Raw genomic sequence first — 57,671 nt, 5'->3', positions numbered from 1 at the left:
GCGGTGCGGAAGGGCTCGCGCAGCTCCGGCCCGTACCACTCGGACAGGGTGTCGCGGGCCTCGGTCAGCACCGGGTGGGGCAGGGGCGCGCCCTCGTCGTAGAAGCACAGCAGGCGGGGCACGTCGACCACGCGCTCGTACATCTGCCGGCGCTCCGCGCGCCACGCGACCTCGGACACCAGGTGCCCGAACACCTCGTCCGCGCCGGTCAGCCAGCCGGGCAGCACGTCAACCCAGGCGCCGGCGCTCAACGTCGTCCGGCGGATCCCGGTCAGCGGGCGCAGCCCGACGGGCTCCGCGCCGGTGTCGAACAGCGAGACCTGCATGCGCGGAGCTTAACCCGGATCGAACGGGTGTTCGACTTTTATTCGCTCAATAACTTCAGTGTGGAATAAAAGCTCAGGCGTCCGGCTCGGGTTTGCGTCGCCGGCCGCCGGCGCGGGCCGGCTTCGCGTCCTCGGCCCGGTCGGTTTCGGGCGCGGCGGTTTGACCGGCGTCCTTGGTGGTAACCGGCTGGTCGACGAGCAGGATTGCGGCCAGTTCGTCGTAGATCGGTGTGCTGCTCATGGGCGTTCCTGTACCCCTTTCACGCGCAAGCTACACGCGCCTGCCCAAGGAGTTACGGCCAGGGTCGCGAAAAGGATCAATGCCGACCGGAGCAATGCCGCGGCCCGCGATCTGCGAACCAGGACGCCGCCGGGGTGCGCCTTCGCCCCGTACCGCCTGGTTGTTCCCCGTTCTGCCCGCAGCGGAATGGCCGCACGCCGGGTGGTGCGCCGGTGTCAGGATGACGGCATGGCGGACATCCTCCCCTTCAACCGCGAGCGCGGGCTCGACCGCACGAGCGAGCGCGGCGCCGCGTCCGACCGCACGGGCGGGCGCGGCGCCCGCCCGTCCGATCGCGGACCGGCGCCGTTGTGGCGGGACCTGTTGGGGCGCAGCCTGCGGGCGGCGCGGGAGGAGCGGGGTGGCCGGCTGGTCGACGTCGCCGAGCGGGCCGGCATCTCGCCGCAGTACCTGTCGGAGATCGAGCGCGGGCGCAAGGAGCCGTCCAGCGAGATGATCGCCGCGGTGACCGGTGCGCTCGGGGTCGAGCTGTCCGACCTGCTCATCGGCATCGCCGGGGACATGCGCCGCCGTCGTCCCGCCGGGCCCGTGCTCATGGCCGCCTAGGACCGGTGGTCCAGGACGTGGTCGGCGAGCCCGTAGGCGACCGCGCCGGCCGCGTCGAACACGCGGTCGCGGTCGGTGTCGTGGCGTAGCTGCTCGACGTCGCGCCCGGTGTGCCGGGACAGGATCTCCTCCAACTGGGTGCGCACCCGGATCACCTCGTCGGCCTGGAGGATCAGGTCGGGGATGGTGCCCCGGCCCTGCGCGGCGGGCTGGTGCAGCACGACGCGGGTGTGCGGCAGCACGAACCGCTTCCCGGCCGTGCCCGCCGCCAGCAGCACCGCGCCGGTCGCGACGGCCTGGCCGATGCACGTCGTGGCGACCGGGGCCTTGATGTAGCGCATGGTGTCGTAGAGGGCGAGCATCGCGGCCGGGTCGCCGCCCTCGTTGTTGATGTAGAGGTTGATCTCGCGGTCCGGGTTGTCCGCTTCGAGGTAGAGCAGTTGGGCGATCAGGGCGTTGGCGACGCCGGAGTCGATCGCGGTGCCGAGGTAGATGATGCGCTCGGACAGCAGGTGCGAGTAGACGTCCATGATCCGCTCGCCGTTGGTGCTGCGCGTGATCACGTTGGGGATGGTGTAGGTGCTCATGCGCGGACCCCCAGGCCGAGTTCGTGGGTGCGGACGGGAACGACCTGGTCGAGGCTCTGCACGACGTGGTCGATGAAGCCGTACTCGCGGGCCTGCTCGGTGGTGAACCAGCGGTCGTGCAGCGAGTCGGCGAAGATCTGTTCGACGGGCCGGCCGGTGTCCTGGGCGATGAGCCCGAGCACGGTGTCCCGCGTGTGCCGCAGGTCGTCGGCCTGCACCTGCACTTCCACCGCCGACCCGCTGATGCCCGCGGAACCCTGGTGCATGAGGATCCGGGCGTGCGGGAGCGCGAACCGCTTGCCCGGCGTGCCCGCGGAGAGCAGGAACTGCCCGGCGCTGCACGCGAGCCCGAGCGCGAGCGTGGCGACGTCGCAGGGGACCAGTCGCATGACGTCCCGGATGGCGAGCATCGAGGGCACCGACCCGCCGGGGGAGTGGATCCAGAGGGCGATGTCCTTGGTCGGGTCCTCAGCGGCGAGGGACAGCAGCTGGGTGGCGAGCACGGTGCCGTTGTCGTCGTCCAGGGGGCCGTCGAGCACGAGGACGCGTTGGGCGAGGAAGCGTTCGCGGAGCCGGTGGTCGAACAGCGGCTGCTTCTCGGTGGTGGTCATGCCACGACGATGCCGCTCGCTTGCCCGTCGGCGTCGCTCTCGCTGCCGTGAGCAGATTCGCTCACGGCGCACACGGTCTACAGTGGACCCGATGCCGGCTCCCGGCCGGTTCTAGAAGTTCCAGAGCATCCAGTTCGCGATGTAGTCGATCAGGTCGCCACCGGCGAACGACTTGCCGCCCAGCAGGAACCCAGCGATGGCGGCAACCAGCGTGACCAGGGTCCAGATCGTTTCGGGACGTCCCCAGATCGCTTTCTTGGAGGCGGAGAAGACGAGTCTCAGGGCTGTCGCGGTGATGATGACCTGGAGCCAGTCCCAGCCCTGCATGTCGATGAAGTGGAAGATCCTCGCGAAAGCCGCGAAGACGACCGCGATCGCGACGAAGTGGACGAGAGCGGCGATTCCGGAGCGCGGTTCCAGCTGTGCCGGCTCTTGCGGCTTCGTCGTGGACGGGCTCGGCGGGCTCGCGGGCGCTGCGGCCGAACGCTCGGTGACGTTGGTCGTCGTGCCGACGTTGACCGGCCCCCAGACACCTCCGGCTTGGAAGGACCAGGACCCGCTCGTCGAGTTGTGGACTCGCTCGAACCCGTGGGGCGCGGCGGGCCGGGTCCTGGCCTCGACGATCTTGGGCTCGGCGGCTCCGCGTGGTGGCTGTGGTCGGCGCGCGACCTGTGGGCGCCGGGCCGGCTGGATGCGTCCGCCGACGGGCGTGACACGACGTCTCGCCACTTGTCGATCTTCTCGCACGTGTTCTGGTTTCGGCTGTGCCGGAGGTGGATCTTGCAGTGGCATGGTGCCGCTGGTCCTTGTCGATCTCGGGGATGTTCGGCGAAGGTCCACGGATTGCTGGAGGCGACACAGTACCGGCGGCGGGAAGTGTTAGTCCCCCTCGCGTGCAATGAATACTCCGATCGGTATCGAAGTGCTGACGAAAGGGTGATCTTTATAAGATCGAGATAGTGGTGGGTGGAGTACTACTGGCATTCATCCCATGTCCGCCCCCGCCGCTCGACGCGAAGTGCTGTGGCACTTGGTGCGCAGATGATCACGGCGGGCAGCTCGGGGCGCTGCCCGCCGTGAGCGCGGGCTACATCGTCGTGGTCATGCCGCCGTCGATGGAGAAGTCCGCGCAGTGCACGTTGGCCGCCCGGTCGCTGGACGGGAACACGAGGGTCCGCGTGGCCGCCGAACCACACCGGGATGCGGCCGGGCGCGGGGCCGCGGGTTGATGCCGGCGTCGTCGATCCGGTGCACCGCTTCCGGAACGTCACCGTGTCCGACGCCCACAACCGTTGCAGCACCTCGACTTGCTCGGTGCTGCGCGCCCCGCGCCCGGCGAACTCCTCGTTCAACGCCTCGTACTCCACCGATGCCCACGCCAAGCCGCAACCGCCCGCCGCTGAGCACGTCGACCTCGGCCACCTGCTTGGCCACCAGCGCCGTCTGGCGTTGCGGCAGCACGAGCACCCCGGTCATCAGCTCCATCGACGTCGTCACCGCCGCGAGGTGCCCGAACAGTACGAACACCTCGTGGAACGGGGTGTCGCTGGTGTGCCCGCGCCAGCCCGGCCGGGTGTCCACCCCCGCGCCTAGGACGTGGACGAACGCCATCGCGTGGGTGTAGCCCAGTTCCCCGACCGAGACCAGCCGCGGACGTCGGCCGGGTCGTTGCCGATCTCCGACTGCGGGAAGATCGCTCCGATGCGCGCTTTCCGTCTCCCAACGTGCGGATGGGCGGGAGCGACAGCGGCCGGGGGGATCGCCCGCTGTCGCGCCCTTGTGGGTAGGCCCCGGCTCAGCCGGTCGTGGTGGCCGTCTCCTCCGCCGCTGCGGGCTCCGGGGAGCCGGTCTCTGGGCTGGGCTTGAGGAAGCTGGTCGCCCACGCGGCCACGACGCCCACCGCGCAGATCACCAGCGAGGTCAGCACCGCGCCCTTGGCGCCGGACGCGGCCACCGCGCCGCCGCCGATGAGCGCGCCCGCCGCGATGCCCGCGGTGATGGCGGATGCGGGCAGGGTGGCGGCGAAGTCGCGGCCCGGTCCGGCCAGCGCCACCACGCGGTACTGGATCGACGGGACGATGCCGAAGCCGACGACGCCCCACACGCCCAGCGCGATCGCCGCGACGACGGGGTTCGAGCCGCCGAGGTACAGCGCGAGCAGCGCGGCCACCAGCACCACGCCGCCGGCGACGATGGTGCCGCCGGCGTTGCGGTCCGCCGCCGCGCCGCCGGCGAACGTGCCCACGGCGTTGGCGATGCCGTACACCAGCAGGAACACGCTGATCGTGCCGCCGGAGACGCCGGTGACGTCGGCCAGGAACGGCTGCAGGTAGGTCAGGCCGGCGAACTGGCCGCCCATGATCAGGAAGCCCAGTCCCAGCAACGCCAGCACTTTCGGGGCGAGGGCGTGCCCGGCCTGCGCGCCGAGGCCGCCGACGCCGGAGTTCGGCACGCTCGGGATCACCGCGAGCGCCAGTGCGAGGGTCAGCACGCCGGTGACGATGATCGCGACGAACGAGGCCTTCCAGCCCCAGCTCTGCCCGATGAGCGTGCCCAGCGGGACGCCCAGCGCCGTGGACACCGCCACCCCGCCGAACACGAACGAGATCGCGCGGCCCATCCTGTCCGGCGGCATCATGCCCGCGCCGACCGCGAAGGCCGCGCCGATGAACAGGCCGTGCAACGACCCGGTCAGCACGCGCGCGAACAGCAGCAGCCCGAAGCCGGTGGCCACGACGGCGATGACGTTGCCCAGGACGTAGGCGGCCAGCGATAGCTGGAGCAACTGCTTGCGCGCGAACTTGATGGTGACCGCGGTCAGCACCGGGCCGCCGATGGAGATGCCCAGCGCGTAGGCGGTGACCAGGCTGCCCGCCGTGCTGATCGAGACGCCCGTGTCGGCGGCGATCAGGTTCAGGATGCCGACCACGATCAGCTCGGCGCTGCCCAGGGTGAAGGCGGCGAGGAACAGGACGCCCAGCGCCAGGTTGGTTCGCGACCGGCTGAGCCCGGGACGCGCGTCTGCACCCATGTGCACCTTCCTCCACGTCGTTCTCGCCGGCGGGATCCGCTTCAGCCGCCAGCGCTGTTAGGGAACGATCCCTATCAACCGAACCGTACAACGGGTCCGGCTGCACGGCAAGGGTGGGGAAGCGGGTCGGCGTCGTTCCCCGTCCGCGGTGCTAGCTTTGGACGTTAGGGAAGGGTCCCCATCAAGCCGTCGACCGGAGGCAGTCGTGCGCCGACCCGCCGCGCAGACCCGTGAGCACGTGCTCAGCGTGACCCACGACCTGTTCTACTGGCACGGCATCCGCGCCATCGGCGTGGACCGGGTCGCGGCCGAGGCGGGCGTCGCGCCGACCACCCTGTACCGGCTGTTCCGCTCCAAGGACGACCTGGTCGCCGCGTACGTGGAACGCGCCGACCACCAGTACCGCGAGTGGTTCACCGAGGCCACCAAGCCCGACGGCCGCGACGCGCGCTCGCGGGTCCTGGCCGCGTTCGACGAGCTGGTGGTCCAGGTGCAGCCGGACAGGTGCCGGGGCTGCCCGTTCCTGATGGCGCTGGCGGAGTTCCCGGACCCGGAGCTGCCCGCGCACCGCAACGCCGTGGCCACCAAGGCGTGGATGCGCGCGCGGTTCGCCGAACTGGCCGAGGAGTTGGGCGCGGGCGACCCGGAGGCGGTCGCCGACCAGTTGGCGCTGGTGATGGAGGGCGTGTACGCGTCGGTGCAGGCGTTGGGGGCCGACGGTCCGGCTCGGCAGGCGCGGAAGCTGGTCGAGCGGATCCTGGCGTGAGATGTGGATGACCGCGCCGGCAGGGGTGTCCGAGTGAGGCAGGGCACAGGACGCTCGTACTTCCGATAGATGGATGTCCTAGTAATCTGGACGGTACTTCCGCGATGCCGAAGGAGCCGTCGTGACCGCCGACCGCACGCTGCACAAGCCCGAGCACCCGGTGCGCTTCGTGACCGCCGCCAGCCTCTTCGACGGCCACGACGCGGCGATCAACATCATGCGGCGCATCCTGCAGTCCCAGGGCGCCGAGGTCATCCACCTCGGGCACAACCGCTCGGTGCGCGAGGTCGTCGCGGCGGCGGTGCAGGAGGACGTCCAAGGCATCGCCATCAGCGCCTACCAGGGCGGGCACGTCGAGTACTTCACCTACCTGGTCGAGCTGCTGCGCGAGCGCGGCGCGGAGCACATCAAGGTCTACGGCGGCGGTGGCGGGGTCATCGTGCCCGAGGAGATCGCCCTGCTGCACGAGCGCGGCGTGGCGCGGATCTTCTCGCCCGAGGACGGGCAGCGGCTCGGGCTCGCGCGCATGATCAACACCATGGTCGAGGCCTGCGACTCCGACCTCGCCGAGCGCGCCCCGTCCTCCTGGGACGGCCTGTTCACCGGCTCGGACGACGTCCTGGCCCGCGCCATCACGCTCATCGAGGCCGGCAAGCTGCCCGAGGACGTGCACGCGCGCATCAAGCAGGCCGCGCGCGACGTCCCGGTCCTGGGCATCACCGGCACCGGCGGCTCGGGCAAGTCGTCGCTGACCGACGAGCTGGTCCGCCGCTTCCGGCTGGACCAGGAGGACAAGCTCCGCATCGCCGTGCTGGCCGTCGACCCGACCCGCCGCCGTGGCGGCGGCGCGCTGCTGGGCGACCGGATCCGGATGAACTGCCTGGAGGGTGACCGGGTCTTCTTCCGCTCGCTGGCCACCCGCCGCGCGGGCTCGGAGGTGCCCGACGGGCTCTCCGACGCGATCCTGGCGTGCAAGGCCGCCGGGTTCGACCTGGTCGTGGTGGAGACGCCGGGCATCGGCCAGGGCGACGCGGCGATCGTGCCGTTCGTGGACCTCTCGCTGTACGTGATGACGCCGGAGTTCGGCGCCGCGTCGCAGCTGGAGAAGATCGACATGCTGGACTTCGCCGACGCCGTCGCGATCAACAAGTTCGAGCGGCGGGGCGCGGAGGACGCGCGCCGCGACGTCGCGCGGCAGCTGGTGCGCAACCGCGAGGCGTTCGGCAAGTCGTGGGAGGACATGCCGGTCTTCGGCACCAGCGCGGCGACGTTCAACGACGACGGCGTGACCGCGCTGTACCAGCACCTGCGCGGCGAGCTGGCCGAGCGCGGCCTGGAGGTCTCGCCGGGTGCGCTGCTGCCGGTGTCGGGCAAGGTCTCGACCTCCGCGGCCACCGTCGTGCCCGCGAACCGGGCGCGGTACCTGGCCGAGATCGCCGAGACCGTGCGCGGCTACCACCGCGCCACCGAGACCCACGTGGACGCCGTGCGCCGGGTCGCGCACCTCAAGGCCGCCCGCGAGGAGCTGGCGAAGGTAGACGCCGACACCACCGCGATCGACCGGCTCGTCGAATCCGCGCGGCAGCACGTGGACGGCCTGTCCGCCGAGCTGCTCGCCGCCTGGCCGAAGGTGGTCGAGGACTACACCGGTGACGAGCTGGTCGTGCGGGTGCGGGACAAGGAGATCCACACCCGCCTCACCCGGGAGACGCTGTCGGGCAACAAGGTCCCGCGCGTCGCGCTGCCCCGGTTCGACGACGACGGCACGCTGCTGCGGTTCCTGCGCAAGGAGAACCTGCCCGGCTACTTCCCGTACACGGCGGGCGTGTTCCCGTTCAAGCGCGACGGCGAGGACCCGGCCCGCATGTTCGCCGGCGAGGGCGACGCGTTCCGCACCAACCGCCGGTTCAAGTACCTGTCGCAGGGCTCGGCGGCCACCCGCCTGTCCACCGCGTTCGACTCGGTGACCCTCTACGGCCGCGACCCGGACACCCCGCCGGACGTCTACGGCAAGATCGGCACGTCCGGCGTGTCCATCGCGACCCTGGACGACATGAAGGCGCTCTACGACGGCTTCGACCTCACCGCGCCCACCACGTCGGTGTCGATGACCATCAACGGCCCCGCGCCGACGATCCTGGCGTTCTTCCTCAACACGGTGATCGACCAGACCCTGGACAAGTTCCGCGCCGAGCACGGCCGCGAACCCGACGAGCGGGAGGAGCGCGACCTCAGGGCGTGGGCGCTGGCCAACGTCCGGGGCACGGTGCAGGCCGACATCCTCAAGGAGGACCAGGGCCAGAACACCTGCATCTTCTCCACCGAGTTCTCCCTGCGGATGATGGCCGACATCCAGGAGTGGTTCATCCGCAACAAGGTCCGCAACTTCTACTCGGTGTCGATCTCGGGCTACCACATCGCCGAGGCCGGGGCGAACCCCATCAGCCAGCTCGCGTTCACGCTGGCCAACGGCTTCACCTACGTCGAGTCCTACCTGGCGCGCGGCATGGACGTGGACGACTTCGCGCCCAACCTCAGCTTCTTCTTCTCCAACGGCATGGACGCCGAGTACAGCGTGATCGGCCGCGTCGCCCGCCGGATCTGGGCGGTGGCGATGCGCGAGCGGTACGGGGCGAACGAGCGCTCGCAGAAGTTCAAGTACCACGTGCAGACCTCGGGCCGTTCCCTGCACGCGCAGGAAATGGACTTCAACGACATCCGCACCACGCTCCAGGCGCTGTGCGCGCTGTACGACAACTGCAACTCGCTGCACACCAACGCCTACGACGAGGCGATCACCACGCCCACGGAGTCGTCGGTGCGGCGCGCGATGGCCATCCAGCTCATCATCAACAAGGAGTGGGGCCTGTCGATGAACGAGAACCCGTTGCAGGGTTCGTTCGTCATCGACGAGCTGACCGACCTGGTCGAAGAGGCCGTGCTGATGGAGTTCGACCGGCTCTCGGAGCGCGGCGGCGTGCTGGGCGCGATGGAGACCGGCTACCAGCGCGGCCGGATCCAGGACGAGTCGATGCTCTACGAGCAGCGCAAGCACGACGGTTCGCTGCCGCTGATCGGCGTGAACACGTTCCTGCCCGAGGACGGGTCGCGCGAGCAGGTGACCATCGAACTGGCCCGCGCCACCGAGGACGAGAAGCGCTCGCAGGTGGAGCGCACCCGGTCCTTCGCGGCGGACCACGCGGCCGAGGCCGAGCCCGCCCTGCGCCGGCTCAAGCAGGCCGCGCAGGCGGGGGAGAACGTGTTCGAGGTCCTGATGGACGCGGCGCGGGTGTGCACGCTGGGCCAGGTGACGGAGGCGTTCTTCGAGGTGGGCGGCCAGTACCGGCGCAACGTCTAGGCGGTCGGCGCGGCGTGGCCGGTGAGGGGGAAGTCGCCGGTCACGACGTTGCCGGGGCGCGGCGGGGCCGTGCGGCAGCAGGCGGCGACGGTCACCGCCGGGTCGGCGTGGGCACGGGCGCGCTGGGCGGTGCCGGTCGGCACGACCTCGCGGCCGGCCGGGGTCCCGCTCGGCACGGTCACCGGTCGGGTCACGGCGTGCCCGGCCGCGGGCGGCTGGACGCCCGGACCACCAGCCGGGTCGGCAGCACGGCCGGCGGCGGGGTGTGTCCGTTGTGGACCATCGTCAGCACGGCGTGGGCGGCGGCGGCCCCGATGCCCGCCTTGTCCTGGGCCAGGGTGGTCAGCGGCGGGTCGACCAGGGCGGCCAGTTCGATGTCGTCGAACCCCACCAGCGCCACGTCCTCGGGCACCCGCAGGCCGGCGTGGCGGGCCGCCAGCAGCGCGCCCACCGCCATCTCGTCGCTCGCGCAGAACACCGCGGTCGGCGGGGCGGGCAGGGCGATCAGGCGGCGCATGGCCTCCTGACCGCTGCCCCGGTGGAAGTCGCCGGTCACCACGTGGTCGTCGGGGACGGCCAAGCCCGCCTCGGCCATCGCCTCGTGGAACCCGGCGAGCCGCTCCGCCGCCGGGGCGTTGGCCACCGGGCCGGTGATGGTGGCGATGCGGCGGTGCCCGGCGGCCACCAGGTGGCGCACCGCCTCCCGCGCGCCGCCGACGTTGTCCGAGGTGACGTAGGTGGCCCGGTCGCCCGCGACCGCCACGTCCACGGCCACGCACGGCAGCCCGGACTGGGCGAAGGCCGTGAACGCCGGCCCGTCCTTGCCGCTGTCGATCAGGACCAGGCCGCCCAGGTGGTGCCGCCGGGTCATGTTCACGTACGCCACCGGGTCGGCCAGCGACGCCCCGACCGCGCGCAGCGCCGCCGAACCGCTGGTCGCGAGCATCAGCAGGTGGTAGCCGTGCGCGCTGAGCGCGGTCTTGAGGCCGATCAGCAGCTCCTGCAGGTACGGGTGCCGCCAGCCCGGCCGGCGGTGGTCGGTGTCCCACACCAGGCCGATCAGCCCCGACTTGCGGCTGGCCAGCGCCCGCGCGGACTCGTTGGGCCGGTAGTCCAGCTCCCGCGCGACCCGTTCGACGACCTCGCGCTTCTCCCGGCTGACCGTGAGCGGCCGGTTGAACACGCGCGACACCGTCGCCACCGAGACGCCGCACAGCTCCGCGATCTCCCGGATCGTGGTCATGGTCGGTCCCGGCAGCCGCTACGCGTGGGCGCGGGCGGTGTTGCGCAGGGCCACCGCCGCCCGGTCCAGGCTGCCCAGCACACCCGGCGGCAGCTCGTGGTGGCGGCCCGCGACCTCCTGGAGCATCACCTGCATGGGCGCGGACTCCTCCGCCTCGGCCACCGCCAGCACCTTGAACGTCGTCCCGGGCGGGAACACGACCCGCTCCTGCACGACGCTGCCGAACGAGTCCACCACCTGCACCCGCCGACCGGTCACCGACCAGATGACGAACTCCGTGCGCCCGTCGAACGGCACCGACGGCCCCGCCACCGTGCTCAGCAGGCCGTGCTCGACCAGCAGGTCACCGGTGCGGTAGCGGCGCGAGTCGCCCCAGCACACCGTGACGCCCTGGTGGACCGGCAGCCGCCGCAGGCCCGACACCACGCCCGCCGCGTACGGCCACAGCCTGCCCAGCCGGCCCGTGCGCAGGGCCTCGACCAGGATCTCCTCGTCCTGTTGCAGGCACGCCGAGACCGCCGCCAGGTCCGTCACGACGGCCTCGAAGGCCTCCGGGTCCTCCGGGCGCACCTCGATGTGGCGGCAGGCCACGGCCGCGTGCTCCGCGTAGCGCTCGCCCAGCATCCGGCGCAGGGCGTCGCGCTCGGCCTCGGTGCTGCGGTGGTCGGCCGGCACGAACTCCGCGCCCTCGCGCTCGCCCCACACCGGGGCGGGGGAGTGCGGCAGCGGCCCGTCGAGGCTTATCGGCACGGGGTCGTCGGCCGGCTGCTCCTCGACGGGGGCCGGCTCGACGTGGACCGGGGCCAAGCGCTCCCGAGCCGGTGGGACGTGCGGGGCTGGTGGGACGTGGGCGGCGGGCTGCGGCACCACCGGCTCCGGCACAACCGGCACCACCGGCGCGCCCTGCCCGGCCGGCTCGACCCGCGCGACCGGTTCGAGCAGCTCCTCGGCCGGCTCCGCCTCGAACGGCTCGTCGTAGGCGTCCTCCACCGGCTCGTGCGCCGGCTCGGCCATCGGCGGCTGGGGCGGGGGAGTCGGGTCGCAGAAGACCACCTTGAGCAGCCGCCGCACCTCCGGCTCCAGCCGCTCCACCAGCGACGCGCCGGCCACCGCCACCGCGCCCGCCGTCGTCTTGCCCGGCGACCCCACGGTCAGCCGCGCCCACTCCGGGTCCACCGGCAGCGCCCGCACCTCGGGCCCGTTGTCCTCCGCGTCGCGCACCCACAGGCCCGACGGCACGACCTCCAGCACCACGCCGCCGCCCAGGTCGAACACCCCGGGACCGCGCTCCACCAGGCCCGGCACCGGCACCCGGTACCCGGACACCGACGGCCCGCCGCCGGGCGTGTAGGACACCTCGGTCACGTACGGCCGCCACGTCTGCTGCCCGCGCGGGTTCACCGCCACCACCGCCGCGCCGTTGCGCAGCGCCGCCACCGGCAACCCCGAGTACAGGGCGATCGGCTCGCCCAGCTGGTCGGCCACCGCCTGCCCCTGGTGCTCGCCGCCGTACCAGACCAGCCGCACCCGCGACCGCGCCGCCGACGACAGCCCGCCGAGCAGGCGGCACACCTCCTCCACCGGGATCGGCGGCTGACCGGGACCGCCCACGACGACGGTCAGCACGTTGTCCCGGCACGGCAGGGTCACCACCGCCCGCGCGTCCGGCGCGCCCGGGTCGAACGGCGTGCGCTGCGCCCGCAGCCACAGCCCCGCCGGGATCGGCTCGGAGACGCCCACCTCGCCGGTCGGCCACGGGGAGTTCGGGTCCACCGCCTCCCACTGCGGCACGGGGAACCGCCGGCCCATCGGCATCGGGGACCCGCCGGGCAGGAACCGCAGCCAGCTCCCGTAGCCGCCGTTGCCCACGACGAACGCCGCGCCCGGCACGGTGGTCACCGCGCCGTCCGCCGCCACCACCTCGGCCTGCAACTGCTCGCACAGCCACTGGGCGGGCGCGGTCGGGCGCATCGTGCCCGCGTGCGAGGTCATCAGGCGCACCGGGCCGCGGCCCTTGAGCGCCGCCGCCACCGCGGGCCAGAACGCGGACTCGTCGCCGGGCGGGAAGTCGACCACCACCACGGTCCGCCCGCGGTCCACCGGCAGGCTCCTGGCCAGCGCGGTCGCCGCCTGGCCCGGCCCCTGGGGCGGCCCGACGACCAGGGTGGCCCCCGCGAACGAGGCCGAGAACTGGGGCCCGACGGCGGCCGGCGCGGGCGCCGGTTCGCGCTCGACCACCACCGCGGGCTCGGCCGGTGTCGCCACCACAGGCTCCTTCGGCACGGAACGTCGGAACATCAAGGCGCCCGATCACCTCCAGGCACGACTGCGCGGGTCGCCCGCACTCTACGCGGGTGACCCCCGGTGAGGACCAGGGTTCGTGCTCCTCCCGGTCCAGTCCGCGCAGGTCCGTCCGGCGGGGCGGCGTCCGTTCACGGTTGCCGGCCCCGGTCCACAGTGGACCCGCGTCGCCGCGACACCCCCGGGGACCAGCCCACCAGCGCCCCGAACGCCACGTGGTCCAGCCACTGCGGCACCGCCGGCAGCGCCCGGACCGCCGGCACCCTCACCACGCCCGGGTCCAGGGCCGCGATCGCCAGACCCGCGACCGCCCCGCCGGTCACTCCCAGTGGTCGGCGGGCGTCCACGCCGGCGAGCACGACCGTCCAGAAGGCGGACACCCCGACGTGGGCTGCGACACCCCGGGGCACGCTCGGGCGGCCCAGCAGCGCGCCCGCCGCACGCGTTGCGGCCAACGCGTCACCGCCGGTCACCAGCGCGTGTACCGTGGAGGGCACACCGCTGAGCGTCGAGGCCGCCAACCAGGCCCGGACCAAGCCCCGCATCGCGACTCCGTCGTGTGCGCGCGGAATTGTCGGAGGCGGAAGTTACCCTCCTCTACCGTGTACCGCTCGACGCACGCCACGACCTGGGGAGCCCGGTGACCGCTGAGATCTTGTACGGGGCCGACGACCTGACCCACCTGGAAGGTCTGGAAGCGGTTCGCAAGCGGCCCGGCATGTACATCGGCTCCACCGACAGCAGGGGCATCAACCACCTGTTCACCGAGGTGGTCGACAACTCGACCGACGAGGGCGTGGCCGGGCACGCCACGCGGATCGTGGTCACCCTGCACGCCGACGGCAGCGTCCAGGTCGACGACGACGGGCGCGGCATCCCCACCGGCACCCACGCCAAGTCCGGCCTGTCCGGTGTGGAGCTGGTGCTGACCCGCCTGCACGCGGGCGGCAAGTTCGGCGGCTCGGGCTACAAGACCTCGGGCGGTCTGCACGGCGTGGGCGCGTCCGCGGTCAACGCCCTGTCCCACCGCTACGACGTGGTGGTGCGGCGCGAGGGCAAGACGCACGAGATGTCCTTCGCGCACGGCGTGCCCGGCGTGTTCGACGGCCCGGGGCCGAAGGCGGCGTTCACCCGCCAGTCGGGCCTGCGCGTCACCGGCCGCACCAAGAAGACCGGCACGTCCACCCGGTACTGGCACGACGCCCGCTACTTCGAGAACGGCGCGAAGCTCGACGTCGAGGCCGTGCGGGCGAAGTTGCGCAACACCGCCTTCCTGGTGCCGGGCGTGACCTACGTGCTGCGCGACGCCACCGAGGGCGCGATCCACGAGGAGACGTTCCACTACCCGGGCGGCCTGGCCGACATGGTCGACTTCCTCGCGCCGTCGGGCGACAAGCCGGTGTCGGGCACGCTGCTGATCACCGGCGAGGGCGTCTACCACGAGAACGCGGCCGACGAGAACGGCGTCATGCGGTCCAAGGTGGAGCGCCACGCCGAGGTCGAGATCGCGCTGCGCTGGGGCACCGGCTACGAGCGCACGGTGGAGTGCTTCACCAACACCATCCGCAACGTCCACGGCGGCACCCACCGCCGCGGCTTCGAACGGGCGGTGCTCAAGGCGGTCCAGGAGGCCATCGGCCGCAGCCGGGGCCTGCTCAAGCCCAAGGAGGACCCGCCCACCCTGGACGACGTGCTGGAGGGTATGACCGCCGTCGTCCACGTGCGCATCCCCGAACCGCAGTTCACCTCCCAGACCAAGGACGAGCTGTCCACCGCCGGCATCACCAAGGTGGTGCTGGGCATCGTGGAGAAGCAGGTCCGGTCGTGGACCGAGGACCGCCGCACGAAGGCGGAAGCGAAGATCGTCCTGCAGAAGGTCGTGGACGCCTCCCGCGTCCGCCTGACCCAGAAGCAGCAGAAGGACGCGGCCCGCCGCAAGACCGCGCTGGAAGGCGCGGCGATGCCCGCGAAACTCGTGGACTGCCGCACCACCGGCGTCGCGCGCTCAGAGCTGTTTCTCGTGGAAGGCGACAGCGCATTGGGCTCAGCGCGCATGGCGCGGGTGTCGGAGTACCAGGCGTTGTTGCCGTTGCGGGGCAAGATCCTCAACGTGCAGAAGGCGTCGCTGGCCGACACCCTGCGCAACGCCGAGATCGCCTCCATCGTGCAGGTGCTCGGCGCGGGCACCGGCCGGACGTTCGACCTCGGGGCCATGCGCTACGGCCGGGTGATCCTGATGGCCGACGCCGACGTGGACGGCTCGCACATCCGGACCCTGCTGATCACGTTGTTCGCCAAGTACATGCGACCGGTGATCGAGGACGGCCGGCTCTACGCCGCGATGCCGCCGCTGCACAAGGTCGTGACCAAGGGGCGCAACGCTGAGACCCACTTCACCTTCACCCAGCGCGAGATGGAGCAGAAGGTCGCGCGGCTGGAGAAGGCGGGCAAGACGGTGGTCAAGCCGGTGCCCCGGTTCAAGGGTCTGGGCGAGATGGACGCGGACGAGTTGTGGGAGACCACGATGAACCCCGCCACCCGGTCCGTCCGCCGGATCACGCTGCACGACGCGGAGGCCGCCGAGGCCGCGTTGGAGCTGCTGATGGGCGAGAAGGTGGAGCCGCGCCGGGCGTGGCTCGTCGAGTCGGCCGCCCGGGTCGACCAGTCCGCGATCGACGTCTGAGCCAGGAGAAGTCACCAGTGGCACGCCGCAAGACCCCCACGACCCGGGTCGACCCGTCCGCGTTCGACCGCGCGGGCGCGCAGGTGTTCGACAACTCGCTGACCACCGAGATCGAGGACTCCTACCTGGAGTACGCGTACTCGGTGATCCACTCGCGGGCGCTGCCGGACGCGCGGGACGGCCTCAAGCCGGTGCACCGCCGCATCCTGTTCTCGATGAACGAGCAGGGCCACCGCCCGACCAGCCCGTACGTGAAGTCCTCGCGGGTGGTCGGCGACTGCTTCGTGCGCGGCGCGCTGGTCTCGACGCCCGCGGGCCTGCGGGCCATCGAGGAGATCGAGGTCGGCGACCTGGTCCTCGACCCGGCCGGGCGGCCGGTGCGGGTCGGCGAGGTCTACCGGAACCCGGTGTCCGAGCTGGTCCGGGTCGTGTGGGCGAACGGCGACACCATGCTGGTCACCCCCGGCCAGCGGTTCCGCACCGACGACGGCGAGTGGACCGCCGCCCGCGACCTCGCCGGCCGCAGGACCACCGCGTTCGGCGCGTCCCGGCACGCCACGCTGGTCGCCGACGGCGGTGACGTCGAGGCCTACGTGCTGGGCCTGGTCGCGGCGCGCGGTGTCGTGGAGGACGGCCGCGTGCAGTTGACGATGGCCGAGTGCGCGCCGCTGGACACCGCGCACGGCTGGGCCATCGCGCACGAGATGACGGTGGAGCGGGACAAGTACGAGGGCGCGGACGGCGTGGACCTGCACGTCCTCACCTTCGACCCGGACGTGGAACTGCTCGCGGCCACCCGGGTGGTCCCGGCGGGCGTGGTCGCCGAACGCGCGCACTGGGCGCCGTTCCTGGCGGGCCTGTTCGACGGCGCGGGCCACGTCCACGAGGGCCGGGAGATCGGGTTCGCCGACACCCGCGACGAGGTCTACGCGCTGCTGGCCGACGCGGGCGTGCGCGCCGAGCGGGACCGGGGCCTGTGGGTGTCCGGCCGGCCCGCCGCCGCGCTGGCCGCCGCCCTGCTGCGCTGGACGAAGACCCGCCACGACGACCTGGTGGAGGTCATCCGCGCGGCCCGCGGCGAGGACCCGGTCGAGCTGACCGCGACCTGCGAGGTCGTGGCGGTCGAGCAGGCCGCCCCGGACACCACCTACGACATCCAGGTCGAGGCCGACGAGCACGCGTTCGTCGTGGCCGGCCAGGTCGTGCACAACTGCATGGGCAAGTACCACCCGCACGGCGACACCGCGATCTACGACGCGATGGTCCGCCTGGCCCAGGACTTCTCCCTCAACACCCCGCTGATCGACGGGCACGGGAATTTCGGCAGCCCGGACGATGGACCGGCTGCCTCGCGTTACACGGAAGCCCGGATGTCGCCGGCCGCCATGCTGCTGGTCGGTGAGCTGGACGAGGAGACCGTCGACTTCCGGCCCAACTACGACGGTTCGCTCCAGGAGCCGTCCGTGCTGCCCGCCGCGTTCCCGAACCTGCTGGTCAACGGCACCTCGGGCATCGCGGTCGGCATGGCGACGAACATGATCCCGCACAACCTGGGCGAGGTCGTGGCGGCGGCGCGGTGGCTGGTCGACCACCCCGACGCCGACCTGGACAAGCTCATGGAGTTCGTCCCCGGCCCGGACCTGCCCACCGGCGGCGTGCTGCTCGGCCTGGACGAGGTGCGCAAGGCCTACGAGACCGGGCGCGGCGTGGTGCGGATGCGGGCCAAGGTCGAGACCGGGCCGCTGGAGGGCAGTCGCGGCCGGCAGGCGATCACGGTCACCGAGCTGCCCTACGGCGTCGGGCCGGAGAAGATCATCGAGAAGATCACCGACGAGGTGACCAAGTCCAAGCGGCTGACCGGCATCGCCGACGTCAAGGACCTCACCGACCGCGAGAACGGCATCCGCGTCGTCATCGAGTGCAAGGTCGGCGTGAACCCGCAGGCGCTGCTGGCCGACCTGTACCGGCTGACGCCGATGGAGCAGTCCTTCGGCATCAACAACCTGGTGCTGGTCGACGGCCAGCCGCGGACGCTGGGGCTCAAGGCGCTGCTGGAGGTGTTCCTCAAGCACCGCTACGAGGTCGTCACCCGGCGGACGCGCTACCGCCGCCGCAAGCGCGAGGACCGGCTGCACCTGGTCGAGGGCCTGCTCAAGGCGCTGCTCGACATCGACAAGGTCATCAAGCTGATCCGGGGCAGCGAGAACGCGCAGGCCGCCAAGGAAGGCCTGATGAAGACGTTCAAGCTCTCGGAGGTGCAGGCAGGCTACATCCTGGACACGCCGCTGCGCCGCCTCACCCGCTACGACTCGATCGAGCTGGAGGCCGAGCAGGACCGGCTGCGCGGCGAGATCGCCGAGCTGACCAAGATCCTCGACGACGAGCGCGAGCTGAAGAAGGTCGTGTCGGCCGAGCTGGCGAAGGTGGCCAAGGACCTGTCGGCCGAGCGCCGCACGACGCTGCTGGACGGCGACCTGAAGGAGGTGCTGGCGGCGTCCAAGCCGGCCGGGCCGCTGGAGGTCGCCGACGACCCGTGCCAGGTGATCCTGTCGGCGACCGGGCTGGTGGCGCGGACGGCGGCGGAGTCGGAGGAGGCGTCCGAGGCGCGCCGCCGCAACGGCCGGACCAAGCACGACGCGGTCGCGGCGGTCGTCCACACCACCGCGCGCGGCCAGGTGCTGCTGGTGACCAACCTGGGTCGCGCGGTGAAGACCGACGTGCTGCCGCTGCCGGTGCTGCCGGAGGCCAGCGGGACGGTGTCGCTGTCGGGCGGCATGGCGGCCAGTGAGCTGCTCGACCTGGCCAAGGGCGAGAAGGTCGTGGGCATCGCGCCGTTGAACGACACCGACTCGCCGGGGTTGGCGCTGGGCACGCGGCAGGGCGTGGTGAAGGTGTGCGCGCCGGAGTGGCCGGTGCGGTCGGAGGAGTTCGAGGTGATCACCCTCAAGGAGGGTGACGAGGTGGTCGGCGCGACGTGGCTGGGCGGCGCGGAGGAGACGCTGGTGTTCGTCTCGTCCGACTCGTCGCTGCTGCGCTACAGCGCGTCCTTGGTGCGTCCGCAGGGTCTCAAGGGCGGTGGCATGGCCGGGATCAACCTCGCGGCGGGCCAGCGGGTGCTGTTCTTCGGGGCGGTGCGGACCGACGACGACGAGCACGGCGCGCCGATGGTCGTCACGTCGACCGGGCAGAGCGTGAAGGTGACGCCGTTCGGGGAGTACCCGGCGAAGGGCCGGGCGACCGGCGGCGTGCGGTCGCAGCGGTTCCTGAAGGGCGAGAACGGGCTGGTCCTGGCGTGGGTCGGGCCGCGTCCGGCGGGCGCGGCGGACAACGGGTCGCCGGTGGAGCTGCCCGAGGTGGACCCGCGCCGCGACGGTTCGGGCCACGCCCACCCGGGTCCGGACGTGGTGGGGCACCTGATCGAACGCGGCTAAAGCTGGGAAAATGAAAATCGGAGTCGTTACGCTGGCGGCATGACGACTCTGGACCCGGTGACCGCCGCCGCGCTGCGGCGCGGCTGGGACGCGCAGCAGCAGCCCTTCCTGCCGTGGCGGGAGGAGGCGTTCGACGTCCTGGCCGCGCGGGCGCACGGGCGAGTGCTGGACCTGGCGGGCGGTACGGGCTCGATCGCCGCCCGCCTGACCGGGGTGGAGCCGGCTGACGTGACGCCGGCTGGTGTGGTGTCGGCCGGGGTGACCCTGCTGGACTTCGACCCGGTGCTGCTGGAGATCGCGCGGGTGGCGCTCGGGGTGGCGGTGGTGCGGGCGGACCTGAGCGGGCCGGGCTGGGCGGACGGGTTGCCGCGCTTCGACTCGGTGGTGGCGGGCACGGCGCTGCACCACTTCGGGCCCGAGCGGCTGCGGGCGCTCTACGCCGAGATCCGCGAAGTGCTGGCCCCCGGCGGTGTGTTCGCCAACGCCGACCGAATGCCCGAACCCGCCGCGCCCGCCGCCACCGCCGCGCCCGCCGCTGCCGCGCCCGCCGCTGCCGCGCCCGCCGCTGCCGCGCCCGCCGCTGCCGCGCCCGCCGCTGCCGCGCCCGCCGCTGCCGCGCCCGCGTCCGGTGGGTCGGCGGCGATGGAGGCCTGGCGCTCGTGGTGGCGGGAAGCGCTCGCGCAGCCCGCGTTGGCCGACGCCGCCGCCGACCGGGCCGACGGCGAGTCCGCCGACTTCTACCCGCCCGCCGCCTGGCACGTGGACGCCCTCAACAGCGCCGGGTTCGCGCACGTCGAGGTCGTCTGGCGGCGGGGTGACAGCGCCGTCGTCGTGGCACATCGCGATCCGCTTATTTGATAACGACTCCCATCTCCAGTAAGCATGGGAACCCTCACCTGTTCGAGTGAAGGGCACCCATGATCACCGCAGGATTGGCCTCGGTCACCTTCCGGGGCAGACCGGTCGACGAGGTCGTCGGCCTCGCCGCCGACGCCGGGCTGGGGGCCGTCGAGTGGGCCGGGGACGTGCACGTCCCGCCGGGCGACCGCGCGAGCGCGGAGCGCGCCGCCCGGCTGTGCCGCTCCCACGACCTGGCGATCGGCACCTACGGCTCCTACTACAAGGCCGGCGCGAGCGACCCGGCCGACTTCGCCGCCGTCCTGGACACCGCCGAAGCCCTGGGCGCGCCGCGCGTCCGCGTGTGGGCGGGGGTCAAGGGTTCGCGGGAGACCGCGGAACAAGAGCGCGAGGAGATCACCGAGGACCTGCGCCGGTGCGCGGACCTGGCCGCCGCCCGGGGCATCGCGGTCACGGCCGAGCACCACGTGTCCTCGCTGACCGACGACCTCGCCTCGGCGTTGCGCCTGCTGGAGGACGTGGACCTGGTCGCCCACTGGCAACCCGGGGAGCAACCGGACGTCGACGCGTGCCTCACCGAGGTCACCGTCCTGCTCCCGCGCCTGGTCGCCGTCCACGCCTTCTCCTGGGGCCCGGACGGCTTCACCGAGCGCCTCCCGCTGGCCGCCCGCGCCGACCTGTGGCGCCCGCTGCTCGACGTCCTGCACGAGGACGGCCGCGACCGGCACGTGCTGCTGGAGTTCGTGCCCGACGACTCGCCCGAGGCGTTCCGCCGGGACGCCGCCACCCTGCTCTCCTGGCTGGAAGAACGATGAGGACCCTCGCACTCGCCCTCGCGGGCCTGGCGCTCGCCGCCTGCACCACCGCCCCCGCCGCCGACCAGGTGCGGCCCACCCCGGTCGTCCGCACGGCCGCGCCGCTCGAACCCTCCCTGAGCGTCACCGACCCGCACGGCGCGAAGGTCACGCTGACCAGGCCCGCCGAGCGGATCGTGTGCCTCAACGGCCTGTGCGACGACATCGTGCTCGACCTCGGGCTCACCCCGGTCGGCACGACCAACCCGACCCTGCTGCCGGCCATCGGCCACGCGGGCGAGGTGCCCAAGGTGCCCGGCACGTTCGGCAGCGAGGACGTCGAGTTCATCGCCGGCCTCAAGCCGGACCTGGTGATCGGCCTGCCCGGCGTGCACGACCCGCTGCGGCCCGCCATCGAGAAGTTCGCTCCACTGTGGACGGCCGAACCGGCGACCTGGGAGCAGTCCGTCGGCTACCTGCGCGCGCTGGGCGCGTTGACCGGGCGCACCGACCAGGCCGTCAAGGCGGAGGAGTCCTTCCGCGGCAAGCTCGCCGACGCCGTCGCCAAGACGCAGGCCGACGGGCGGTCGGGCAAGAAGGTGCTGCTGATGTACGGCAGCGTGGACTCGATCGGCGTGGACACCACGTCCTCGCTCAAGGGCCACCTGCTCGGGCAGCTGTTCACCTACCCGTTCCCCGCCAAGGGCGCCGACGTGGACACGGCGAGCAACTACAGCGTCGAGGAACTGCTGGCCAAGCAGCCGGACGTGGTGTTCGTGTACTCGCTGCTGTTCTCGCCCGACGACAAGACGTTGAGCGGTCAGCTCGCCGACAACCCCGTGTGGAAGCAGATCCCGGCCGTGCGGCAAGGCCGCGTGCACGAGACGCACGCCAAGCTGTGGGGTTCCGGGCGCGGGTTGCGCAGCCTGGCGGCGGTGGTGGACGAGGCGCTGGCCAAGGTCCCCGCTTGAGGCTGCTCGCGCTCGCCGCGGTGGCGGCGGTCGTCGGGGCGCTGGCGTTGGGGCAGCCCGTCGTGGCGTGGCCGGTGACCGAGCTGGAGCAGGTCGTGGTGTGGCAGTTGCGCGCGCCCCGGCTGGTGCTCGGCGCGGTCGCCGGCGCGTGCCTGGGGGTGGCGGGGTTGTTGTTGCAGGAGTCCCTGCGCAACCCGCTGGCCGTGCCCGAGCTGCTCGGGGTGTCCGGCGGGGCGGCGGCTGCCGTCGGCACGACGGTGGCGTTCGGCCTGGACGTCCCGGGCGCGCCGCTCACGCCCGCGCTGGTCGGCGCCGCGCTGGGCGGGGCGTTGACGTTGGTGGCGGTGCGGGGCGCGGAGGGTCCGGCGGCGGTGCTGCTGATCGGCGCGGCGGTCGGGTCGGCGGCGCAGGCCGTGATGCTCGCCGCGACCGCCATGACCGACACGCGGGAACAGGGCGTGCTGGTGCGCTACCTGCTCGGGTCGCTGACCGGGACGACGTGGCCGACGCTCGTCCCGGTCGCGGTGGGGCTCGCGGTGGCGGTGCCGGCGGTGCTGGTCGCGCTGCCGCGCGTCCGGCTGCTGCGGCTGGGCGACGACGAGGCGATGTCGGCCGGGCTGCGGCCGGGACGGGCGCGGGTCGCCGTGCTCGCGGTGGCGTCGCTGCTGGTGGCGGTCGTGGTGGGACCGGCGGGTCCGGTGGCGTGGGTCGGGTTCTTCGCGCCCCGGCTGGCGGCCCGGCTCGGGCGGCCCTCGGTGGGGGTGACGGCGTCGCTGGGGGCGTTGGTGGTCGTCGTCGCGGACCTGGTGGCGCGGACCGTGCTGTACCCGGTGGAGCTGCCGGTCGGCGGGTTGACCGCGTTGGCCGCCGTGGGCGTCGGGCTGCTGGTGCGGAGGCGGGCGTGAGGTTCGCCGGTCTGGTCGTGCTGGTGGTGGCGTGCGCGGTGGCGCAGCTCGCGGTCGGGAGCACGGACGTGTCGCTGTTCTTCGGCGACGACGCCCACGCGCGGGCGGTCGTGCTGGAACTGCGCGCGCCGCGCGTGCTGGTCGGGGTGTGCGCGGGGGCGTGCCTGGGGATCGCCGGGGCGCTGTTGCAGGCGGCCGTGCGCAACCGGTTGGCCTCGCCCGAGATCACGGGGGTCGGGTCGGGGGCGGTGCTGGGCGCGGTGGTCGCGTCGGTGGTCGGGGGAGTGGCCGCGCAGCCGCTGCCGATGGCCGGTGCGGCGCTGGTCGGCGGGGTCGTCGGCGGCGGGGTGCTGTGGGTGCTGGTCGGGGTGTCCGGCGAGGTCGCGGTGCGCGGCGTGGTCGTGTCGTCGGTGCTGGTCGGGACGACGTTGGTGCTGCTGACCGCCCGTCCGCAACTGGCCGGCGCGGTGTCGCGGTGGCTGCTCGGGTCGCTGGTCGGCCGGACGTGGGAGCACTTGGCGCCGCTGTGGCCGGTGCTGCTGGCGGTCCTGGTCGTGGCGACCCTGCTGGGTGGCGTGCTGGACGTGCTGGCGGTGGACGACGACCACGCCCACGCGGTGGGGCTGGCCGTCGTCCCTTGGCGCAGCACGGTGTTGCTGCTGGCGGCGGTGGCCACGTCGGCGGCCGTGGCGGCGGTGGGGGCGACGGCGTTCGTCGGGCTGCTCGCCCCGCACGCGGCGCGGTGGGTGGTCGGGCCGGCGCACCGGCGGGTGGTGCCCGCGTCGGCGTTGCTGGGCGCGGCGGCGGTGGCGGCGTCGGACGCGGTGGGACAGCTGGCGCACGTGCCGGCCGGGGCGATCACGGCGTTGCTGGGCGCGGTGGTGCTGGTCGTGGTGGCGCGGCGGACGGGAGGGATCTGGTGACCGGTGATCGGGCGGAACCGCGGCGGCCACTGCGCGCGGCGGGCGTGCGCGTGCGGTTCGGTGAGCACGAGGTGCTGCGGGGCATCGACCTCGCCGTGGCCGAGGGGGAGTGGCTGACCCTGCTCGGCGAGAACGGCAGCGGCAAGACGACCCTGTTGCGCGTCCTGGCGGGGCTGCACGTGCCGAGCGACGGTGGGGTGCTGGTGGACGGCCGGCCGTTGACGGGCATGTCCCGGCGGGACGTGGCGCGGCGGATCTCGCTGCTGCCGCAGGCCACCCCGTACGTGCGGGGGCTGACCGTGCGGCAGTTCGTGCGGCAGGGCCGTTACGCCGCAAGGGGTCCGCTGGGGATGCTCGGCGAGAGCGACGACGACCAGGTGCGGAAGGCGTTGCGGGACACCGGGGTGGTCGAGTGGGCGGACACGCCGGTCGAGCGGCTGTCGGGCGGGCAGCGGCAGCGGGTGCGGCTCGCGCTGGCGCTCGCCCAGGACGCGCCCGTGCTGCTGCTCGACGAACCGACCACCTACCTCGACATCCGCCACCAGGTCGAGGTGCTGGAGCTGGTCCGCGCGCTGCAACGGGAACGCGGGCTGACCGTCGTCGCCGTCCTGCACGACCTCGCCCAGGCCGCCCGGTACTCCGACCGGGTGGTGGCGTTGCGCGACGGTGTCGTGCACGCCGACGGACCACCGTCCACTGTGGTCGACGCCGCGTTCCTGGCGGAGGTCTACGGCGTGCGGGGCGAAGTGCGGTGGATCACGACCAACGGCCTATTGAAAATGGTTGTCATTCCAGATTAGGTTGGTGGCGTGGTCGAACCCGGCCACACCACCAACCGAGAGGAGACACCTCGTGGAGATCTTCGAGCCCGTCGAGGCCGAGCGCCTGCTGCCGCACAACTCCGCCAGCCACAGCAACGCGCTGGTCGAGAACCCGTTCGACGGCGGCGACGACGAGTGACCCCCTCCGGGGCCGCCGCACCCGGCGGCCCCGGGCCCCCGACGAGGAGGAGCCCGTGAAGACCCTCAAGCCCGGCACCGCGCTGTTCACCGGCCCGACCGGTCCGGTGCTGCGCGACGCGGCGGGCGAGCTGTTCGCCGTCGCCCTGTCCGACGCGGCGCTCGCCGGGGTCCGCGCCGCGCTCACCCGCGCCGACGCCGCCCCGACGCCCGAACTGGGGGCGTTCGAGCACGCAGGCCACGTCGGGACGCGCGCGAGCTGGCCGGTGGGCCGCCGGACCGTCGCCGTCCTGGCCGACCACGCCATCGAGGCCGCGGAGGCGCTGCGCCGCGCCGGCGCGCGACCGGTCGTGCTGCGGCCGGACACCGCGCTGGACGCCGTGCTGGACCTCGCGCCGGCGGCCGTCCTGGCCTGGCACGACGGTCCCGCGCCCGAGCGCTGGCTGGAGCTGGACGCCCTGGCCGACCACGGCATCGGCTGGCAGCGGGTCAGCCGCGAGGGCCGGCACGTGCTGCTGGAACCGATCGGCGTCACCCACCGCGACGTGCGGGCGCGCCGCCTGGCCGCCGCCGGCTCCGGTCACCGCCACCTGGCGGCGTACTGGGCCGGGCGGGACGCCGTGCTCGGCGACGAGGCCCCGGACGCCGCCGAACTCCTGCTCGTCGCCGCGCTCGCGGTCAAGGACCTGGCGCGCTGGGCGACCGGCGCGACGACCGCGGACACGTCCCTGACGCCGGGCGCGATCCCGGCCCACCGGCGGCTGCGGGTGGTCGACCTGGACAGCGGCGCGATCGCCGACCACCCCGTGCTGCCGGTGCCCGACAGTGCGCCGTGAGTTCACCGCGGCGGGCTTGGCGCACACGCTGTTCGCCGGCGACCGGGCCGCGCCGGTCGTGCTGATCCGCACGCCGTACGGCCGTCAGCACCACTTCGCCGAGGCGCGGGGGTGGGTGGCGCGCGGGTTCTCGTGCGTGGTGGGGGACGTGCGCGGGCGTGGTGGCTCGGCGGGGGACTTCCGCCCGTACCGGACCGAGGCCGTGGACGGTGCCGGCGTCGTCGACGCGTTGCGGCGCCTGGGTTTTCGGCGGGTGATCGCGGCCGGGGCGTCCTACGCGGCGTACTGCGCGGTGACGGCGGCGATCGCCCGGCCGGACGTGGTGGTCGGTGTGCTGGCGGCCGTGCCCGCGCTGGGCCTGGGGGAGACCGCGCGGGAACCCGGCGGGGCGGCGCGGCTGGCGTGCCGCGCGGGGTGGTGGGGCGAGCACGTGGGGACGGTCCGGTCGACCGACCTGCGGCACACGCCCGTGGCGGACCTCATCGACGGCTGGGACGACCTGTGGGCCGCGCCCGAACGCACCGAGGAGTTGTGGACGGCGTTGCCGCGCCTGCGGGCGCCGCTGCTGGCGGTCGGCGGGCTGCACGACCCGTTCGCCGCGGACACCGTGCGGTTGGCACGGGAGTGGGGCGGCCCGAGCAGGCTCCTCCTCGGACCGTGGGGGCACGAACTGGACGCGCCCGCGCCCGGCGCCGCTCTGGCCGGGCGTCGGATCGGCGAGCTGTACGTGGCGTGGGCGCGGGCCCTGGCGGACTTGCGCGGCGGCAAGGAGTTCATCGCCGTCTCGCCGGACTCGAATGGCTGGCGGAGGCTTTCCGAGGACTGCGAGCAGATCCACTTGCAGGTCGCGCGTGGCGGGTTCACCGCGGACCCCGACCGGCCGTTCCGCTCGGTCCCGCTCGGTGCGCCCATCCCCGAAGCCGAGAATGCGGCCGTCCTGCTCAGCCCAACCCTGCGCGCGGGCGAGGTGCGGGGAGGCATATCCGTGACCCTGACCGCCGTCGCCGACACGCCCGACGCCGACTGGGTCGTCCGGCTCTCCCTCGACGGCACGCACCTCGCGCACGCCGTCCACCGCCGCACCCACACCCCCGGCGAGCCCGCCACCTTCACGATCGACCTCCCGCCCATCGGCCAGGCCGTGCCCGACTCGGCCCGCCTCACCTTCGAGGTCGCCGGGCACCACTGGCCCCGGCACGCCCGCAACCCCCACACCGGCGAAGACCCGGTCCGCGCCACCGCGCTCCTCCCGAGCCGCCGGACCGTGCTGCGCGCCGCCGCCCGCATCCCCCGGCACCCCGGCGGCACCGACACCGTGCCCGCCGCCGCCCTACCCGAGGAGGTCGCCTCGTGACGTTGTTGGTGGACCCGATGACCGGCGTCGTGCGCCGGCTGGTCGACGTCGCCCCGGTGACCGGCGTCCCGCGCCGCTACCGGGCCGTCACCGCCGAGGTCGCCGACGCCCGCCGGCTCGGGGTGTGGCCCGCGGACCGGGTCAGCCTGGGCACCTCGTTCGGCGACGTGGACGCGGCCCGCGCGGCGGCGGTGGGGGAGGCCGTCGAGCGGTACTGCGGCAACCGGGTGCCGCCCGGTCTGCGCCACGCCACGCCCGCCGAACTCGCCGCCGAGGGCGCCCGCCACTTCGGCCCGGCCGACCTGCCGTTCTTCGCCGACCGGCAGTACGAGACGCCCGGCTTCCCCTACCGGCGCTTCACCGACGACACGCGGATCGCCTGGGTCGAGGGCGAGGAGGACGGCGAAGCGTGCCTGCTGCCCGCGTCCTGGGTCCACCTGAACTACCACTCCGGGGCCCGCCGCGCCGAACCCCGCCTGCACCACCTGAACTACGCCGGCATCGCGACGGGCGTCAGCGCGCAGGACGCGTTCACCCGCGCCCTGCTCGAACTCGTCGAGCGCGACGCCCTCGAACGCTGGTGGCACCTCGACGCGCCCACCACGGGCATCGCGGTCGGGGACGTGCCGGGTCTGGCCGCCGAACTGGCCGGGTGCCCGCTGGAGGTGCACCTGGTCGAACTGCCCACCGAGCACCCGGTGTGGTGCGTCGGCGCGGTGGTGGTGGACCGGGCGACCGGCATCGTCGCGGGCGGCGGAGCGGCCCGGTTCGACCCGGCGGAGGCGTGCACGAAGGCCGTGTTGGAGGCGGTGCACACCTGGATCTTCACGCAGGGGCTGCTGGCCCCGGACGGCTGGGTGTTCGAGTCCATTTCGGCCGGAATCCTCGCCGAGGGCCTCTACCTCGACCACCGCGCCGACCGCCGGTACCGCGACGACGTCGGCGAGCACTTCGCCGCCGTGCGCGACCTGGGCGCGCAGGTCCAGGTGTGGCTCGACCCGCGCGTGCAGGACGAGCTGCTGCACCGGTTCACGCGTCCCGAGCGCATGGTGGCGCTGGAGCCCCGGGGCGACCTGGCGGACCTGCGGGCGAGCCTGAGCGGCAACCGGATCGCCACCGCCGACCTGACCACGCCCGACGTGGCCGAGGCGGGACTGCGCGTGGTGCGGGTGTGCGCCACCGGGCTGGTGCCCAACGCGCCCGCCGCGTTCCGCTACCTGGGCCTGCCGCGCTGGGGCGACCCGGCGCGCGTCCTCCTCGACCCGCCGCCGTTCCTGTGATCCCGCTGCCCGAGCCGGTCGCGCCGGCGATGACGCTGGCGGACGCACTGCTGTCCCGCCGGTCGCACTACACCTACCGGCCGTTGAGCCTCACGGACCTCAGCGCCTTGCTGCGGTTCGCGGTCGGCGTGCAGCGGCGGTCGGGGCCGCACGTGCTGGGCACCAATCCCAACGCGGGTGGACTACCGACCATCGCGGTGCACGTCGTGCGGGAAGCGACGGTGTTCGAGTACCTGCGCGAGCCGCACGCGTTGTCGCCGTTGGGGCCGGGTGACCTGGACGGCGTGTTCGCGCAGGGGGAATTCGGGCGGCGGGCCGACACCGTCGTCGTCCTCAGTGGACGGATGGGTCCGGGACTGGCGAAATACGGATCACGCCATTACCGCACCGCGCACGTGGACGCCGGGGTGGCGGTGCAGAACCTGTACCTGGTGGCGACCGCGCTCGGATTGCACGGGTGCGCGGTCGCCGGATTCTCCGACGACGCGGTCAAAACCCTTGTCGGGGGCGGAGAACAGGACGTACCGCTGGTGTTGTTCGTCGTCGGGCGCGGTGTCCCGCGACCCGGGACGGGGACATAAAAAGGGGGCATAAAGCCATTCCCCGGGGTGCTGCTGCCGCAATACCGTGGCAACAGCGAGGGGGAGCAGTCATGGACACAGCGAGAACGGACACGTTCGCCGGTGCCCTGCGCGCGGCGATCGCGGCCCGCGGACTGGGGCTGGAACGCATCCGCGAGCACCTGGCGCAGCACGGCGTCAAGGTCAGCCTGGCGACGTTGAGCTACTGGCAGTCGGGGCGCAGCCGGCCGGAGCGGCGGTCGTCGCTGAAGGCGATCGGGTTGCTGGAGGACATCCTCGACCTGCCCGCCGGGCACCTGGAGAACCTGCTGGGGCCGCCCCGGCCGCGCGGGCGGTGGTTAAAGCGGGTGCCCGACGAGCCGTTGCCGATCAGCGCCCTGTGGTCGCGGCCGGAGACCGTCGAGTGGGCCGTGCGGCAGGTGGACACCGGGTGGGACGAGCAGCTGACCCGGTTGAGCCAGCACGACTTCGTCACCGTGGCGGCCGACCGCGCCGAGCACGTCATCCGGTCGCGGCACGTGCTGCGCGCCGAGGCCGACGGGGCGGACCGGTGGGTGGTGATCGTCGGCGAGCAGCCCGGCCGGCCGTTGCCGGTGCTGCGGCCGGTGCGGCACTGCGTGGTGGGGCGCCTGGTGAGCTGCTCGGACGTCGGGGTGGTGTGCGCGGAGTTGCTGTTCGACCGGGCGTTGCGGCGCGGGCAGAGCATCGTCATCGAGCACGAGCTGGTCAGCCGGCCGCACGCGGTCGTGACCCACTGCGGGCGCAAGTTCCGGCTGCCGGTGCGGGAGTACGTGCTGGAGGTCGCGTTCGACGCCGCCGTGCGGCCGGTGTCGTGCCAGCAGTACCGGCGGCCGGAGGGGCGGGCCGAGACCGTGCTGCCGGCGGAGGTGGACGCGAGCGGGTCGCTGCTGGGGGTCGCGCTCGACCTGGCTCCGGGCAGTTTCGGGTTCCGCTGGCAGTGGTAGTTCCGCGCGGCGGTGGCCGCTGCGCGCGGTGGTGGTTGCGCGCGGCGGTGGTGGTTGCGCGCGGCAGTGGTGGGTCGGGCGCGGCGGTGGTGGTTGCGCGCGGCGGTGGTGGGTCGGTGCGGCGGTGGCGGGTCAGCGGGTGGCTTCTCGGCGCAGGGTCGGGGTCACCCACGCCAGCGCGACCCCGACGGCCATCAACGCCACGCCGGCGCCGAGTCCCGCGCGCGGCCCGGCCGCCACCGCCACCACGCCGGCCAGCGCCGCGCCCGCCGGTTGGCCCAGTCCCCACGCGATCATGCGGGCGGTCGTGTTGACGCGGGACTGCATGTCCGGCGGGCACACCTGCTGGCGGTAGGTGATGGCGTTGATGACGACGGTCGAGTGCGCGGCGCCCCAGGCGACCGCGGCCACCATCGCCGCGACCCAATGCGTGCTCAGCAACGCCCCGGCCGCGCACACCAGCGACGCCGGCAACCCGGACAGCGCGAGCCGCGCCCCGCCCCACCGTTCGGTCAGCTTCGGCAACAACCGCGACGCGACGAGCGCGCCCACGCCCCAACAACTGAACAGCGCCGCCAACCGGACGTCCCCGGACGGCCGCACGTGCAGCACCTGGTCGGCCCACGGCACCATGACGGCCACCCACGCGCCGGCCGCCGCCGAATGGGTCGCGCCGACCAGGGTCAGCGTGCGGACGATCGGGTTGCCCCACACGAACCGCAGTCCGGAGCCGATGTCGCGGACCAGCGTCGCGCCGTCGGTGCGCGGCGTGGACAGGGCCGACTGGACCGCGCGGACCAGCAGCGCCGAGCCCACGGCGGTCAAGGCGTTGACCGCGACCAGGCTCGCCGGCGCGACGACCGCCACCAGCAGGCCCGCCAGCGGCGGCACGACGAGTTCGGCGACCGTGGTGCGGCCGTACAGCTTGGCGTAGGCGGCGGTGAGCTTGTCCTTGCCCACCAACGCGGGCAGCGCGCCGAAGTTGGCCGCGTCGAAGAACACGAACGCGGTCTGCGCGACGACCGCCACCGCCACCACGTGCCCCGCCGTCAGCACACCCGCCCACCACGCCAGGGGGATCGTCGCCAACGCGCCCGCCACCACGAGGTCGAGCGACACCATCAGCACCCGCCGGTCCACCCGGTCCGCCAGCGCTCCCGCGAGGAGCCCGAACACCAGGTACGGCAGCGCTTCGGCGGCGGCGACGGCCGAGGTCCAGCCGGCGGACCCGGTGAGCTGGTAGACCAGCACGGGCAACGCCACCACCGACACCAGGCTGCCCGCGACGGACAGCAGGCGGGCGGCGAGGTAGCGGCGGAAGTCGCGGGCGGACGAGTCGACGACGGCGGTCACCCGACCAGGTTAATGAATGTCATGTTCACCTACCAGTCCCGGGGTGGGTCCACATCGCGGCAGCGGATCGGATGCAGCCGCGGCACGTCGTCGGCCGGATGGCGGGTCTCGCTCTCCGAGCCGCCACGCGCCCCCGGTGTCTCCGCGCGTAGAAACTCCTGCGATCGGTTGTTCTCGGCAGCCCGATCGGACGGAGCCTTTGTCCTCTGCCCGGCCATTTCAGCCGCCACCACCCTGGAGCGAGCACACGAGCCGAGGGGTGGGGTCTGATGAAGAGGACGAGCGGGCAGTTGGCTGTCGTCGTGGGCACGGTCGTGGCGGTGTTGTCGAGCACGGCCGCGGCGCAGGCGGCGACGAGCGGACCGGTAGTCCTGCCCGGCTGCGCCGGCAGTTCCGCCTCCGACGTGAACAACAGGGGCGTCATCGTGGGCGTGAGCTGCGGCCAGGCGGTCCGATGGGACACGAAGGGGCGGTACACCGCGATCGACACATCGGGAAGCGAGGCTGTGTCGATCAACGACCGGGGAACGGTGGCGGGTCTGGTCAACGCTTCGTCGGGCTCCGCGCGGGCGGTGCGCTGGGAAAGGGACGGGCGCCGTGTTGTGCTGCCGGTCCCGCCGGGCACGCTCCAAAGCTTGGCCCGAGCGATCAACAACTCCGGCTCGGTGGTCGGGGTGCTCGACGTCGAGCCGCCGGGCCTTCCCCGGCAGCGCAGCAAACCCGTGCGGTGGGCTGCGGACGGGACGATGTCGGAACTCGAAGTCAGCCCGGTCAACGACTACACGGTCATCGCGGACGTCAACGACTCCGGTGCCGTCGTCGGCGTCTCGGCGACCTCGGCTGCCGGGGAAACGGCTACCCTCTGGGACCCGCAGGGCCGGTTGACCCACCTGCCGCCGCTGGTGGAAGGCCGCGCCAGCGGTGCGTACGGCATCAACGACGCCGGCACGGTGGTGGGCTTCGCCATGGCCGCCGACGGCGCCTGGCACGCCGTGAAGTGGGACCGGCACCAGCGCATCACCGACCTGGGCTCGCCGCCACCCTGGAACGGGTCGGTGGCGCAGGCGATCAACAACCGCGGCCAGGTGGTGGGGCTGGCGGCCACCACGACCGGGCGGTACCACGCCGTCGCCTGGGGCCGGCGCGGCGGTATCACGGATCTCGGTGTCTTGAGCGGCGACTACGGCACCACGGCGGCGATCAACGATTTCGGCCTGGTCGTGGGGGCCGCCCAGACGGACGACTTCGCCAACCACGCGGTCTACTGGCGACTGCGCTGACCGTGGGTGCGGGCGATGCCCCTGGCCGGACCGACCACCCGCGCCTACGGCGTCGGCGGTGCCAGGACCTCGCGCCGTGTGCGCGGAGCCGTCGCGAACTGTCGCAGCAGCGACGCCGCCGCGGCCGCCGGGAGGCTCGTGAACAGTGCGGTGGTTCCCGTCGCGCGCACCGTGATCAAGACCGAGTAGAGGTCGAACGGGTGACCGGCGACGGACCACACGACCGCCAAGCCGGCCGTCGCGACGAGGCCCGTGGTAGCGGCGGCGGCGATGCCGAGGACCGCTCCCTCGCGTCGCGACGCGCTCGCGACGGCCGCGGCGGCGGTCGAGAGCGCGACACCGGTCCACACCGCACCGAGGTAGAACCGCCAGGCCGCCTCGTCGGTCGCGAAGGGGTCGGTGGTCAGGAGCAGCGCGACCGCGCCCATCGTGGCGACGGCGCCCGCCGCGGTCCCGGTCAGCACACCCGTGCGCAACGCGCCTGGCGCGCGCGCGAGGAGGAGCACGGCGGCGATCGCCAGGGCGAGGCCGGCGGCGGTGGTGACGGGGTCGCCGAGGAACGCCAGGGCCAGTTCCCCGCCGAGGGCCGCCGCCGCGCCCTCGGCGACCGCCAGGGCGAGCGCCAGCGCCCCGGGCACCACCAGGCCCGCTCCGGCCGCACCGGCGACCACGACGGTCCCCGACCGTCGAGCCGGGCGCGCGTGCAGCACGTCGACCAGGAGGACGAGCAGGGCGCCGCCCGCGACGGTGCACACCAGCACCTCCGTGAGAACGTGCGCGAACAGCGCTTGGCCCGCCGGCAGCCCGGTCACCGAGAGCGAGGTCACCGCGCCCGTGCCCGCGCCCGCGATCAGCGCCGCGATCGCGCCCGCCACAGCGCGCGGTCCGAGGACACCGCACCCCGCGGCGCGCACCACCACGGCGGCGACCGCGGCGCCGAGACCGGCGTAGGCGAGGGCGTGGGAGAGCCTGTCCGCGCTGAGCACGTCCAGGCCGGTGAGCGCGATGACGAGTTCCTTCAGCAGCGGCTGGGCGGCCGTGGTGAGCGCTCCGACCGTGAACAGCTCACCCGGCGTCGCTCGGCCGAGGACGTTCGGCTCGCGCACGACCGCGGCGCGGCGTGCGGGCGCGGGGTGCAGCGCGAACCACCGGGCCACGCCCCGCCGCGGTGCTCGGCGTCGCGCGGCGTCGGTGAACCGGTCCGCGTCCTGCCACGGCGGGCTGGACCACGAGGCGGCGCGGACGTCGGCGTAGTGCTCGCGTGCGCGGAGCACTGCGGCGCGCACCATGCGCACCGCGACCACGAGCAGCGCGGCGCGCACCAGGAAGTCGGGCAGCATGGAGAGGTCGCGGTCGGCCACCCGCCACAGCACGGGCACCGCCAGCAGCCCGACGACGACGTGGCCGGCGACCCGTGCCGCCGCTGCGGGAACGATGTCGTGGTTTCGCACGTGCGCGAGTTCGTGCCGCATGAGCATGTCGAAGACCGCGGGGTTGCGCCGGGCGAGGCCGAGCGCCGCGGGGGCGACCTGGATGCGGTAGCGCCCCGGCAGGCCGTAGGCTCGCACGCCCGTCCCCTTGGCCGTCCGGTTCCACACCAGGCGGGGCGGTCTGCTCAACCCGGCGGCGGCGGACAGGTCCGCGAGCCTGGCGCGAGCGACCCGGCCCATGTCCTCGGGCACATCCACCAGGCCCCGGCGGCGTTCGGACACCGCCGGAGTGACCGCGGCGAGCACCAGCATGGCGAGCACCGCGACCAGAGGCGGAACGGCGAGCCACACCGGCGGCGCCACCATCGCGGGCAGCCCAGTGCCGCTGCCGAGGTACAGCCAGTCCCCGACGAAGACGCCCGCCATCAGCACGACGGCCACCAGCATCGCGACGCGCAACGTCGTTGCGGCCGGGTAGGCCAGCACGCCGGCCGACCACGGACGCGCGGGCGCTCGGCCGGTGCGGGTCATGACGCCCCCGCTTCCCCGATCACGAAGCGGCCGGCGACGGCGTCGGCGGCCGTTTTCGCCTCCTCCTCCGACTTGCCGGCCCTGATGAGGACCTCGTAAGCGGCGTCGCGGACGCGCTTGACGACGTCCGGCGGAATGGGTGCGATGCCCCGCTCCCGTCGGTGCAGCAGGCGGTGCAACCAGTCCGAGAAGGTGGTCTTCAGCTCGTCCTGAAGGGACTTCGCGAACGCTTCGGCGATCAGCGGCAGCCCGACCTGCGCCGCCAGGACGACGCACGGGATGAGCGAGGGGATGAGGTACTCCCCGAAGGCCAGTTCCTCGTCGCCCGGTTCCGCGTCGGGAACACGGCCGTCCAGGTAGGCGTCGCGGTGGGCCGAGAAGACGTCGACCTCCTCCGGCGCGGCGTCCCGCAGGGCGGCAAGGACGAGGTCGCCTTGGAGTTCGCGCTCCGCTTCCGGCGTGATGGTCGATCCGGTCACAACGACACCTCCATGGCGTCACATCCGGTCTTTGATCGCTGCGCAGGACGGCGCCCCGGAGCTCGCGGCGGCGAGGTCCTCACCGCTCACCCCGAGCTGCTCGAACGCCTCGTTCACGTGCTGGCTCGTGGCCGACGGATCCACCATCGCCTCGGCGAGGGCCTTCTCCTTGGCCGCGTGGTGGGCGACCGCGCCGGCCAATCCCTTCAGCGGGGGCCGGTCGGCGCCGGGCAACGCCGCCAGCGCGGTGGCCGCGGTGAGCAGGACCTGGGCGGCGGCGAGGGTGTCCGCCTCCGGATCGACCCCGCCGCCCGCCGTCCGGTCCTGGTAGGCCTCAATCGCTTGCGCGCAGATGGCGTCCGCGCGAGCCAGCCCGGAACTGCCGGTGTCCCCTGTGGGCGCGGGTGCCGAGAACCGGGTCGTGGTCCGCGTCGGTGCGGGCGTCGAAGACCGGCTCGTCGTCGAGGTCGGCGCGTTGGAAGGCGCCGGCGGCATGGTCGTGACCGAGCTGCATGCCGTCACCGTCACCGCCACGACCACCACGAGAACCACTCGCATCGCGCGCTCCTCACCTCGGCCCCACGTCGATGGTCTGTGGCGGGGCTCACAGCGGACAGGGTCCATGGAACCTGTGGGCCAGGGCGCTTTGACCTGGACGGCTCCTCCATGTGGGTGACCCTCGCCACACGCCCCGGCGTGGTCCGCGCCACCCGGCGACACCGGAATAGCGATCGAGGCGGTACTGTTGTGCGCAGTAGTTGAAAGTACAACTACTTGGACCGAGGAGCGGCTATGCAGTTCGGTGTCTTCACCGTCGGCGACGTGACGCCCGACCCCACCACGGGCCGGACGCCGACCGAGGCCGAGCGCATCAAGGCGATGGTCGAGATCGCGCTGAAGGCCGAGGAGGTCGGCCTCGACGTGTTCGCGACCGGCGAGCACCACAACCCGCCGTTCGTGCCGTCCTCGCCCACCACGATGCTCGGCTACATCGCGGCGCGCACGCAACGCCTCGTGCTGTCCACCGCGACCACGCTGATCACCACGAACGACCCGGTCAAGATCGCCGAGGACTACGCGATGCTGCAACACCTGGCCGACGGCCGGGTGGACCTGATCATGGGTCGGGGCAACACCGGGCCCGTGTACCCGTGGTTCGGCAAGGACATCCGCGACGGCATCGACCTGGCCATCGAGAACTACCACCTGCTGCACCGGTTGTGGCGCGAGGACGTCGTGGACTGGCAGGGCCGCTTCCGCACGCCGCTCCAGTCGTTCACCTCGACGCCCCGCCCGCTCGACGGCGTGCCGCCGTTCGTGTGGCACGGGTCGATCCGCAGCCCGGAGATCGCGGAGCAGGCCGCCTACTACGGCGACGGGTTCTTCGCCAACAACATCTTCTGGCCCAAGGAGCACTTCCAGCGGCTGATCAACCTCTACCGGGAGCGCTACGAGCACTACGGGCACGGCGCCGCGCACCAGGCGATCGTCGGACTCGGCGGCCAGGTGTTCATGCGCCGCAACTCCCAGGACGCCGTCCGCGAGTTCCGCCCGTACTTCGACAACGCCCCGGTCTACGGCCACGGCCCGTCGCTGGAGGACTTCCAGGCGCAGACGCCGCTGACCGTCGGCAGCCCGCAGGAGGTCATCGACAAGACGCTGACCTTCCGCGAGCACTTCGGCGACTACCAGCGCCAGCTGTTCCTGATGGACCACGCCGGCCTGCCGCTGAAGACGGTGCTGGAGCAGTTGGACCTGCTGGGCGAGATCGTGCCGGTGCTGCGCCGCGAGTTCGCCGTCGGCCGGCCCGCGGACGTGCCGGACGCCCCCACCCACACCGCGCGCGTGAAGGAGACCGTGAAGTGACGACCCTGGCCGTGGTGTCGGCGGGTCTCGGTGAGCCGTCGTCCAGCCACCTGCTGGCCGACCGGCTCGCCGCCGCCGTGGAGCGCGGGCTGCCCGTGGAGCTGCGGTCGTTCCGCTTGCGGGACGTGGCGCGGGACGTGGCGGACAACCTGGTGACCGGCTTCCCGAGCGCGCGTTTGAAGGCGGTCGTGGACGACGTCGTGACCGCCGATGGCCTGGTGGTGGTGACGCCGACCTTCAACGCGTCGTACAGCGGGCTGTTCAAGTCGTTCGTCGACGTGCTGGAGCCGGACGCGCTGGTGGGCAAGCCGGTGCTGATCGCGGCGACCGGCGGGACCGAGCGCCACTCGCTGGTGCTGGACCACGCGTTGCGGCCGTTGTTCGCATACCTGCGGGCGATCGTCGTGCCGACGGGCGTCTACGCCGCGTCCTCGGACTGGGGCGCGCCGCAGGGCCTGTCGGACCGCGTCGAGCGGGCGGCGGGCGAACTGGCGGGGCTGCTGGAGGGCCGGGTGGCGACCAAGCCCGCGGACACCTTCATCCCGTTCGACCAGCTGCTCAACCGGCGGTAAGGGCCGGTGCGGGCCGTCTTGTCGGCCCCCGGTGAGACACTGGAACCGGGGGCCGGAGGCCGACCGGGCGCATAGAGTCCGATCATGACCTCCGTCGTCCCCGCCTCCCTGGCCCTCGCCACGCGCAACTCCGACGTCCTGCTCACCGTCCTGGCCGAGACCCGCGGCCACGAGCTGCTGCGCCGCGACGGCTTCTCCGCGATGATCGGCCCCGGCCTGCTGCGCGTGCTGGTGCTCGACCCGGAACCCGGCCCCCGCGCCATCGCCGAGATGGGCGACCTGGTGGCGGCGGCGGGGGAGCGGCGCGTGACGGTCGAGGACTCGTTCGGGGTGCTCGACTGCGCGCCGTGGGGGTTGGCGGGACGGGAGCTGCCGGTCATGGTGCGCCGGCCCGGACCCGTGGCCGCGCCGGCGTCGGGAGTGCGCGAAGTCGGAACCGCCGAGCAGGTCGCCGTGTTCGAGCGAGTGGTGCTGGACGGGTTCCCGCTGCCCGGGTTCGCGCCGGGGGAGGCGTTCACCCCCGCCCTGCTCGACCGGCCTGAAGCGCGGATGCGCCTGGCGGAGCGCGACGGGGAGGCGGCCGGCGCGTGCCTGTCCATTGCGGACGGTCGGGCCACCGGGCTGTACTGGGTGACCACCCTGCCCGAGCACCGCTCACGGGGCGTCGGGCGGGCACTGTTGAACGCCGCGCTCCACGGGTGCGACGTGCCGGTCACCCTCACCGCGACCAAGGCCGGTCGCCCGCTGTACGACTCGTTCGGCTTCGACGTCGTGGCGCAGGCCAGGTGGTGGTCGAAGCCGACGGCGTGACGCGCGGGGCGGCCGGCCTTCGGGGTCGATTCACCGCGGCGCGTAGGTGAGGCAGTTCGCCGCGTGCCCGCCCTCGCCCGGACCCACCCGGATGTCGGGGGCCGTGCATTCCAGGTCGCGGTTGTAGGTGCAGTCCGCGCGCTGACAGGCGCCGACCTGCGCGATCACCCGGTCCAGGCCGCCCTTGCGCGACAACGGGATGAACGTCCCGCAGTCCGCCGCGCCGTTGTGGCCGCTCACGGTGATGGCGAAGGCGTGGCAGCCGTCGTGGTTGTACGAACAGCCCGCGACGGTGCACTCGCTGACATGGGGCATTTCAGTGGTGGTCATGCCGGCTCCTCGGTCGTTTGTTTCGCCGATTCGAACACTGCCGCAGCTAATCCATGGTCGCAACACGGGAATGATTAGGTTAGCCTTACCATTCATTTCTTTCCGTGGTCGTGACCGGTATTTCCGGGTCCACGGGAGCGGTCGGTGTGCGCGACACACCACGGGGCGCTCGCGGACGGGGCGGGGCATGGCCGGCATCGTGGTCGGGTACACACGTTCGACGGTCACCGGATCGGGCGGACGAGATCACCGAGGGGATGGGGGAAGTGGTGGAGCAGCGGACCGTCGCGGGCCGGTACCGGTTGACGGACCGGATCGGCGCGGGTGGCATGGGCGTGGTCTGGCGCGCCGAGGACACCCGGTTGCGACGCATCGTCGCGCTCAAGGAGTTGGCGACCCGCAACGGTTTCGACTCCGACTCGGTGCGCCGCGCGGTCCGCGAGGGCCGGATCGCCGCCCGGCTCCAGCACGCCAACGTGATCGCGCTCTACGACGTGGTCGAGGACGACAACCGGCCGTGGCTGGTGATGGAGTACCTGCCGTCGCGCAGCCTCGCGGCGATCCTGGCCGAGCGCGGCACCCTGCCGCCGGACGAGGTGCGGCGGATCGGCGCGCAGCTCGCGTCCGGCTTGGCGGCGGCGCACGCCTCCGGCGTGGTGCACCGCGACGTCAAGCCCGGCAACGTCCTGGTGACCGAGTTCGGCACGGTCAAGGTCACCGACTTCGGCACCTCCCGCGTGGCGGGCGAGGGGACGATCACGGCGACCGGCATGCTCGTCGGCACCCCCGCCTACCTGGCCCCCGAGGTCGCGCGCGGCGAGGAGATCGGGTTCCCGGCCGACGTGTTCGGCGTCGGCGCGACCCTGTACGCGGCGCTGGAGGGCGCACCGCCGTTCGGCACGGACGGCAACCCCATCCTGCTGCTGCACAAGGCGGCCGAGGGCACGTACCCGCCGCCGCGCAACGCCGGGTCGCTGGAACCGGTCCTGACGCGGCTGCTCGACCCGGACCCGGAGACGCGGCCGACGATGGCCGAGGCGGTCCGGATGCTCAGCGAGGAGTCGGCGGACCCGGCCACCGTCCTGGCCGCGGCACTGCCGCACGCCCCGGCGACCAAGGTGATCGTCCCGCCGGCCCCGGAACCATCGAAGGAGACCCCGGCCGACGCACCACCGGCCGACGCACCACCGGCCGACCCGCCGCCGGTCGACACGTCCGCTGAGAGCGCGCCAGCCGCCGAGGACGCCGCCCCGCAGAAAACCCCCGAGTCAACTGCCGTCGAGCCACCCGCCGCCGCACCGACCCCGGACAAGGGCAACCCGCCCACGACACCGGCTGCCAACCCGCCCACGGCCACCCACAACCCGCCCACGCCGCCAGCCGCCGGCTCGCCGGCACCGCCCGCCGCGGCCCCGGCGGCTGCGATCCCGCCCGTCACGCAGCCCTACGAGGACCCGGCCGAGCAGCGCGACCGCAAGCGCGCCGTGGTGCTCCTGGCCGCCGCCGTCGCCGTGCTGCTCGCCGTGGTCCTGGTGATCGCCCTGGTCAACCGCGACAGGACCCCCGACGACCAGACCGCCAACCCGACCAACCCGACCACGACCGCCGCCGAACCCAGCCCCCAACCGCAGCAGCCCCCGGCCACCTCCGAGGACCAGCAGCCGACGACCACCGCCCAGCCGACCACCACCGCACCCCCGACCACCACGACGACCGCCGCGCCCCAGCCCCCGGCCGGCGGCGCGGACAAGGGCCTCGCCGACTACTACGCCCTGCTCCCCGGCGACACCCAGGGCGGCTGGAACCGCCTCACCGAGAAGTTCCGCACCACCTGGAACGGCGGCCAGTCCTTCGCGCAGTACCAGAGCTTCTGGGCGGGCATCGCCGCGGTGCGGCTCACGGACGTCAGCCTCCAAGGGCCGAACGAGGTCGCCGCGAACATCACCTACACCCGCACCGACGGCGGCACCGAGAGCTACTACCACGTCTACACGCTCGTGCAGGTCAACGGCGTCTGGATGATCGACAACCAGCGATGACCCCCGACGACCTCCACGACCTCGCCGCCCGCCACGGCGTCCCCGGCGCACAGGTCGGCACCCTGACCCCCGACGGCATCAGCGTCCTCACCACCGGCGTCACCAGCCGCGCCACCGCCGTCCCCGTGGACGAGGACACCCTGTTCCAGTACGGCTCCATCACCAAGGTCTGGACGACGGCTTTGGTCCTGCAACTGGTCGACGAAGGCCGCCTCACCCTGGACACCCCGGTCGTGGACGTCCTCCCGACCTTCCGGATCGCCGACCCCGAGCACACCGCCGCGATCACCGTCCGCCACCTGCTCACCCACACCAGCGGCATCGGCGGGGACGTCTTCACCGACACCGGCGACAACGACGACTGCCTGGAGCGCTACGTCGACGCCCTCGCCACCGTCGAGCCCGTCACCCGCCCCGGCGGCCCGTTGAGCTACTGCAACTCCGGGTTCGTGGTCGCGGGCCGGATCGTGGAGGTCCTGCGCGGGGTGTCCTGGGACGACGCCCTGAAGGACCACCTCCTCGACCCGCTCGGCCTCGACCACGTCATCACCCGCGTCCGGGACGCCCCGCTGTTCCGCACCGCCGTCGGCCACGAGAACGGCGCGCCGGTGAAGCGCTGGATGCTGCCGCGCGCGCTGGGACCGGCCGGGTTGATCACCGGCACCGCCCGCGACCTCCTGCGGTTCACCGCCGCCCACCTGGGCGACGGCGCGGCGCGGCGGATGCGCGAGGAGCAGGTCAGCCTGCGCGCGGTGTCCACAGTGGACATCGGCTGGGGGTTGGGCTGGGCGCTGGCGGACTGGGCGGGCGTGGCGTGCGTCCACCACGGCGGCCGGACCATCGGGCAGGCCGCGAAGCTGTGGGCGTTCCCCGAGCGCGGCCTGGCGCTGTGCGTGCTGACCAACTCGCCCGACGGCTCCGGCCTGGCCGAGGAAGCGGTCGCGCTGTTCGCCGCCGAGCACGGCCTGGTCCCGCCGGAGCCGCGCGTGGACGCCGACGCCGACCTCACCGGTCTCGAGGGCGTCTACGAGACGCTGCTGACCCGCCTGACGCTGACCCGCGACGAGCACGGCTTCCACCTGGAGGTGGCCGGCGAGGGCGTGACCGAGCCGAGCAAGCCCGTCCAGCCGATCGGCCGCGGCCGGTTCGTCGTGGACCTGAACGGCGCCCGGCGGGAGTTCGCCCACCTCGAACACGACGGCGCGGACTTCCTCTACCTCAACCGGCTGTTCCGCCGCGTGACCGCGCCCTGACCGACCGCGCCCTGACCGCCTACGCCCTGACCGCCCGCGACACGCCCGCCGGGAGTAGCACGCCATAGGGCCTTTCGGCCTTTCAGAACACGCTGCCGTCCTCGCTGTCGCCGACCCTCTCGGCGACCGGCCCGGCCAACCCGTCTTGTTTGGGATTGGTGTGTTCGGACCACCACGAACCGTTGCGGTGTCGGTACTTTGAGTGACAGGCCGCCACTGACGAGGAGTGGACGTCCTGTGCCCAAACGAATCCTCTACGCCGCCGCGGTGCTGGTCCTGCTGCTCGGCGGCACGTCCGCCACGGCCGCGCCCCGCCACGGCGACTGGCCCACGTGGCAAGGTGACAAGGCGGGGACGCGGTTCAACGCCGCCGAGCACCGCATCACCCCGCGCACGGTGGACAAACTGAAGCTCAAGTGGGCTTTCGCCTACCCCAAAACGGGTTTCCCGGTGAAGAGCCAGCCCGCCGTCGTGGGCGGTGTGGTGTATTTCGGGGGTCCGGAAGGGAAGTTCCACGCGCTGGACGCGAAGACCGGCGCGACCCGCTGGACCTACGACCTGCCCGGCGGCGTGGTCATCGACGGGCCGTCGGTGGCGCGGGGCAAGGTGTTCTTCGGGGACAACCGGGGCTTCCTGTACGCCCTGGACCAGCGGACCGGGAAACCGGTGTGGCTCAAGGACACCGAGCCGCACGAAGCCGGCATGCACACCAGCTCCCCGCTCTACCACGACGGTCGCGTGTACGTCGGCGCGTCCAGCGGCGAGAACATCAACCCCGACCGGAACTACCCGTGCTGCACGTTCCGCGGTCACGTCGACTCGTTCGACGCCGACACCGGGGACCTGGTGTGGCGGTACTACACCGTCCCCGAACCTCAAGCCGTCGGCACGTGGCCCAGCGGCGCGACCCGTTACGAGCCGTCCGGCGCGGGCGTGTGGAGTTCGCCGGTCGTCGACCAGCGCACCGGCACCCTCTACGTCGGCACCGGCAACCTGTACTCCGGCACCACGGGAGACTTCGACACCCTGCTCGCGCTGGACGCGCGCAGCGGCGCGGTGCGGTGGAAGCAGAAGGTGACCAAGGCCGACACCTGGCGGCTGCTGTGCGGGTTCCCCGACGCCGAGGGCTACTGCCCCGGCCAGAAGGACGGCACCGCGCTGGACTACGACCTGGGCGCGACACCGACCCTGTTCACCTCGGGAGGGCGCACGATGGTCGGCATCGGCCAGAAGAGCGGCGTCTTCCACGTGTTCGACGCCCGCACCGGGCAGGTGGAATGGCGGCGGCAGCTGTCCACGCCGATGCCCGGCGGCGGGCTGACCGGCATCCAGTGGGGCAGCAGTTTCGACGGCCGCCGGCTCTACATGGCCACCTACATGGCCAACCCCGGCACGGTGTTCGCGCTCGACCCGGCCGACGGCGACGTGCTGTGGCAGACGCCGAACCCGGCGGACGGCTGCACGACCGGCGGCGCGGCGCAGCACCCGACGGTGTGCCAACGCGCCCACACCCCGGCGGTCACCACGACGCCCGGCCTGCTGTACGAGGGCAGCAACGACGGCAAGATGCGGGTCTACGACTCCCGCACCGGCGAGGTCCGCTGGCAGTACGACACGATCCGCGAGTTCGCCGGGGTCAACGGGCTGACCGGGCACGGCAGTTCGATCTCCGGCAACGGCGGCGCGGTGGTGGCGGGCGGGATGCTCTACGTCCAGTCCGGCTACTGGCCGTCCTACCCCAGCGCGCACGGCAACGTCCTGCTGGCGTTCGGGGTGGACCCGTGACCCGGGTGGCCGGTGCGGCGGTGGCGCTCGCGCTGGTGGTGACGCCGCCCGTCGCCGCCACGCCGGACCGGCCCGTCCGGGTGACGGTGAGCGAGGGCACGAACCTCGCCGTTACCGCGTCCGCCACGCACCTGGTGGTCGACCTCCAGGGCGAGCTGTTCTCGCTGCCGCGCGACGGGGGCCGGGCGACCTCGCTGGGGCACGACCTCGACCCGTTCTGGCCGGCGTTCTCGCCGGACGGCACGCGGCTGGCCGTCCAGTCGTTCGCGGACGGCATGTTCCACCTGCGCACGCTCGCCCCGGACGGCGGCGACGTGCGGCAGGTGACCTCGGGCGAGCACGACGACCAGCACCCCGCGTGGTCACCGGACGGCACGCGCATCGCGTTCACCTCCGACCGCGCGGGCACCGAGGACATCTGGTCGGTGGACGTGCGTTCCGGCGCTCTGACGCGGGTCACCACGGCCGCGTCGCGCGAGTCCCAGCCGACGTGGTCGCCGGACGGCCGCAGCATCGCCTACGTGCGGGACAACGCGGTCGAGAGCATCGACCTGACCACGTCGGCGGTGACGACCGTGGTCCCGGCGGGCGCCGGGTTCGTCGGCGCGCCGTCGTGGTCGCCGGACGGGCGGCGGATCGCGTTCGTCCGGTCGAACCGGCTGTTCGTGGCCGAGTCCGGGGCGGTGCGGCAGGTGGGCGAGCTGACCGACGTCTTCCCGTTCCCCGCGCGGTGGTGGTCGGCCGACGAGGTGGTGTACGGGGCGAACGGGCGGATCAGGGTGTCCGACGTGCGCGACGGCGCGACCCGGGTGGTCCCGTTCACGGCGACCTTCACCCTCCAGCGGGACCGCTACGCGCGCAAGCGGCCCGACTTCGACTCGCGGCGGCCCCGGCCGGTGCGGGGGATCGTCGGCCCCGTCCTGTCCCCGGACGGCCGGACCGTGGTGTTCAAGGCGCTCAACGACCTGTGGTCGCTGCCGGTCGGCGGCACACCGCGCCGGCTCACGCACGACTCCTTCTACGAGACCGATCCGGCGTGGTCGCGCGACGGGCGGCTGGCCTACGCCTCGGACAAGGCCGGCACCCAGGACCTGTACGTGGGCGAGCGGCGGGTCACCTCGCTGCCCGGCGCGGAGGTCGCGCCCGCGTGGTCGCCGGACGGGACGGCCCTGGCCTACCAGGACGAGAACCACCAGACCTTCACCCTCGACCTGGCCTCCGGCGCGGTGCGCCGGGTCCTCGGGCCGCAGAACGCGCCGGGGCGGCCGAGCTGGTCGGCGGACGGGCGCACGCTCGCCCTCACGGTGTCGGTGGCCGAACGCAACCAGATCCTGTTGGTGGACGTCGCTTCCGGTGCCACGCGGACGGTCGAGCCCGCGCCCTACGCGTCGATCTCCACGCGCGGTGACGACGGGCCGGTGTGGTCGCCGGACGGCCGTTCGCTGGCGTTCTCCATGCACGGCACGCTGTGGGTGCTGCCGGTGGACCAGTCCGGCGCACCGACCGGGCCGGCGCGGCGGGTGACCCACGAGGCCAGCGACGCCCCGTCGTGGTCGGCGGACTCGAAGTGGTTGCTGTACCTGAACAACGGTCGACTCAAGATGACCACTGTGGACGGTGCGGTGCGCGAGGTGCCGGTCGGGTTGACGTTCACGCGGGCGCAACCGTCCGACCGGACCGTCATCCACGCCGGGAGGTTGTGGGACGGGCGCGACCCCGAGCCGCGCACCGACGTGGACATCGTCGTGGTGGGCAACCGGATCCAGCGGATCGAACCGCACCGCCCCGACCGGCCGCGCGACGCCCGGTACGTCGACGCGAGCGGCCTCACCGTCACGCCGGGGCTGATCGACCTGCACGTCCACCAGGAGATGCGGTCGCGGTTCGTCGGCGACCGGCAGGGTCGGCTGCTGCTGTCCTACGGCATCACCACCACCCGTTCGACCGGCGACCCGGCGTACCGGGCGCTGGAGGACCGGGAGTCGCTGGACGCCGGGGCCCGCACCGGGCCGCGGTTCTTCATGACCGGCGAGATGCTGGAGGGTTCGCGGGTGGGCTGGGAGTTCGCCCGTCCCGTGCGCGACGAGCGGCAGCTGGAGCTGGAGCTGACCCGCGTGCGCGAACTCGACTACGACCTGGTCAAGACCTACGAGCGGTTCCGCGTCGACTGGCAGGCGCGGGTCACCGGGCGGGCGCACCGGCTGGGCGTCCCCACCACCTCCCACTACCTGCACCCGGCGGTCGCGCACGGCGTGGACGGCAAGGAGCACGTGGCCGCGCCGTCCAAGTGGGGCTTCGGGTTCGCGCGGGAGCGGTCGGCCGGCGGGGTGTACGAGGACGTGCGCAAGCTCGCCGCGCACCTGCCGATCACCACCACGTTGTTCAGCTCGGGTTCGCTGCTGGCCGACGACCCGGGCATGGTCACCGACCCGCGCGTGCGCACGCTCTACACCGGTCAGGAGCAGCGGGCGCTCAACGCCAAGCTGCTGTGCGCGCAGGGACGCGGTCCGTGCGGGTTCCTCGACGGCACCGCCGAGCAGGCGCGGCGGGACGTGGAGGTGGTCAAGCGGCTGCGGGAGGCCGGGGGAGTGGTGCTGGCCGGCACCGACGCGCCCCTGGACAGCACCGCGCTGAGCCTGCACCTGAACCTGCGGGCGCTGGTGGAGTACGGGCTGACCCCGTTCGAGGCGCTGCGGGCGGCGACCCTGGACAACGCCCGCCACCTGGGTGTGGCGTCCGACCTGGGCAGCGTGGAGGAGGGCAAGCTGGCCGACCTGGTGGTCGTGGGCGGCGACCCGTCGCGGGACGTGGCGGCGCTGGCGGACGTCCGCATGGTCGTGCGCAACGGCGTGCTGTCCACTGTGGACGAACTGCTGGAACCCTACCGCTGAGCCGCACTTTTGCGGCCCGGCGGCGTGGGACCATGCGTTCGTGGACCAGGAGATCGCCAACCACATCGCCGGCGGCGCGCACGGCCCGACCGTCCAGGCGGGCGTGATCGAGGGCGGCGTCCACTTCCACGTGGCCGCCGCCCCGCCGGCCGAGCCGGTTCTGCCGGCCGAGCCGGGTGTGCCGGCCGAGCCGGGTCTGCCGGCCAAACGGGGCCTGCCGGCCGAGCCGGGTCTGCCGGCCGCCGTCCGGTCGTTGCTGCACGCCCAGGTCGGCGCGGCGCACGACCTGCCGTACCGGCTGCCGGGCGCGCGGCGACCGTCCCTGGCCACCGTGTACGTGCGCCAGGACCTCGGCGCGGGCGGCGAGGAACCGCGCGCCGAGGTCCCCCGCCCGACCCCGATCGTGGACGGCCACGGGCAACTGGTCGAGGTGCCGCGCGCACCGGTCGTTCGGGTGGCCGTGCGCCCGCCCGCGCGGACCGTGCGCGAGGCCCTCGACGGCGACGAGCACCTCGTGGTGACCGGTGGCGCGGGCCAGGGCAAGTCCACGCTGTCGCTGCGGCTGGCCGCCGACCTGGCCGCCTGGTGGTGCGGGGCCGGCGACAACCCGGTCACCGAGCCGGTCGTGCCGCTGCGCCTGACCGCCCGCGAGCTGGCCGCCCGCCTGGACCTGCCGTTCTCGCGGGCCCTCGCCGACAGCGCGCACGCGGAGTACGGGGCGCTGCTGCGCGCGCCGGTGACCCCCGAGCTGCTGGCCGACCGCGTGGCGGGCCACCGGTGGCTCCTGCTGGTGGACGCCCTGGACGAGGTCGCCGACGCGGCCGACCGCGACCGCCTGGTGACGGTCCTGGCGGCGTGGGCGGCCGACGACGCGCCGTACCGAGTGGTGCTGACCACCCGACCGGTCGAGGGCGCGGCGCTGGCCCCGCTGCACCGCATCGGGGCGGCGCGCTACGAGCTGCAACCGTTCGACGAGGAGGCGCTGCGCTCGTTCGCCCGCAACTGGTTCGCCGCCGACCCGGACCTGGCCCACCGGTTCGTCCGCCAGGTCCAAGCGGCCCACCTGGACGAACTGGTCCGCGTGCCCCTGCTGGCCACCATCGCGGCGATCATCTTCGAACAGCGCGCCGACCGCCCGCTGCCGGACAACCAGTACGAGCTCTACGAGTCCTACCTGTCCTTCCTCCGCTCGGCGCGGACCCCGACCGGCCCGTTCGAGCCGCACCGGGAGCCGTTGCTGGAACACCTGGGCCGCATCCGCCTGGAGACCGACGGCTCCCTGATCGACGCCGCCCGGCACTGGGTCCACACCCACCTGCCGGTCGCGTCCCTCCCGCCGGACTGGCCGGACGCCCTGACCGCCTTCCTGGTCTCGGTCGGCCCTCTGACCATCCGAACAGGTGATCTCCGCTTCCTCCACCACAGCTTCGCCGAACACCTGGCGGCCACCTCGATCGCCCGCTCCCTGCCCGTCACGTTCACCCCGGACCACCCGGAGTTCGTCCACACCCTCTACGCGGCCCGCCCCCGCGAACGCGGCCACTTCGCCCGCTCGGTCCTGCTGCACCACACCCACCTGCGCCCCACCGAAGCGGACCCGCTGATCACCCGCCTGCACGCGGGCGACGCCGAACACCACCTCCTGGCCGCTCGCCTGCTGGCCAGACGGGTGCCCGCGAGCGCGGGGGTGGTGGACGCGTTCCTGGAGACGGTGTGGGGCTGGGCGATGACCAGCCTGCACCCGGGCGCGGAGATCCTGGCCCAGGCGAGCCGAGCCACCCACCACCCGGGCCTGGCCGACTGGCTGACCAGGCTGATGCGCACCCCCGCCGCCCCGCTGGACTCCCGCACCGAGGCGGCGTCGGCCCTGGCGTCGCGCCTGCGCGGGTCGTGGACGGGCGAGGCGGTGGCGTTCCTGACCGCTCTCGTGGACGACCCGGACGCGTCGGTCGCCGAACGCCTGGCCGCCGCGCAAGCCCTGGCGGACTGCGGTGGCGGCGAGCGGGAGGCCGCCGAACGCGGTCTGCGGGCGGTCCTGGAGAACCCGCGCGCGTCCGGTTACCGGTGCCGGACGGCGGCCGTGGTCCTCGCGGCGTTCGGCCGGGAGGCGCGGGCGTACGCGGTGCAGGCCCTGAACCGCCTGGTCGAGGACGGCACCACCCCGCCGGGCGACCTGGTCGAAGCGGCGACGGGCCTGATCGAGATCGGCCCGGAGTTCCACGAGCGGGCCGCCGCCGTGTTCAGGTCGGTGCTGACCGACCCCGTCGACAGCGCGACCGGTCGCCGCGACGCCGCGTTGGGCCTGGCGTCCCTGGGCTCCCGGCACAGCGCCGAAGCCGCGTCCGCCCTGGTGGCGCTGGCCCGCGACCGCCGCCGCACCTACGGTCACCGGAGCTGGGCGGCGGCGGTCTGCGCCGAGTTGGGGCCGCAACACCGCACGCCGGCGGCGGAGCTGGTGATCGCCATGCTCGCCGAACCGGACGTCACCTCGGTCGACCGCTGGAATTGCGCGCGGAGCCTGGGCGACCTGGGTGTGCCGTGGCGCGAGCGGGCGGCCGTGGAGCTGCGGAAGGTGATCGCCGACGGGGCCACGACGGTGAGCGTCGCGCAGTTGAGCGCGGAGTCGCTCAAAGACCTCGGCCCCGAGCACGTCGCCGAGTCCGCCCGCGAGCTGCGGCGGCTGGCCACCGAGGCGCAGATGACCGAGTCGGACCGCATCAATGCGTGGGGGCGGCTCACCGAACACGCGGAGCCGTACCGCTCCGAGGCGTTGCGGGAGCTGCGCTCACGGCTCGTCGCGCCCGGCCTGTCCGGCGAGGACCGGTGCCTGGTGGCCGAGCGGCTCGTGCGGTCGGGGCCGGAGTTCCACGACGAGGTCCGGGAGTGCCTGCGGTCGGTCACCGGAACGGAGTCGGACGCCGGGACCGTCGCGCAGGCGTGGGCGGCGCTGGTCGACCTGGACGCCGAGCTGCGGGCCGAAGCGCTGTCCGTGGTCGAGGAGGCCGCGCGCCGGCGGTCCGGCCGCCTGGCCGCCGTGCTCACCCACCTCACGGCCCTGCCGTCGTCGGACGAGGAGCGCGACCGGGTCGCCGCCCTCCTGCTCGACGTCCTGGCGGACGGCACCCTGGACTTCAACAGCCGGCTGGGAGCGATCGGCGAATTGCTCCAACTGGGGCGGTGCCACCACCGCGCGGCGGTGGATCTCGTGTGCGCGCTGGTTCGTTCCGTCGCCGACATCCCGTTCGACCTGCCCTACCTCGCTCGCCTCCTGGTCGACCTCGGGGTGGAGTCGCGGGCGCGGGTGGCGGACGCGTTGTGCGAGCTGTTGCCGCGTGCGGTCACCAGTGACTCGGCGGTGCGGCTGGTGACCGCGCTCGACGTGCTGGGCTTCGGCTCCCGGCCGGAGGTCGTGCCCGCCCTGCGCGCGGTGCTCGCGGACGGTTCCGCGGTTCTCCACACCCGGTTCGAGGCGGCGGTGGCGTTGGCGCGGCGCGTGCCCGAGGAGGCCGACGCGTTGGCCGCCGCCGTGCTCGAACCCGAGGACGACGAGAACCATCCCAGGGCGTTCCAGCGGAGGGCGGCGGAGCTGGCCGGCACGGGTGCCGACGTCACGACCGGGCTGCGGGCCCTGTACCGGAACGCCGACACGCCGCGCTGGGTGCGGGTGGTGGCCGCCGCGCTGCTGCACGACCTCGGTGCCGAGGAGGGGGCGCTGGACGAGGTGCGGCGCATCGCGGAGGACGAACACCTGGGGGTCTCCGAGCGGTGCACCGCGCTCCTGCTGCTCGCCGGCCGGGACGCGGCCGTGGCGGAGACCGTGCCGGCGTTCTTCGCCGCGGTGGCCGCGGACGGTCGGGAACCGGTGGACGACCGCACCTTCGTCGCCCAAGCGGTGGCGCACTTCGCGGCCGAGCACGTGCCCGCCGCGCTGGCTCTGCTGCGGTCGTGCGCCGCCGACCGGTCGGTGGCCGCGACCGACCGCGCCCTGTGCGTCCAGCGGCTGCGCGACCTCATGGTGACCGAGGAGGTCGAGGTCGAACGGCTCGCCGGCGAACTGCTCGCGCACCCGCCGGTCCGGTGTCGGTCGCGGCGGCTGGTGTCCCTGCTGAGCCGGTCCCACCGGACGGAGGTCGAGCGCGACCTGCTCACCGACCGGGCGGTGCCGCTGGAGGTTCGCGTGCCCCGGCGGGACGTGTGGGACGACCTGCCGTTGGCCGCCGAGACCGAGGCAGAGGTCCGGGACGTGCTCGCCGGGCCGGAGACCTCCGTCGAGGAGGAGGTGGCCGCCGCGACCGCCCTGGCGCGGTTGTCCGGCCGGTTCGTGCCCGAGGCGTCGCGCCGGCTGGCGGCGCTGCGCTCGCGCGGGGCCCGCACCGCCTTGGTCGAACTGGGGGCCGCGCAGTGGCGGCACGTCGTGGCGGAGGCGGAGCGCGAACTCGTCGACGGCTCGCTGCCCCTCCGCGACCGGGCCTGGGCCGCGCTCGTGGTCGCGAAGACCAGGCGGGACCTGCCGCGGTCCACCGTCGGGGCGATCCGGGAACTGGCGGCGGAGGCGCCCGACCTGGCGCGGCTGCGCCTGCGCTGGGCGTTGCGGAAGGTCGACGGCCTCGACCCGGTGCGGGCGCTGCGCGACGACGCGGCCATCCCGTCCGGCGTCCGCCGGAACGCGGCGCGCCGGCTGACGCCCTACGACGTGGCCGACCGGGCGGCGGCGTTCTCGGTGCTGCACGGGATCGCCACCGATCCGGGCGAGAAGGTCGGGCTGCGGCACAGCGTCGCGCTGGACCTCGCCGGGCTCGGCGCGCCGGGTCGGGAGCAGGCCGTGGCGGTGTTGCGGGCGATGGCGACCGGGGAGGAGTTCCCGGTCGGTGCGCGGATCTGGGGCGCGCGCGGGCTGCTGGAGGTGGCTCCGGCGTGTCGTCGGGAGGCGATGGTGTTGTTGCGCGGTTTCCTCGGCACGCCGAACCCGTTGCTGCGCCGACGGGTCCTGTGGGGCATCGGGCAGCTGGAACCCGTGGAGGCCGCGGTCGGGTTGGCCGCGATGGCGTCGAACCCCGCCGTGGCGGCGGTGGCTCGGGTGCGGTGTGCCGAAGGCGTGGTGGACCTGTGGCCGCGGTGGCGGGAGAAGGCGGTGGCGGCGGTCCGGGCGGTGGCGGTGGACGGGTCGGTCGCCCGCCACGTTCGGCGGCGGGCGGCGCGGGACCTCGCGTTGTGGAGTGAGCTGTGCCGGGCGGAGGCGCGGGCGCTGCTGTCAGCCCTGGGTGGCGATCACGACCGTGGCCGCCAAGCTCCAGCCGAGTGAGGTGTAGAGGGACCGGCCTTCCGGGCTGGCCACGAGGATGCCGGTGTGGGCGCCGTGCGACGCCGCCTCGGTGATCAGGGCGCCCATGACGACCGTGCCCAGGCCCCGGCGGCGGTGGTCGGGCTGGGTCTCGATGCGGTCGGGAACGGCGTGACCGTCGACCACCGAGGCCTGGCCGCCGGCCGCGAGAGCGTCGCCGTGGCGGACCTCGGCTTTGAGCAGAGCGCCGGTCGCGGTGGTGGTGACGCGGTAGGGCTCGGCGGGGGTGCGGGTCGGGTGGTCGGCCAGGGCGCGGGTCATCAGGTACTCGTGGGTGGCGCGGGGCCGCATGCCGGCGGCGTGGAGGGCGTGTTCGACCTCTTCGGGCCGGGTGGTGGCGACCGTGACCCAGGTCGTCCGCGTCGCGGCGGCGGCTTCCTCGGCCAGGGTGCGGACCGTGGCGTCGTCGTCGTGGAGTGCGATGATCTCGCGGTAGCGGGTGGCCTGGTCCTGGACGGAGTGCAGACCGCCGCGCGCCTCCTCGGGGGTCGCCCAGCCGCGGCACTCGCGCCAGCCCCGTTCCCAGCGGCGGACGAGGTCGGTGAGGGTGGTCTGCGTGGTCATGGGGTCCTCCGGGAGTGGGCTTGTTGCAATCATATGGCAATAGGTGGAGGTTCGGGTGGGACTGGTCGAGGTGGAACTGCCTGATCCGCTTCGGCTGCGCGGGCGGTGGGCGGCCTTCGCGGCCGTGTGCGCGGCGCGTGGCTGGGGCGACAACTGCCACGCCGACGGGGCGGTGTGGCACTACGACGACGGCGGCGGCAACTGGTCGGACCTGCACCACGTCGGCGGCGGCCGGGCGGTGCTGCTCGGGCACGACCACGAGTACTCCGAGACCTACTACGCCAACGCCGCCGAGTACTTCGAGGAGCCCGAGACCGACCTGCTCGCCGGCGCCCCGGACTGGTGGTCCCCGCCGACCCGGGCGGTGGTCGACGGGGGCGCGTGGGTCGGGTTCGTCTACGGCTTCGAGGACGGCCGCTGGCAGCGCGCGCCCTACGACCTGGACGACGGCTTCGACTCGGTCGGCCTGCCCGCGCTGGACGACAAGAGGTGCCGTGAGCTGATCCTCGACTTCGTCCAGGACGCGCCCGGCCGGCCCGCCGACCCGGCCATCGACGCCTTGGTGGCGGCGGACGGGGACGTGACGGAGGCCCAGGTGGCGGCGGTCGTCGGCACCGGGTGGGACGTTGCGGCCGGGGTGGCGGCGGCGCGGAGGTTCCGCGAGGGGTGAGCGGCGTGCCGCCCACCCCCCGGCTCACGAGACGGTGGTCGGCTCCTCCGCCTCCTCCTCGGTGAGGAACCCGCCCGACTGGTGGTGCCACAGGCGGGCGTAGGTGCCCTGTTCGCGGAGCAGTTCGTCGTGCGTGCCCTGCTCCACGATCCGGCCCTGGTCCAACACCACCAGGCGGTCCATGCGGACGATGGTGCTCAACCGGTGCGCGACCACGATCGCCGTGCGGCCCTCCATCAGCCGCCACAGCGCCTCCTGGACCAGGATCTCGCTCTCCGAGTCCAACGCGCTGGTCGCCTCGTCAAGCAGCAGGATCGGCGCGTCGCGCAGGATGGCGCGGGCCAGGGCGACGCGTTGGCGCTGGCCGCCGGACAGCTTCACGCCGCGCTCCCCGACCAGGGTGTCGAACCCCTGGGGCAGGGCCTGCGCGAACTCCGTCACGTGCGCGGCCCGCGCGGCGCGCTGGATGTCCTCCTCCGTCGCGTCCGGCCGGGCGAACGCGATGTTGTCGCGCAGCGTCCGGTGGAACATGGCGGGCTCCTGCGGGACGTACGCGATCAGGCCGCGCAGGTCCGCCTGGCGCAGCCGCGCGACGTCCTGCCCGCCGACCAGGATCCGGCCGCCCTGGATGTCCATCAGCCGCAGCAACAGCCGGGTCAGCGTCGTCTTGCCGCCGCCCGACCGGCCCACCAGGCCGATCTTCGTGCCCGCCGGGATGTCCAGGTCCAGGCCCTCGAACAGCGGTTTGCCCGGGGCGTGGGCGAAACTCACCCCGTCGAACCGGACGTCCGCGGCGGTGCCGCGCAGCGGTTCCGGCCGGGGCGGGTCGAGGACGGTCGGCGGGTCCAGGAGCAGCTCGGTGAACTGGGCCGCCTCGGTCAGCGAGCTCTCCAGCCGGCGGTAGATCTGGTTGAACTCGAACATGATCCGCGTGGCGCTGCTGTAGTAGGCGAAGGTCACCAGGACCGCCTCGACGCCCAGCCCGCCGCCGCTCAGGCCCACCGCGACCAACAGGCCCAGGGCGTTGGTGAGCACGGACATCGGCGCGACGATGGTGTCGATCCGCAGGTTGTTGTAGTCCCAGGACCGCATGGTCAGGCGGCGCTGCTCGGCGACCCGGGTCCGGTGCTCGGCGGCCTCGCGGCGCTCCGCGGCGAACGCCCGGACCGTCTCCATGTTGGTCAGCGTGTCGGCGACGTGCCCGGACACCCGGGCGATGGCCGCCTCGCGCGCGTCCACCAGCTTCTGCCGCCGGCGCACCAGCGGCGCGACGCCGACACCGGTCACCAGGATGAGGCCGACCAGCACGACGACCAGCATCGGGTCGTAGCGCCACAGCACCACCGACGCGAAGATCAGCGGCACCAGGTTGGCGATCACGGAGAACGCGAGCGTGTCGACGAACTCCTCGAACCGCGCGGCGAAGCTGAGCACCCGCTTGGTCAGCGAGCCCGCGAAGTTGTCGTGGAAGAACGCCGCGTCCTTGGCCAGCAGCTCGTCCATGCCGACCACGGCCAGGCGCTCGATGCCGCGGCCGTCGGTGCGGTTGAGGCAGTGGATGCCGATGCGCCACAACACCTCCGCGAACAGCAGGATGCCCGCGAAGCCCAGCACGTAGGGCAGGACGGTGGTGGCGGTGGTGTCACCGCCGTCGGCGAGGCGGCCCACGAGCGCGGCGACGACCAGGGGCGCGAGGTAGTTCAAACCGATGTTGCCCAGGGCCGGCATGATCAGCGCGGGTGCGGCCATCGCCTTCTGGCGCAGCAGTTCGCGGCCGTAGTAGCGCAGCGCCAGCACGACCGCTGTCTTGCGTTCGGGATTGTCGGGGTCTGGCGATGCGGGCACGGGTATCCCTTCGCCGGGGGTGTGGTGGGGTTACCACGACATGCTGCCGCAGGCGCGGCGCGGCAGGCGAGCGAATATCGGGCGGTCCGAAATGGACGGTGGCTGCGCGGCGGTGGCTCAGCGCAGGGGACGCCGAGGTGCGGCGAGGGCGCGGTAGCGCCGGATGACCAGCCACTGCGCGTAGACGGCGACGGCGGTCAGCGCGAGCACCACCAGGGTGGCCGCCGCCGCGTGGCCGTAGCGCAGGTACTCGAAAGCGTTGCGGTAGATGTAGAGCGACAGGTAGGTGGTCGAGTACGGCGGCGGGCCGCCGTCGGTCACCACCAGCGCGGGCACGAACGAGAACTGGAAGCTCAGGATGGTGTCCCGCAGCACCAGCAGCGCGATGACCGGGGCCAGCATCGGCAACGTGACCCGCCGCGCCACCGACCAGCCCGCCGCCCCCTCCAGCGCGGCCAGCTCGAACACCTCGCGCGGCAGCGCCCGGCGGGCGGCCAGCAGCACCACCAGCATCTCGCCGATCGTGAACAGGCTCATCACGATGATCGCCGCACGGGCGTCGTCCGGACCGGTGAGCCAGGCGGGCACGGCCGTGCCCCACGCCGTCCGCCCGTTCTCGCCGCCCAGCCGCAGGAGCTGGTTCACCGGCCCGTACAGCGGGTTGAACAGCCACAGCCACAGCAACCCGTAGGCGATCTCGGGCACCGCGGTGGGCAGCGTCGCGACCGTGCGGGCGGTCCCGGCGCCGGGGGCGCGGCGGTGCAGCAGCAGGGCGAGCCCGAGCGCGGCGGCCACCCGCAGCGGCACCGCGACGGCGGCGAAGACCAGCGAGTTCTCCAGGGCGGCCAGGAACGGGACGCTGCCGGCCAGCTCGGCGAAGTTCGCCAGGCCGATCCACTGCGGCGAGCCGATCAGGTCGTACTCGGTGAACGCCATCGCCAACGTCACCAGCGCCGGCCCGAACACCAGCACGACCAGCCCCACCAGGTAGGGCGTCAGCATCAGCCAGAGCTGCCGGTTCTTCCTCACACGCGCTTCCCGGACTCGTCGAACCGGTGCAGGTCCGTGACCTCCAGGAACACCTCGTCGCCCGCGGCCGGGCGTTCCGGCGTCGCCACCCGGGCGACCACGGGGTGCGAGGCGACGTCCAGGTGCACGTACGCGTCCTCGCCGACCACCTCCACGCGCGCCACCCGGCCGGGCACACCGCTGTGCACCAACCGGACCGCCTCCTGCCGGAAACCGACGCGGTGCGCGTCCGCCCGCCAGGGGCCGTCGCCGGGCAGCACGTTCATCGGCCCGACGAACGTCGCCACGAACTCCGTCGCCGGCCGCCGCCACACCTGCTCCGGCGTCCCGACCTGCTCGACCAGCCCGTCCCGCACCACCGCCACCCGGTCGCCCAGGGTCAGCGCCTCCACGCGGTCGTGCGTGACGTGCAGCATCGTCGTCCCCACCCGGTCGTGCAGCGCCCGCAGCTCCGCCCGGGTCCGCTCGCGCAGCGCGGCGTCCAGGTTGGACAGCGGCTCGTCCAGCAGGAACACCGCCGGCTCGCGGACCAGCGCCCGCGCCAGCGCCACCCGCTGCCGCTCGCCGCCGGACAGCTGGTGCGGGCGGCGGTCCAGCAGGTGCTCGCAGCCCGCGACCTCGGCGGCCCGGGCGGCGAGCGCCCGCGCCGGCCCGCGCCGCAGGCCCCGCACCCGGTGCCCGAACGCGATGTTGTCCGCGACCGTGAGGTGCGGGAACAGGGCGTGCGACTGGAACACCATCGCCACGTCCCGCTCGCCCGGACGCACCGCCGTCACGTCCCGCCCGGCGATGCGCACCGAACCCGCCGACACCGGGTGCAGGCCCGCGACGACCCGCAGCAGCGTCGACTTGCCCGCGCCCGACGGCCCCAGCACGGCCAGCAGCTCCCCGCGCGGCACCACGAGGTCCACGCCCCGCAGCACGTCGTGCCGGTCGTGCGCCGCCCGCACCCCGGCCAGTTCGACGCCCGTCATCTGCCCGCGCGCTCGAACAGCGGCCTGGTCTGCTCGTCCAGTCGGCGCACGACGTCCGCCGCGGGCTCGTTGTAGTACAGGGCGTTCTCCAGGATGCCGTTGGCCACGTCCTCGATCTCCGGCCACGTCGAGATCGTCGGCGTGGCGCGGATGGCCGGGATCGAGTCGAGGAACACCCGCGCGTTGCGCGGCTTGGCGCCCGGGTCGAGGAACGCGGGGGACTGGGCCACCGCCCTGTTCGACGGCACGGTCCGCCCGGTCCCGGCCATGATCGCCGCGCCCTGCGGCCCCAGCGCGAACTCCACGAACTTCCACGCCGCCGCCTTGTCCGACGACCCGCGCGTCACGCAGTAGGCGTCGCTGTGCAGCACGGTCGCGGGCGTCCGGTAGACCGGCAGCGCGGCCACGTCCCAGTCGAACCCGGAGATCGCCCGGAACGTCGTGGTGGACCGGCGCGAGGACATCAGCATGGCGAGCTTCCCGGCGGCGAACCGCGCCTCGTCGTCCTGGCTCTCCACCTCCTGGTCGGTGGGCACGACCCCGTGCCGCCCACGCAGGTCGACGAAGTTCTGCAACGCCGCCACCGCGGGCTCGTCCAACGCGATGCGCGTGGGGGAGCGGTCGTCGTCGAACAGCCTGCCCCCGTTGGACCACGCGAACGGGGCCAACCGGATCAGCTCCGGCGAGACCGCCAGGCCGTACTCGGCCGGCGGCGGACCGGTCGGCGCGGCCCCGGGCTGGTCGAAGTCGACGCCCTTCACCACGTCACCGTTGGCGTCCCGGGTCAACGCGATGGCCGTGGCCACCATGTCGTCCCACGACCACCCGGGCCGCGGCTCGGCGATCCCGTACTTCTCGAACAGATCCTTGTTGTAGTAGACGACCAGGCTGGAGATGTTCTGCGGCATGCACATCTGCTCCCCGCGCACCTGGAACGCCTCCAGCGCCTGCGGGAAGAAGTCGTCGGCCTTCAGCGCCGTGGAGGAGGCCAGCATCGGCGCGGCGGGTTCGATGGCGTT

General features: G+C 73.5%; 48 protein-coding genes and 1 pseudogene (2 of these 49 only partly in view). 28 read left to right on the top strand and 21 right to left on the bottom strand.

All coding sequences use genetic code 11. The annotated features are described in order from the left end of the window. Together ABD126_RS03350 and ABD126_RS03345 are read right to left on the bottom strand one after the other, a co-directional pair. Nucleotides 1-326: the 5' portion of an alpha-ketoglutarate-dependent dioxygenase AlkB gene (locus tag ABD126_RS03350; RefSeq protein WP_343932086.1), read on the bottom strand. Its footprint begins 292 nt before the window's first position; 326 of the gene's 618 nt are visible here — the first part of the coding sequence; its start codon is at nt 324-326; the stop codon falls past the left edge of the window. 73 nt (nt 327-399) lie between these two features. Then, on the bottom strand, nt 400-567 hold the full coding sequence (locus ABD126_RS03345) for a hypothetical protein (protein ID WP_343932085.1): 168 nt from the start codon (nt 565-567) through the stop codon (nt 400-402). A 228-nt stretch (nt 568-795) separates the two neighbouring features. On the opposite strand from ABD126_RS03345, the gene ABD126_RS03340 reads away from it, so the two are divergent. Beyond that, entirely contained in the window at nt 796-1,173 is a 378-nt protein-coding gene (locus ABD126_RS03340) for a helix-turn-helix domain-containing protein (RefSeq protein ID WP_343932084.1), read from the top strand. Here the strand turns inward: ABD126_RS03340 and ABD126_RS03335 are convergent. From ABD126_RS03335 to ABD126_RS03325, 3 genes are all read right to left on the bottom strand, one after another. Further along, complete coding sequence (locus ABD126_RS03335) at nt 1,170-1,760, bottom strand: ClpP family protease (protein WP_343932083.1); 591 nt, start codon at nt 1,758-1,760, stop codon at nt 1,170-1,172. The genes ABD126_RS03340 and ABD126_RS03335 overlap by 4 nt on opposite strands. Then, the gene (locus tag ABD126_RS03330) at nt 1,757-2,371 is read right to left on the bottom strand and encodes a ClpP family protease (protein ID WP_343932082.1); all 615 of its coding nucleotides are present in this window, start codon (nt 2,369-2,371) and stop codon (nt 1,757-1,759) included. The genes ABD126_RS03335 and ABD126_RS03330 overlap by 4 nt, the downstream gene beginning before the upstream one ends. Nucleotides 2,372-2,482: 111 nt before the next feature. Next, nucleotides 2,483-3,100 (bottom strand): hypothetical protein, encoded by a 618-nt coding sequence (locus ABD126_RS03325; protein WP_343932081.1) that lies wholly within the window; start codon nt 3,098-3,100, stop codon nt 2,483-2,485. A gap of 347 nt (nt 3,101-3,447) precedes the next feature. On the opposite strand from ABD126_RS03325, the gene ABD126_RS03320 reads away from it, so the two are divergent. Continuing rightward, entirely contained in the window at nt 3,448-3,600 is a 153-nt protein-coding gene (locus tag ABD126_RS03320; protein ID WP_343932080.1) for a hypothetical protein, read from the top strand. 6 nt (nt 3,601-3,606) lie between these two features. Here ABD126_RS03320 and ABD126_RS38765 read toward each other — a convergent pair. Together ABD126_RS38765 and ABD126_RS03310 are read right to left on the bottom strand one after the other, a co-directional pair. After that, nucleotides 3,607-3,982 (bottom strand): annotated as a pseudogene (locus ABD126_RS38765) (LLM class flavin-dependent oxidoreductase); the annotation flags it as partial. A gap of 184 nt (nt 3,983-4,166) precedes the next feature. Then, nucleotides 4,167-5,402 carry an MFS transporter gene (locus tag ABD126_RS03310; RefSeq protein WP_343932078.1) on the bottom strand — a complete coding sequence of 412 codons (1,236 nt, stop codon included), beginning with the start codon at nt 5,400-5,402 and terminating at the stop codon, nt 4,167-4,169. 205 nt (nt 5,403-5,607) lie between these two features. Here ABD126_RS03310 and ABD126_RS03305 point away from each other — a divergent pair, with 205 nt between their 5' ends. Together ABD126_RS03305 and icmF are read left to right on the top strand one after the other, a co-directional pair. Then, complete coding sequence (locus tag ABD126_RS03305; protein ID WP_343932077.1) at nt 5,608-6,168, top strand: TetR/AcrR family transcriptional regulator; 561 nt, start codon at nt 5,608-5,610, stop codon at nt 6,166-6,168. Nucleotides 6,169-6,289: 121 nt separating this feature from the next. Beyond that, the gene (gene icmF, locus ABD126_RS03300; protein WP_343932076.1) at nt 6,290-9,526 is read left to right on the top strand and encodes a fused isobutyryl-CoA mutase/GTPase IcmF; all 3,237 of its coding nucleotides are present in this window, start codon (nt 6,290-6,292) and stop codon (nt 9,524-9,526) included. Here the strand turns inward: icmF and ABD126_RS03295 are convergent. From ABD126_RS03295 to ABD126_RS03280, 4 genes are all read right to left on the bottom strand, one after another. Next, the gene (locus tag ABD126_RS03295; protein WP_343932075.1) at nt 9,523-9,720 is read right to left on the bottom strand and encodes a hypothetical protein; all 198 of its coding nucleotides are present in this window, start codon (nt 9,718-9,720) and stop codon (nt 9,523-9,525) included. The two genes, icmF and ABD126_RS03295, sit on opposite strands and share 4 nt — an antisense overlap. Further along, nucleotides 9,717-10,769, bottom strand: a complete 1,053-nt coding sequence (locus ABD126_RS03290) for a LacI family DNA-binding transcriptional regulator (protein WP_343932074.1) — start codon at nt 10,767-10,769, stop codon at nt 9,717-9,719. Before ABD126_RS03290 ends, ABD126_RS03295 begins: the two co-directional genes overlap by 4 nt. 18 nt (nt 10,770-10,787) lie before the next feature. Then, nucleotides 10,788-13,034, bottom strand: coding sequence for a hypothetical protein (locus ABD126_RS03285; protein ID WP_343932073.1), 2,247 nt, complete (start codon nt 13,032-13,034; stop codon nt 10,788-10,790). 167 nt (nt 13,035-13,201) lie between these two features. Next, nucleotides 13,202-13,615, bottom strand: a complete 414-nt coding sequence (locus tag ABD126_RS03280) for a hypothetical protein (protein WP_343932072.1) — start codon at nt 13,613-13,615, stop codon at nt 13,202-13,204. A gap of 95 nt (nt 13,616-13,710) precedes the next feature. Between ABD126_RS03280 and ABD126_RS03275 the strand changes: the two genes are divergently transcribed. From ABD126_RS03275 to ABD126_RS03210, 14 genes are all read left to right on the top strand, one after another. After that, complete coding sequence (locus ABD126_RS03275; RefSeq protein WP_343932071.1) at nt 13,711-15,753, top strand: DNA gyrase/topoisomerase IV subunit B; 2,043 nt, start codon at nt 13,711-13,713, stop codon at nt 15,751-15,753. 17 nt (nt 15,754-15,770) lie between these two features. After that, nucleotides 15,771-19,184: a DNA topoisomerase (ATP-hydrolyzing) gene (locus ABD126_RS03270; RefSeq protein WP_343932070.1), complete on the top strand. Its 3,414-nt coding sequence runs from the start codon at nt 15,771-15,773 to the stop codon at nt 19,182-19,184. A 39-nt stretch (nt 19,185-19,223) separates the two neighbouring features. Continuing rightward, nucleotides 19,224-20,042 carry a class I SAM-dependent methyltransferase gene (locus ABD126_RS03265; protein ID WP_343932069.1) on the top strand — a complete coding sequence of 273 codons (819 nt, stop codon included), beginning with the start codon at nt 19,224-19,226 and terminating at the stop codon, nt 20,040-20,042. A gap of 59 nt (nt 20,043-20,101) precedes the next feature. Beyond that, the gene (locus tag ABD126_RS03260) at nt 20,102-20,857 is read left to right on the top strand and encodes a sugar phosphate isomerase/epimerase family protein (RefSeq protein WP_343932068.1); all 756 of its coding nucleotides are present in this window, start codon (nt 20,102-20,104) and stop codon (nt 20,855-20,857) included. Then, nucleotides 20,854-21,807 (top strand): ABC transporter substrate-binding protein, encoded by a 954-nt coding sequence (locus tag ABD126_RS03255; RefSeq protein ID WP_343932067.1) that lies wholly within the window; start codon nt 20,854-20,856, stop codon nt 21,805-21,807. Before ABD126_RS03260 ends, ABD126_RS03255 begins: the two co-directional genes overlap by 4 nt. Further along, the gene (locus tag ABD126_RS03250) at nt 21,804-22,712 is read left to right on the top strand and encodes an iron chelate uptake ABC transporter family permease subunit (RefSeq protein ID WP_343932066.1); all 909 of its coding nucleotides are present in this window, start codon (nt 21,804-21,806) and stop codon (nt 22,710-22,712) included. Before ABD126_RS03255 ends, ABD126_RS03250 begins: the two co-directional genes overlap by 4 nt. Beyond that, on the top strand, nt 22,709-23,635 hold the full coding sequence (locus ABD126_RS03245) for a FecCD family ABC transporter permease (RefSeq protein ID WP_343932065.1): 927 nt from the start codon (nt 22,709-22,711) through the stop codon (nt 23,633-23,635). Before ABD126_RS03250 ends, ABD126_RS03245 begins: the two co-directional genes overlap by 4 nt. Next, the gene (locus ABD126_RS03240) at nt 23,632-24,435 is read left to right on the top strand and encodes an ABC transporter ATP-binding protein (RefSeq protein WP_343932064.1); all 804 of its coding nucleotides are present in this window, start codon (nt 23,632-23,634) and stop codon (nt 24,433-24,435) included. Before ABD126_RS03245 ends, ABD126_RS03240 begins: the two co-directional genes overlap by 4 nt. Nucleotides 24,436-24,487: 52 nt before the next feature. Beyond that, complete coding sequence (gene amiA / locus ABD126_RS03235; protein WP_343932063.1) at nt 24,488-24,595, top strand: streptamidine family RiPP; 108 nt, start codon at nt 24,488-24,490, stop codon at nt 24,593-24,595. Between the two features lie 55 nt (nt 24,596-24,650). Beyond that, nucleotides 24,651-25,430, top strand: a complete 780-nt coding sequence (locus ABD126_RS03230; protein ID WP_343932062.1) for a hypothetical protein — start codon at nt 24,651-24,653, stop codon at nt 25,428-25,430. Next, nucleotides 25,420-26,784 carry a CocE/NonD family hydrolase gene (locus tag ABD126_RS03225; RefSeq protein WP_343932061.1) on the top strand — a complete coding sequence of 455 codons (1,365 nt, stop codon included), beginning with the start codon at nt 25,420-25,422 and terminating at the stop codon, nt 26,782-26,784. Before ABD126_RS03230 ends, ABD126_RS03225 begins: the two co-directional genes overlap by 11 nt. Continuing rightward, complete coding sequence (locus ABD126_RS03220; RefSeq protein WP_343932060.1) at nt 26,781-28,064, top strand: YcaO-like family protein; 1,284 nt, start codon at nt 26,781-26,783, stop codon at nt 28,062-28,064. The genes ABD126_RS03225 and ABD126_RS03220 overlap by 4 nt, the downstream gene beginning before the upstream one ends. Beyond that, nucleotides 28,061-28,645, top strand: coding sequence for a SagB/ThcOx family dehydrogenase (locus tag ABD126_RS03215; protein WP_343932059.1), 585 nt, complete (start codon nt 28,061-28,063; stop codon nt 28,643-28,645). Before ABD126_RS03220 ends, ABD126_RS03215 begins: the two co-directional genes overlap by 4 nt. A gap of 71 nt (nt 28,646-28,716) precedes the next feature. Continuing rightward, nucleotides 28,717-29,610: an XRE family transcriptional regulator gene (locus ABD126_RS03210; protein ID WP_343932058.1), complete on the top strand. Its 894-nt coding sequence runs from the start codon at nt 28,717-28,719 to the stop codon at nt 29,608-29,610. Between the two features lie 132 nt (nt 29,611-29,742). Here the strand turns inward: ABD126_RS03210 and ABD126_RS03205 are convergent, their stop codons facing one another. Then, nucleotides 29,743-30,963: an MFS transporter gene (locus tag ABD126_RS03205; protein WP_343932057.1), complete on the bottom strand. Its 1,221-nt coding sequence runs from the start codon at nt 30,961-30,963 to the stop codon at nt 29,743-29,745. Nucleotides 30,964-31,232: 269 nt separating this feature from the next. Between ABD126_RS03205 and ABD126_RS03200 the strand changes: the two genes are divergently transcribed. Continuing rightward, nucleotides 31,233-32,243, top strand: coding sequence for a hypothetical protein (locus tag ABD126_RS03200; protein WP_343932056.1), 1,011 nt, complete (start codon nt 31,233-31,235; stop codon nt 32,241-32,243). Between the two features lie 44 nt (nt 32,244-32,287). Here ABD126_RS03200 and ABD126_RS03195 read toward each other — a convergent pair whose 3' ends face one another. The 3 genes from ABD126_RS03195 to ABD126_RS03185 are packed head-to-tail and all read right to left on the bottom strand — an operon-like array spanning nt 32,288 to nt 35,241. After that, nucleotides 32,288-34,204, bottom strand: coding sequence for a M48 family metalloprotease (locus tag ABD126_RS03195; RefSeq protein ID WP_343932055.1), 1,917 nt, complete (start codon nt 34,202-34,204; stop codon nt 32,288-32,290). Beyond that, entirely contained in the window at nt 34,201-34,683 is a 483-nt protein-coding gene (locus tag ABD126_RS03190; protein ID WP_343932054.1) for a hypothetical protein, read from the bottom strand. The genes ABD126_RS03195 and ABD126_RS03190 overlap by 4 nt, the downstream gene beginning before the upstream one ends. 18 nt (nt 34,684-34,701) lie before the next feature. Continuing rightward, nucleotides 34,702-35,241, bottom strand: coding sequence for a hypothetical protein (locus ABD126_RS03185; protein WP_343932053.1), 540 nt, complete (start codon nt 35,239-35,241; stop codon nt 34,702-34,704). 234 nt (nt 35,242-35,475) lie between these two features. On the opposite strand from ABD126_RS03185, the gene ABD126_RS03180 reads away from it, so the two are divergent. From ABD126_RS03180 to ABD126_RS03170, 3 genes are all read left to right on the top strand, one after another. After that, nucleotides 35,476-36,549 carry an LLM class flavin-dependent oxidoreductase gene (locus ABD126_RS03180; RefSeq protein WP_343932052.1) on the top strand — a complete coding sequence of 358 codons (1,074 nt, stop codon included), beginning with the start codon at nt 35,476-35,478 and terminating at the stop codon, nt 36,547-36,549. Continuing rightward, nucleotides 36,546-37,121, top strand: a complete 576-nt coding sequence (locus tag ABD126_RS03175) for an FMN reductase (RefSeq protein WP_343932051.1) — start codon at nt 36,546-36,548, stop codon at nt 37,119-37,121. The genes ABD126_RS03180 and ABD126_RS03175 overlap by 4 nt, the downstream gene beginning before the upstream one ends. 84 nt (nt 37,122-37,205) lie before the next feature. Next, the gene (locus ABD126_RS03170) at nt 37,206-37,931 is read left to right on the top strand and encodes a GNAT family N-acetyltransferase (RefSeq protein WP_343932050.1); all 726 of its coding nucleotides are present in this window, start codon (nt 37,206-37,208) and stop codon (nt 37,929-37,931) included. Nucleotides 37,932-37,961: 30 nt separating this feature from the next. Here ABD126_RS03170 and ABD126_RS03165 read toward each other — a convergent pair whose 3' ends face one another. Then, nucleotides 37,962-38,261: a DUF1540 domain-containing protein gene (locus ABD126_RS03165; RefSeq protein WP_343932049.1), complete on the bottom strand. Its 300-nt coding sequence runs from the start codon at nt 38,259-38,261 to the stop codon at nt 37,962-37,964. Between the two features lie 257 nt (nt 38,262-38,518). On the opposite strand from ABD126_RS03165, the gene ABD126_RS03160 reads away from it, so the two are divergent. The 5 genes from ABD126_RS03160 to ABD126_RS03140 all read left to right on the top strand — a co-directional run bounded on the left by ABD126_RS03160 (nt 38,519) and on the right by ABD126_RS03140 (nt 51,531). Next, the gene (locus ABD126_RS03160) at nt 38,519-40,300 is read left to right on the top strand and encodes a serine/threonine-protein kinase (RefSeq protein WP_343932048.1); all 1,782 of its coding nucleotides are present in this window, start codon (nt 38,519-38,521) and stop codon (nt 40,298-40,300) included. Continuing rightward, complete coding sequence (locus ABD126_RS03155; RefSeq protein WP_343932047.1) at nt 40,297-41,553, top strand: serine hydrolase domain-containing protein; 1,257 nt, start codon at nt 40,297-40,299, stop codon at nt 41,551-41,553. Before ABD126_RS03160 ends, ABD126_RS03155 begins: the two co-directional genes overlap by 4 nt. A gap of 237 nt (nt 41,554-41,790) precedes the next feature. Beyond that, entirely contained in the window at nt 41,791-43,338 is a 1,548-nt protein-coding gene (locus ABD126_RS03150) for an outer membrane protein assembly factor BamB family protein (RefSeq protein WP_343932046.1), read from the top strand. Further along, complete coding sequence (locus ABD126_RS03145) at nt 43,335-46,229, top strand: amidohydrolase family protein (protein ID WP_343932045.1); 2,895 nt, start codon at nt 43,335-43,337, stop codon at nt 46,227-46,229. The genes ABD126_RS03150 and ABD126_RS03145 overlap by 4 nt, the downstream gene beginning before the upstream one ends. Nucleotides 46,230-46,269: 40 nt before the next feature. Continuing rightward, the gene (locus ABD126_RS03140) at nt 46,270-51,531 is read left to right on the top strand and encodes an NACHT domain-containing protein (protein WP_343932044.1); all 5,262 of its coding nucleotides are present in this window, start codon (nt 46,270-46,272) and stop codon (nt 51,529-51,531) included. On the opposite strand, the gene ABD126_RS03135 is transcribed toward ABD126_RS03140, so the two are convergent. Next, nucleotides 51,481-52,134, bottom strand: a complete 654-nt coding sequence (locus tag ABD126_RS03135; protein ID WP_343932043.1) for a GNAT family N-acetyltransferase — start codon at nt 52,132-52,134, stop codon at nt 51,481-51,483. The two genes, ABD126_RS03140 and ABD126_RS03135, sit on opposite strands and share 51 nt — an antisense overlap. Before the next feature lie 55 nt (nt 52,135-52,189). On the opposite strand from ABD126_RS03135, the gene ABD126_RS03130 reads away from it, so the two are divergent. After that, entirely contained in the window at nt 52,190-52,804 is a 615-nt protein-coding gene (locus ABD126_RS03130; protein WP_343932042.1) for a proteophosphoglycan 5, read from the top strand. Nucleotides 52,805-52,828: 24 nt separating this feature from the next. On the opposite strand, the gene ABD126_RS03125 is transcribed toward ABD126_RS03130, so the two are convergent. The 4 genes from ABD126_RS03125 to ABD126_RS03110 all read right to left on the bottom strand — a co-directional run. Continuing rightward, complete coding sequence (locus ABD126_RS03125) at nt 52,829-54,649, bottom strand: ABC transporter ATP-binding protein (RefSeq protein WP_343932041.1); 1,821 nt, start codon at nt 54,647-54,649, stop codon at nt 52,829-52,831. Nucleotides 54,650-54,766: 117 nt separating this feature from the next. Then, nucleotides 54,767-55,678: a carbohydrate ABC transporter permease gene (locus tag ABD126_RS03120; protein WP_343932040.1), complete on the bottom strand. Its 912-nt coding sequence runs from the start codon at nt 55,676-55,678 to the stop codon at nt 54,767-54,769. Further along, complete coding sequence (locus tag ABD126_RS03115) at nt 55,675-56,652, bottom strand: ABC transporter ATP-binding protein (RefSeq protein WP_343932039.1); 978 nt, start codon at nt 56,650-56,652, stop codon at nt 55,675-55,677. The genes ABD126_RS03120 and ABD126_RS03115 overlap by 4 nt, the downstream gene beginning before the upstream one ends. Continuing rightward, nucleotides 56,649-57,671, bottom strand: the 3' portion of a protein-coding gene (locus tag ABD126_RS03110; RefSeq protein ID WP_343932038.1) for an ABC transporter substrate-binding protein. It continues 291 nt past the right edge of the window; only the last 1,023 of its 1,314 coding nucleotides appear in the window; its start codon lies off the right edge, out of view; its stop codon occupies nt 56,649-56,651. The genes ABD126_RS03115 and ABD126_RS03110 overlap by 4 nt, the downstream gene beginning before the upstream one ends.

The sequence above is a fragment of the Saccharothrix mutabilis subsp. mutabilis genome (assembly GCF_039521145.1).
Lineage (GTDB): Bacteria > Actinomycetota > Actinomycetes > Mycobacteriales > Pseudonocardiaceae > Actinosynnema > Actinosynnema mutabilis.
Note: the sequence above shows the minus strand (reverse complement) of the source record. Positions and strands in the feature narration are given on the sequence as shown.

Coding starts and splice junctions, on each gene's coding strand:
- ABD126_RS03345 (WP_343932085.1), bottom strand. CDS start 567: ATGAGCAGCACACCGATCTACGACGAACTGGCCGCAATCCTGCTCGTC.
- ABD126_RS03340 (WP_343932084.1), top strand. CDS start 796: ATGGCGGACATCCTCCCCTTCAACCGCGAGCGCGGGCTCGACCGCACG.
- ABD126_RS03335 (WP_343932083.1), bottom strand. CDS start 1,760: ATGAGCACCTACACCATCCCCAACGTGATCACGCGCAGCACCAACGGC.
- ABD126_RS03330 (WP_343932082.1), bottom strand. CDS start 2,371: ATGACCACCACCGAGAAGCAGCCGCTGTTCGACCACCGGCTCCGCGAA.
- ABD126_RS03310 (WP_343932078.1), bottom strand. CDS start 5,402: ATGGGTGCAGACGCGCGTCCCGGGCTCAGCCGGTCGCGAACCAACCTG.
- ABD126_RS03290 (WP_343932074.1), bottom strand. CDS start 10,769: ATGACCACGATCCGGGAGATCGCGGAGCTGTGCGGCGTCTCGGTGGCG.
- ABD126_RS03280 (WP_343932072.1), bottom strand. CDS start 13,615: ATGCGGGGCTTGGTCCGGGCCTGGTTGGCGGCCTCGACGCTCAGCGGT.
- ABD126_RS03265 (WP_343932069.1), top strand. CDS start 19,224: ATGACGACTCTGGACCCGGTGACCGCCGCCGCGCTGCGGCGCGGCTGG.
- ABD126_RS03260 (WP_343932068.1), top strand. CDS start 20,102: ATGATCACCGCAGGATTGGCCTCGGTCACCTTCCGGGGCAGACCGGTC.
- ABD126_RS03255 (WP_343932067.1), top strand. CDS start 20,854: ATGAGGACCCTCGCACTCGCCCTCGCGGGCCTGGCGCTCGCCGCCTGC.
- ABD126_RS03210 (WP_343932058.1), top strand. CDS start 28,717: ATGGACACAGCGAGAACGGACACGTTCGCCGGTGCCCTGCGCGCGGCG.
- ABD126_RS03200 (WP_343932056.1), top strand. CDS start 31,233: ATGAAGAGGACGAGCGGGCAGTTGGCTGTCGTCGTGGGCACGGTCGTG.
- ABD126_RS03195 (WP_343932055.1), bottom strand. CDS start 34,204: ATGACCCGCACCGGCCGAGCGCCCGCGCGTCCGTGGTCGGCCGGCGTG.
- ABD126_RS03185 (WP_343932053.1), bottom strand. CDS start 35,241: ATGCGAGTGGTTCTCGTGGTGGTCGTGGCGGTGACGGTGACGGCATGC.
- ABD126_RS03180 (WP_343932052.1), top strand. CDS start 35,476: ATGCAGTTCGGTGTCTTCACCGTCGGCGACGTGACGCCCGACCCCACC.
- ABD126_RS03170 (WP_343932050.1), top strand. CDS start 37,206: ATGACCTCCGTCGTCCCCGCCTCCCTGGCCCTCGCCACGCGCAACTCC.
- ABD126_RS03165 (WP_343932049.1), bottom strand. CDS start 38,261: ATGACCACCACTGAAATGCCCCATGTCAGCGAGTGCACCGTCGCGGGC.
- ABD126_RS03160 (WP_343932048.1), top strand. CDS start 38,519: ATGGGGGAAGTGGTGGAGCAGCGGACCGTCGCGGGCCGGTACCGGTTG.
- ABD126_RS03155 (WP_343932047.1), top strand. CDS start 40,297: ATGACCCCCGACGACCTCCACGACCTCGCCGCCCGCCACGGCGTCCCC.
- ABD126_RS03135 (WP_343932043.1), bottom strand. CDS start 52,134: ATGACCACGCAGACCACCCTCACCGACCTCGTCCGCCGCTGGGAACGG.
- ABD126_RS03115 (WP_343932039.1), bottom strand. CDS start 56,652: ATGACGGGCGTCGAACTGGCCGGGGTGCGGGCGGCGCACGACCGGCAC.